Origin of the sequence: Rhizobium sp. CC-YZS058, from assembly GCF_034720595.1 — a bacterium.
GTDB lineage: Bacteria > Pseudomonadota > Alphaproteobacteria > Rhizobiales > Rhizobiaceae > Ferranicluibacter.
In genome coordinates this window covers 3,422,397-3,477,074 of sequence record NZ_JAYESJ010000001.1, presented here as the reverse complement: position 1 = coordinate 3,477,074, position 54,678 = coordinate 3,422,397, and the positions used below count along the sequence as shown (strand labels likewise).

Genomic DNA, 54,678 nt, shown 5'->3' with positions numbered 1-54,678 from the left:
TCACCGCCGCAAGTTTCTGGCGGTGATCGACGATACCCCCGAATGCGCCCGCGCCGTCCACTATGCCGGCTTGCGCGCCCGCCATTCGAACGGTGCCCTCGTGCTGCTCTACGTGATTCCCGATGCCGATTTCCAGCAATGGATCGGGGTGGAAGGGATCATGCGGGCCGAGGCGCAGGCCGAAGCGGAGGCAACGCTCGCCAAGATTGCCCAGACCGTGCGCGAGAAGGTCGGGATCGAGCCGGAAATGGTGATCCGCGAAGGGGTCGCCACAGCGCAGATCCACGCCCTGATCGAAGAAGATCGCGACATCGCCATCCTGGTGCTGGCCGCCGGCTCCGCCAAGGATGGACCGGGGCCGCTGGTCGCCTCGATCGCCGGCAAGACCGCGGCCTTCCCCATTCCCGTCACGGTCATCCCCGACCTGCTGACGGACGAGGATATCGAAGCGCTGAGCTGAGGCCGAGCGACGATTTGGCCGGATGATTCGTCTTTATGACGCGCGTCATATCTGGTATCAGCCACTCCACATTCCCATCTTCAGCAGGATGCCTGCTCAAGCGGGAGCGCGCGCGCTGACAAGGGCCGGCGCCGCCTGAAACCACCATGCCCGATGGCCGAGAGGCCAAATTTGGAGATCTGCGATGTTCATCCAGACGGAATCGACCCCGAACCCGGCCACGCTGAAGTTCCTGCCGGGCAAGGTCGTGCTTGAAAGCGGAACGGCGGAATTCCGCGACGAGGACGAGGCGCGTGCAGCCTCTGCGCTTGCCGCCCGCATCTTCGCCATTCCCGGCGTCACCGGCGTTTACTTCGGCTATGACTTCATCACCGTCACCAAGGCCGATGCCGAGTGGGCGCATCTGAAGCCGGCTATTCTCGGCTCGATCATGGAACATTTCATGTCTGGCCAGCCGGTCATGGCTGGCGGCGCACGGGCGGAAGAAGCGGACCAGGAAGGTGAATTCTTCGACGATGGCGACGAGACGATCGTCGCCACCATCAAGGAACTGCTCGAGACCCGCGTGCGCCCGGCCGTTGCGCAGGATGGCGGGGACATCACCTTCAAGGGCTTCCGCGACGGAACGGTGTTCCTCAACATGAAGGGCGCCTGCTCCGGCTGTCCCTCGTCCACCGCCACGCTCAAGCATGGCGTGCAGAACCTGCTTCACCATTTCGTGCCCGAGGTTCAGGCCGTCGAGGCGGTCTGAGCCCGAGTGCCGACGGCCACGGCGCGGCTGGGGCCGTTGCAGCTCCCGCCTCCGCTTGATTCCCTTTTCCGGTTGACCAGACGATGATCGTTCTTGCCCTCGACACCGCCGGTATCGCCTGTCAGGCGGCCCTGTTCGATGCCGATTCCGGCCGGGTGCTGGGGCAGGTCAGCGAGGAGATCGGCCGCGGCCATGCCGAGCGGCTGATGGAGGCGGTGGATGGAGCGCTTGCCGCTGCCGGCCTCGATCTCGATGCGGTGGATCGCGTGGCCGTGACTGTCGGCCCCGGCTCCTTCACCGGCATCCGCGTGGGCGTGGCTGCGGCGCGGGGCCTTGCTCTGGCGCTTGGCAAGCCCTGCGTCGGCGTTTCGGTGCTGCAGGCGCTTGCCGTGGCTGCGATCCCGGAAGCGGGCGGACGGCCGATCCTCAGCCTGCTCGATGCCAAGCGCGAAGAGCTCTATCTGCAGCCCTTTTCCGCCGAAGGTGCCGCGCTTGCCGCGCCGCTTGGCTGCGAGATCGACGCGGCAAAGAGGGCCTATGGCGGCTTCGAGGGGCTGCTCGTCGGGTCCGGTGCGGGATGGCTGAGGGGTGAGGGCGCGTCCGAGCGACCGGATGTGGCCGAGATCGGCGTGGTGGCGGCCCTGGGGGCCAAGGCCGATGTGCTGACCGACCTGCCGAAGCCGCTCTATCTGCGGGGGCCGGATGTGCGCTCGCAAGCCGGCTTTGCCGTGGCAAGGGCCTGAAGGCGCCATGTCGCTGATCGACTATTTCATCCGCCGGCCGGAGTTCGATATTTTCCAGATGCGCGACGACCATCTGGACGATGTGGCCGCCCTGCATCGCCAGCGGTTCTCACCGCCCTGGAGTGCCGGCGAGTTCCACAGCCTGCTTGCCCAGGAAAGCGTCTTCGGATTCGTTGCCCGGCAGAACAATGCCTATGCCTGGCCGGCCATGGGCGGCTTCGTGCTGGTTCGGGCCGGCGGCGGAGAGGGCGAGATCCTGACGATCGGCGTCGACCAGCGCTACGGACGGGGCGGCCTGGGCTGGCGGCTGATGCAGGCAGCCTTTTCCGAAAGCCGCAAATATGGCGCGGAGAGTCTGTTTCTCGAAGTCGATCAGGCCAATGCCGCAGCCCTCGGGCTGTATCGGCGTCTGGGCTTCCGCAAGGTGGGCGAGCGGAAGGCCTACTACAAAGGCGCAGGCCCCGAGGCAGGCGGCGCGGACATCATGCGGCTCGACCTGTGATGCGCGTATGATCGCCTGGATCCGGATCGTGCTCAGCGTTCTCGTGCTCGGACTGGCGACGCTGGTGCTGGCGCCCTTTCAGATCCTGTTTCTCTGGCGCGACATGCCGCAGCGGCGCAGGCTGCCGCGCCTTTTCCACCGCATCGCCTGCCGGATGATCGGTCTCAGGGTCCATGTGCATGGCCGGATCGACGCACGCCGGCCGCTGATGCTGGTCGCCAATCATGTCAGCTGGAAGGACATTCTGGCGCTCGGCTCCGTTGCCGATGTCGTCTTCGTGGCTAAGGCGGAGGTGCGCCAATGGCCGGTCTTCGGCGTGCTCGCGCGGCTGCAGAAGACGATCTTCGTCGAGCGTGAACAGAAGCGCGCCGCCGGTCAGCAGGCAAGCGAGATCGGAAGCCGGCTTGCCGACGGCGAGATCGTCGTTCTCTTCCCCGAAGGCACGACGTCCGACGGCAACCGGCTGCTCGAGATCAAATCCTCGCTGTTCGGCGCGGCGGCGAGCGCGGTGCCGCAGTCTCCGACAGGCACGGTGCATGTCCAGCCTGTTGCGCTCGCCTATACCCGCGTGCACGGCATGGCCATGGGGCGCTATCATCGGCCGATCGCCGCCTGGCCGGGCGACATCGCGCTTCTGCCGCATCTCCTGGGCGTGCTGCGGGAAGGCGCGCTTGATGTCGACCTCGTCTTCGGAGAAACGATCGACTTTGCCCGTGATACGAACCGCAAGCTCGTCAGCCGGCAGGTCGAGGCGGCGCTGCGGGCCATGCTGGTTGCGCGACTGCGCGGGCGGTGAGCCTTCATTTCCCCGCATAAGTGCGCTATGGCACGGCCATGACCGACCAGAGCCTTCTCACCCACCCTGTTCCAGATGCCAGCGCTTCGTCCCAGCCGCCTGCCGGCCGGCCGAAGAAGGTCTTCGTCAAGACCTATGGCTGCCAGATGAATGTCTACGACTCCGACCGGATGACGGACGCTCTGGCGCGCGACGGCTATGTGCCGACGGACACGGCGGAAGACGCCGATCTGGTTCTGCTCAACACCTGCCACATCCGCGAGAAGGCGGCGGAGAAGGTCTATTCGGCGCTGGGGCGGCTCCGGGAGCTGAAGAAGAAGAAGGGGGCGGAAGGCCGCGAGATGATGATCGGCGTCGCCGGCTGCGTCGCCCAGGCGGAGGGCGACGAAATCCTTCGCCGCGCCCCGGCGGTGGATCTGGTCATCGGTCCGCAGACCTACCATCGCCTGCCGGACGCGCTGCGCCGCGTGCGCGGCGGCGAACGCGTGCTCGAGACCGACTATGCGATCGAAGACAAGTTCGAGCATCTGCCGGCACCGGACAAGGCGCGCACGTTGGCCCGCGGCGTCACCGCCTTCCTGACCGTGCAGGAGGGATGCGACAAGTTCTGTACCTTCTGCGTCGTGCCTTATACGCGCGGCTCCGAGGTTTCCCGGCCCCTGGCGCAAGTGGTGGCGGAGGCTGAAAAGCTGGCGGCTGCCGGCGTGCGCGAGCTGACGCTGCTCGGCCAGAACGTCAATGCCTGGCATGGAGAGGGCGAGGGCGGGCAGACGCTCCGGCTCGGCGATCTGCTCCACCGCCTCGCCGAAATTCCCGGTCTTGCCCGGCTGCGCTACACCACCAGCCACCCGCGCGACATGGATGACAGCCTGATTGCCGCGCATGCGACCCTGCCGGCGCTGATGCCCTATCTGCACCTGCCGGTGCAGTCCGGCTCCGACCGTATCCTGAAGGCGATGAACCGGCGGCACACGGCGTCGGACTATATTGCGCTTATCACCCGCATTCGCGCCGCCCGGCCCGATCTCGCCCTGTCGGGGGATTTCATCGTCGGCTTCCCCGGCGAGACCGACCAGGATTTCGAGGAAACGCTGGAAGTCGTGAAAGCTGTTGGTTACGCTCAGGCCTTCTCCTTCAAATATTCCACCCGCCCCGGCACGCCCGGCGCGGAGCTGAAGGATCAGGTGTCGGAGGCGGTGAAGGCCGAGCGGCTGGAGCGCTTGCAGGCGCTTCTCCTGTCCCAGCAACAGGCCTTCAACCAGGCCTGCATAGGCCGCGACATCGACCTCCTGCTTGAAAAGCCGGGCCGTATGCCAGGCCAGCTCATCGGCCGCTCGCCCTGGCTGCAGTCGGTGAATGTTGATGCAAAGGGCGTGGAAATCGGTGACATTATTCGTGTGCGAATCACCGCCGCGGGCCCTAACAGTCTGTTTGCCGACGTGGTAGACTGAGGCTCAAGTCTTACCAGGAGCCTCGCCGCTTGAACGGACACGAATTGGTTTCATCCTCGCCGCGCCAGTCGAAGACCCAGACCGACGCCAATCACTTCGTGCTGACATTCGACAACAACCGCATGGCGAGCGAGCTGTTCGGACAGTTCGACCAGAACCTCAAATTGATCGAGCAGCGCCTGCATGTGGATGCGCGGGCGCGGGGCAATTCGGTGTCGATTTCCGGCGAAACCGCGGCCACCGATCAGGCCCGCCGTGCGCTCGACTATCTCTACAGCCGCCTGCAGAAGGGTGGCACGATCGAGCCTTCCGACGTCGAGGGGGCGATCCGCATGGCCGTGGCGGCCGACGACCAGCTGCAGCTGCCGACCATGGAGCGTAAGGCGAAATTGAATCTCGCACAGATTTCGACCCGCAAGAAGACGATCGCGGCGCGCACGCCGACGCAGGATGCCTATATCCGCGCGCTGGAGCGCTCCGAGCTTGTGTTCGGTGTCGGCCCGGCCGGAACCGGCAAGACCTATCTTGCCGTTGCCTATGCGGCGCAGCTTCTGGAGCGCGGCGTCGTCGATCGCATCATCCTGTCCCGCCCGGCTGTCGAAGCCGGCGAACGGCTGGGTTTCCTGCCCGGCGACATGAAAGAGAAGGTCGATCCCTACCTGCGACCGCTCTACGATGCGCTCTACGACATGATGCCGGGCGACAAGGTGGAACGCGCCATCACCGCCAATGTCATCGAAATTGCACCGCTGGCCTTCATGCGCGGCCGGACGCTTGCCAATGCGGCCGTCATTCTGGACGAAGCGCAGAACACGACATCCATGCAGATGAAGATGTTCCTGACGCGGCTCGGCGAGAACGGCCGAATGATCGTGACCGGCGATCCGAGCCAGGTCGACCTGCCGCGTGGCGTCAAGTCCGGCCTGGTCGAAGCGCTGCAGATCCTGAAGGGCGTCGAGGGCGTCTCCGTCGTTCGCTTCAAGGATGTCGATGTCGTGCGCCATCCCATGGTCGCGCGTATCGTTCGCGCTTACGAATCAACCACCGCCGTGCCGGACGAGAGCGAGCCGATGGACCGCTGAGGTCCATCCGGGTGTCATGATGACCACGCTCGATATCCAGATCAGCATCGAGGACGGCGCTTGGGCGGCGGAAGAGACGTTGCAGGCGCTGGCCGAGACAGCGCTCGATGCTGCGGCGCGCTTTCTCGTGGAGACGGAGGGGCAGCCCTTTCCCGAGACGCCACCCGAAGTATCGCTGCTTTTTACCGACGACGAGACGATCCGCGGCATCAACGCCGAGTGGCGCGGGCAGGACAAGCCGACCAACGTCCTGTCCTTCCCTGCTTTTCCGCTTGTGCCCGGCGGCCGGCCGGGTCCGATGCTGGGTGATATCATCCTCGCCGAAGAGACGATCGCGCGCGAATCAGCCGAGCTCGACAAGCCGTTCGAGGCGCATCTGACCCACCTCCTCGTGCATGGTTTCCTGCATCTCTTCGGCTATGACCACCTGGAAAGCGACGAGGCGGAACGAATGGAATCGCTGGAGACTCGCATTTTGGCCGGTCTTGGGCTATCTGATCCCTATGGGGACAGTGATCCCGTTTGACGATTTGGAACGATGAGCGACTTCAGAACACAGTCGACGGCGGTCTCGCATGACGATGGCGAGGCTTCCAGCCAGGACGAGCCGGGCAGTAGTAGCCCCGCCGCGTCGAGGCATGAAACCGGCAGGCAGCCTTCCTTCTGGACCCGCGCGGCTCGTTTGTGGCGCAGCCCCAATGGCGCGACGATCCGCGAGGATCTTGCCGATGCGCTGCTGGCGGATCCGGGCACGGATGCGGTCTTCTCCGCGCCCGAACGGGCGATGCTCAACAATATTCTGCGCTTCCGTGAGGTTCGCGTCGCCGATGTCATGGTGCCACGCGCCGATATCGAGGCGGTGGACCAGAGCATGACCATCGGCGAGCTGATGCTGATCTTCGAGGAATCCGGCCGCTCGCGCATGCCGGTCTACAATGAAAGCCTCGATGATCCGCGTGGCATGGTCCACATCCGCGATCTTCTCTCCTATGTCACGCGTGCGGCCCGCAGCCGGCGTGACGGGCCGCCGCGTCCGCCGGCCTCGCCGCCTGCCATTGCCATTGCCGAGCAGGGGGACAAGACGCTGCGCCAGCCGCGCGCCGGCTTCGATCTCGCCCGCGTCGATCTCAACGAAACGCTGGAAGCCTCGGGGATCGTGCGCCAGGTTCTGTTCGTGCCGCCGTCCATGCATGCCGCCGACCTGATGCAGCGCATGCAGACCGCCCGGATCCAGATGGCGCTGGTCATCGATGAATATGGCGGTACGGATGGTCTCGCCTCGCTCGAGGATATCGTCGAACTCGTGGTCGGCGATATCGAAGACGAGCATGACGACGAGGAAACCATGTTCACCCGCACCTCGGACGATGTCTTCGTCGCCGATGCCCGGGTGGAGCTGGAAGAGATCGCCGAGGCGATCGGCCCGGATTTCGACGTGCGCGAACAGCTCGAGGATGTCGATACGCTGGGTGGTCTCGTTTTCGCCACGCTCGGCCATATCCCGGTTCGGGGCGAAGTGGTGCATGTCATCCCGGGCTTCGAGCTTCAGGTGCTGGAGGCCGATCCGCGCCGGGTGAAGCGCGTGCGCATCATCCGCAAGCGCCCGCCCGCCCGCAGGCGGCAGCGGGAGGGAGAGGACGGAGCGACCGGGCTTCCTTCCGGCACGACCATGGCGGGGCAGGGGCCTTCCGACCACGGCGCTCGGCACGATGCCTGACAATTCCTGACGCTCCCTCCGGACGACAGGACAGGGCAAGGCTTCTCTGAAACACTGCCCGCGAACTGATTCGAAGTCGGGGGCTTACATGGAGTGGCTTGCAGGCAGGGTGATGCTGGTCTCCGGCATGCGCCGTGCGGGGTTGGCGGTGCTGGCGGGCCTGCTCACGGTTCTGGCGCTGCCGCCGTTCGATATTTTTGCCGTCCCCTTCCTGACATTCCCCGTGCTCGTCTGGCTGATCGATGGCGTGTCCGGCAATCCGGACCACGGGGTCCTGCGCCGCGCTCTGCCGGGGTTCGTCGTCGGCTGGTGCTTCGGTTTCGGCTATCTGGCCGGCAGCCTCTGGTGGCTCGGGACGGCGTTGATGGTCGAGGCCGATACGTTTGCCTGGGCCTTGCCCTTGGCCGTGCTCGGCCTTCCCGCCTTTCTGGCGCTCTATTACGGACTTGCCGGCTACATCGCGCGGCTCGTCTGGTCCGACGGGATCGGGAGGATTGCCGCGCTCGCCGCCACTTTCGGCCTGGCGGAGTGGCTGCGCGGCCTGCTGCTCACCGGCTTTCCCTGGAACGCCATCGGCTACACGGCCATGCCGGTGCCGATAATGATGCAGTCCTCCGCCGTCATCGGCGTGGCGGGCATGAACGTCGCCTCCGTCTTCGTCTATGCCATGCCCGCTCTCATCGGCACGCGCCGCGGCATGCGGCTCGGCCTCGGCCTGGCCGCGCTGCTCGTTGTCGGTCATCTCGGCTATGGCGCCTATCGGCTCTCGCTGCCGGCGCCGGCACCGCTCGATCCGCCGCTCACCGTGCGCATCGTCCAGCCGCTGATCGACCAGGCCAAGAAGCTCGACAGCGGCGAGCGGGCCTCCGTCTTCGAGGCGCATCTGGCGCTCAGCGCCGCGCCTGTGGAAGGGGAGGGCCGGCGGCCGGATCTCATCGTCTGGCCGGAAACGGCGGTCCCCTTCATCCTGACCGACAATCCGGATGCGCTGGCGCGGATGGCCGAGGTGCTGCAGGACGGGCAGATGCTGATCACCGGCGCCGTGCGCACCGAGGATGCCGGCACGGGCCTGCCGCCGCGCTACTACAATTCCATCTACGTCATCGACGATCGCGGCCAGATCGTCGGCGCCGCCGACAAGGTGCATCTGGTGCCCTTCGGCGAATATCTGCCTTTCGAGGATCTCTTCGCCAAGGCGGGTCTGAGCGCCGTTGCAGCCTCCATGCCGGGCGGGTTTTCCGGCGCGGCCAACCACACCATCCTGACGCTGCCCGGCGGTCGCACGCTCTTCCCGCTCATCTGCTACGAGGCGATCTTCCCCGGCGAACTCGGCAATGGACCGCTGTCCACGGCAGCCCTGCTCAACGTCACCAATGATGCCTGGTTCGGGGAAACGCCCGGTCCCTACCAGCATTTCCAGCAGGCTCGGCTGCGGGCAGTGGAAACCGGCGTGCCGATGATTCGTGGCGCCAATTCCGGCATTTCGGCGCTGGTGGATGCGCGGGGCCAAGTGGTGAAGGGGCTCGATCTCGGCGCGCGCGGCTTCATCGACATCGATCTGCCGAGCCGGATTGCCCCAGCTTTCACGCCGGAGGAGCAGGGGCGTAACGCCCTGTTCATCACGCTGTTCGCCGCCGCCGTGGCACTGTTTTCGCGCCTTGGTTTTCGCCTGCCGAAGAATTGACCGAAAATGCTGAAATCTGCATAGTGCCGCCGGCCAGACTGGCCGGCGGGCATTGGCTCTGCCCGCTGCATGACGTCATGCGGCCGGCCCTCAAATGAACCGGGGTCGGAGCAGAGTGCACACTCGGCGAATGGGAACATGCAATGATTGAAAACAAGAAGAAGCCGAATCCGATCGACATCCATGTTGGCAGTCGCATCCGGCTTCGCAGAACCATGCTGGGTATGAGCCAGGAGAAGCTGGGCGAAAGCCTTGGCATCACCTTCCAGCAGATTCAGAAGTATGAAAAGGGCACGAATCGCGTCGGCGCCAGCCGGCTGCAGAATATTTCGGCCATTCTGAACGTTCCCGTCTCCTTTTTCTTCGAAGATGCGCCGGGAGACGCAGCAGCCGGCGCGCCGGCCGGGCTGGCGGAGGCGTCCAGCTCCAACTATGTCGTCGACTTTCTGTCATCCTCCGAAGGCCTGCAGCTCAACCGCTCCTTCGTGAAGATCTCCGACCCCAAGGTGCGGCGCAAGATCGTCGACCTCGTCAAGGCACTGGCCGCCGATTCCGACGCCGACTGATCACCGAATAGACGCTTCATCGACGCCGTGTATCCGGGTTCCGGCTGCACGGCGTTTCTGCGTGAGCTTCGCGCAAGCCATGGGGCGCAACCATCCGCTCCGGTGGGATCGTTCGCGTCCAGGCCAGAAGGATATAAAGATATATTTATATGCTTGTGCGCTTGTTTTTTGCCGAGACTGTCTCTACACCGTGTGAGCACTTTTCTTTGAGGGGACGTCCCGCATGCGCGCCAATTATCTCTTCACCTCGGAGTCCGTCGCCGAAGGGCATCCGGACAAGGTCTGCGACAGAATCTCCGACGAAATCGTCGATCTCGTCTATCGCGAGGCTTCCAAGACAGGTGTCGATCCCTGGAGCGTCCGGATTGCCTGCGAAACGCTGGCCACGACGAACCGCGTGATCATTGCCGGCGAGGTGCGCCTGCCGCCGAGCCTGATGAAGAAGGACAAGGCGGGCGAAGACGTCATCAATCCGGTCAAGTTCAAGTCCGCCGCCCGCAAGGCGATCCGCGAGATCGGCTACGAGCAGTCCGGCTTTCACTGGAAGAGTGCCAAGATCGACGTGCTCCTGCATTCGCAGTCTGCCGATATCGCGCAGGGCGTCGACAATGCCTCCGACCGCCAGGGCGACGAGGGCGCCGGCGACCAGGGGATCATGTTCGGCTATGCCTGCCGGGAAACCGCCGATCTCATGCCGGCCCCGATCTATTACTCCCACCGCATCCTCGCCTTGCTGGCCGCTGCCCGCAAGAAGGGCGAGGGCGATGCCGCCCGGCTCGGCCCCGATGCCAAGAGTCAGGTGACCGTGCGCTATGTCGATGGCAAGCCGAAGGAAGTCGCCTCCATCGTGCTCTCGACCCAGCATCTCGATGAGGCCTGGGATTCCGCCAAGGTGCGTGCCGTGGTCGAGCCCTATATCCGCGAGGCACTGAGCGACATCGAGATCGCCGAAGACTGCCAGTGGTACATCAACCCGACCGGCAAGTTCGTCATCGGCGGTCCGGATGGCGATGCCGGCCTGACCGGACGCAAGATCATTGTCGACACCTATGGCGGGGCTGCGCCGCATGGCGGCGGCGCCTTCTCCGGCAAGGACACGACCAAGGTCGACCGGTCGGCTGCCTATGTCGCCCGCTATCTCGCCAAGAACGTCGTGGCCGCCGGCCTTGCCGACCGCTGCACGATCCAGCTCTCCTATGCGATCGGCGTCGCCCAGCCGCTGTCGGTCTATGTCGATCTGCACGGCACGGGCAAGGTCACCGAAGACGAGGTCGAAGCCGCGATCCGCAAGACCATCGACCTCTCCCCGTCGGGCATCCGCCGGCATCTCGATCTCAACAAGCCGATCTATGCCAAGACGGCCGCCTATGGCCATTTCGGCCGCAAGGCCGGGCGCGACGGCTCCTTCTCCTGGGAGAAGCTCGATCTCGTCAAGCCGCTGAAGGATGCGCTCAAGGCAGCCTGACGCACCGCGCTTGGCCGCACGCGCCGGCGCGGATTCCATTCCGCTCCGCAGCGAAATGCTTTAGACGACAGCGGATGCCCCTCAGGGCGTCCGTTTTTTATTTGGAGACCAAACGAATGACCGAGCCGCGAGGAAGCCGCGCAACGGAAGCCTTTTTCGGCCGGCGCAAGGGCAAGCCGCTGCGCGCCAGCCAGGCCGCGCATCTGGATACGGTTCTGCCGAGGCTCAAGCTCGACCTTGCTTCTCCGGCGCCGGCTGCGCTGGCAACGCTTTTCCCGCATCCGGTGGAAAGACTTCGCCTGGAAATCGGCTTTGGCGGCGGCGAGCATCTGATCCACCGCGCCACGGAGGAGCCTGCGACCGGCTTTATCGGCGTGGAGCCCTTCGTCAACTCCATGGCCAAGCTGATCGGCAGCATCGAGGCCGCCGGCGCGCGCAACATCCGGCTCTACGACGATGACGCGACCCTCGTGCTCGACTGGCTGCCTGAGGCGTCGATCGACCAGATCGACCTGCTCTATCCCGATCCCTGGCCGAAGCGGAAGCACTGGAAGCGCCGCTTCGTGTCGAGCGTCAATCTCGACCGGTTCGCGCGCGTGCTCAAGCCGGGCGGGACCTTCTGCTTCGCCTCCGACATCGACACCTATGTCAACTGGACGCTGCTCCATTGCCGCGACCACTTGGCCTTCCGCTGGACGGCGCGCAATGCTGCGGATTGGAAGACCCCGTTCAAGACCTGGCCGAGCACGCGCTACGAAGCGAAAGCCCGCCGCGAGGGACGGGCTTCGGCCTATCTGACGTTCGAGAGGGTCTAGGCGGCGACAGGCCGGCTTAGTGAAGCGTAACGGTCTTCAGATCGTCTTCGGCAGCCTTGAAGAAGGTGCTCGAGCGGTTGTCGGTCAAAAGGATCGGCGTGCCGTCGGCGCCGAACAGCGCCCAGAGGTCGAGCCCCGGTTCCATGGACGGCGCTTCGGGGAAGCAGCGGGAGACCTCGTCGGAGCGCATCTTGCGGATATAGCCGACTTCGCCGGAGCCAAGATGGGCCAGATCGGTTTTCGACAAACGGTTGCTGACGTGCTTCAATCCCATGAACTCTCTCCGTGGCCGGTGGCAGAGGAGCCCGAAGGGCTCATGCGCAGGACCATCCGATTGTGTTTTCATGCGAGGATTTGGCGAAAATCAGCACCAGCGTCGCCAGCCTTGCAGCCGGCAAAGCCTCATCTGCCGGTGATCTCACTCTGAGACCAAAATATTAATTTTCTTTACCATGCGGAGCGGTTCCGGGCGGATGAGATCGACGGAGAGCAGGCCGTTGCGCAACTGCGCGCCGCGAACCTCCATGCCGTCCGCCAGCACGAACATGCGCTGGAATTGGCGGGAGGCGATGCCGCGGTGGAGATAGTCGCGGTCCTCCACTTCGGTCTGGCGACCGCGGATGATCAGCTGGTTCTCCTCCACCGTGACGTCGAGATCGTCCTCGGAGAAGCCCGCCACGGCAAGCGTGATTCGCAGGAGATCCGGCTCGCCTGCGAGGCTGCTGCGCACGCGCTCGATATTGTAGGGAGGGTAGCCGTCATTGCCCTTGGCAATCCGCTCCAGGGTCTTTTCCATCGTGTCGAAACCCAGCATCAGCGGGCTCGAAAAAGGCGTCACGCGCGTCATGTCTCGTCCTTGAAAATGCAAGCGACAGGGACGGACCTGCACGGCAGCCTCCGTCACGGCGGAAATATGGGTGGCGGACGGCACTTCCGCAAGCGGCGCGCCGAGCCACAGGTGCCGCGTCACGGTGAATTGAGGCCGTCGGTGAGCGAGAAAGCGATTGCGGTTCGCAGGGCGATGCGGCACGCATGAGCCGAGGCGACTGGGCGCCTGCGGTTCGGGGCGAACCCGCGCGGGCCAGCGCATGTGACAACGACGATGGGAAAGGACCCGTGCATGAGCCAGCCGAGAAAGATCATCATCGACACCGATCCCGGGCAGGATGACGCCGCGGCCATCATGCTGGCCTTGGCAAGCCCGGAGGAGATCGAGGTTCTCGGCATCACGGCCGTCGCCGGCAATGTGCCGCTCAGCTGGACGCAGCGCAATGTCCGCGTCATCTGCGAGCTCTGCAGCCGGCCGGACATCAAGGTCTATGCAGGCGCCGACCGCCCGCTCAAGCGCCCGCTGATCACGGCGGAATATGTGCACGGGGCAACAGGCCTCGACGGCCCGACCCTTCCCGAGCCGACCATGCCGCTTCAGGAGGGGCATGCGGTCGACTTCATCATCGACACTCTGCGGCGCGAACCGGAAGGCAGCGTCACGCTCTGCACGCTCGGGGCTTTGACCAATATCGCGCTCGTGCTGCAGAAGGCGCCCGACGTCGCATCCCGCGTGCGCGAGCTGGTTATGATGGGCGGCGGGTTCTTCGAGGGCGGCAACATTACGCCCGCCGCCGAATTCAACATCTATGTCGATCCCGAAGCGGCCGACATGGTCTTCAAATCCGGTATCCCGATCGTCATGATGCCGCTCGATGTCACGCACCGCCTGCTGACGCTGAAGGTGCGGGTCGACAAGATCCGGGCGATCGGCACGCGGCCGGCCGTCGCCATGGCCGAGATGCTGGACTTCTTCGAGCGGTTCGATGTGGAGAAGTACGGCACAGATGGTGGGCCGCTGCATGATCCGACCGTGACGGCCTATCTGATCCGGCCGGAGCTCTTCACCGGTCGCGACTGCAATGTCGAGATCGAGACCCAGTCCGAGCTGACCGTCGGCATGACGGTGGTGGACTGGTGGCAGGTGACCAAGCGGCCGCACAATGCCAAGGTCATGCGCTTCGTCGACGATCAGGGCTTCTTCGACCTGCTGACCGAGCGTCTAGCCCGGCTGTAGAACAGGACGACGCCGCGCTTCGCTTCGGACGCGCGGCGTGAACAGGCTGCGATCGGGCCGCAGCCCCGTCTCAGAAATAGTTGCGCCACCAGCTGCGCGGCTCGGACTGGGTGGCGGCACCCAGTGCATAGCCGACCACCATGCCGAGCGCGGTCGCCAGAATCACGACGCCGCCAATGCCGACAGGATGTTCGCGGGTCGCTTCCGCCACGGCGCTGCCTTCGGCCTTGACCTGCTCAAGGGCGCGGCGGGCATGCGGGAGAGCGGCTTCATAGGCCTCGTTGGCGCGGTCGCGGGTGTCGCTATAGGCGCGGGCGCTCTGGGCAGAGATGATCTTCGACAGGCGGGAGACTTCCTCGCGAAGCGCAGTGATTTCGGAATCGGCGGACGGTGCCATCAGGGTTCTCCAATGCGGCACTTCGGCGCGTGAGTTCAGGGTGCGGATGCGCCGAATGCCAAGGTTCATTTAAGACGTCCCTTAACGCCGCTCCGCCTGCATTGGTTCCGATAGCGCACAGCGCATCCGCAGGCTGGTCACGCACCGTCTCAGCAGACGAGCGGCGCCCTCAAAGGGCGGCGTCCACCTCGCTTGCCAGCGGGATCGCCGGTTGGGCGCCGGGCTTCAGGCAGGCGAGCGATCCGGCAATCGCCGCGCGCGACAGCGCCTCTTCAAAGGCGAGACCGGCATCGAGCCCCGCCGCCAGATAGCCACAGAAGGTGTCGCCGGCGCCCACCGTGTCGACCGGCTCGATCACCAGCCCCTTGGCACGGTAGAAGGCACCTTCGTGAAGGGCGATGACGCCGTCCGCGCCGAGCGTAACGATGACGGTCTGGCCGGTTTCCTCGACCAGCGTGCGCATCGCAAGTTCCCGCTCCTCGGAGGAAAGGCGGTCTCGACCGGCCAGGCGCTCGAACTCGGTTTCGTTGGCAACGACGATCGCCGCCATGCGGCCAAGGGCGGCGGCGTGCTCGGTCAGCGGCGCGATGTTGATGATCGAGCGGATCTTGCGGGCCCGCGCCTCCGTCAGCGCCGTCTCCACCGCGCCGGTCGGGATCTCGAGCTGCAGCACCAGCGTGTCAGTGGGCGACAGTGCGGCGACGGTGGCGCGCGCATCGGCGTCCGTCATGGTGCCATTCGCCCCGGCCACGACGACGATCATGTTCTCCCCGTCGCCGCCGACCAGGATATGGGCCGTGCCGGTTGGCAGATCGGCGGTCTTCACCGCGCTCAAATCCGTTCCCGCTGCCCGCATCAGGGCCAGCGCGTCCTTGGCGAAACTGTCGGATCCGACGGCCCCGGCCATGCGCACGCCGGCGCCGGCGCGTGTCGCCGCCAGCGCCTGGTTGGCACCCTTGCCGCCGGCGGCGGTGGAAAAGCCGTTGCCTTCCACCGTTTCGCCCGGCTTCGGCAGCCGCGCCGTGGTGGCGATGAGATCCATATTGATGGAGCCGAACACCGTGATCATAGGAACCTCCCGCTGACATGCCTTCTGCGCCGTTCCGACGCATGGGGCGCGACACTGCCCGAGCCGATCAGTCCTCGTCAACCACGCGCAGCTTCAATGCGCCGAGCCGCGGTTCGGCGGCGGGGGCCGGCTGTGCCGCGGGCTCGCCGAGTTCCAGCGCCTCGATCCGGGTGCCGCGGCGCTTTACCTTGTCGGAGGAGATAAGAATATCGTCCACATCCTTCTGCGTGGCGGTGAAGTGGCCGTGGAGCTTGCGCACCCGGTCGTCCAGCCGCGTCAGATCCTCCATCAGCCGGACCACCTCGTTCTGGATCAGATGTGCCTGCTCGCGCATCCGCTGGTCGCGCGAGATCGACTGCACCACCTGGATCGACAGCATGAGCAGCGAAGGCGAGACGATGACGACCCGCGCCTTGTGCGCCTTCTGCACCAGGCTTTCGAAATGCTCGTGGATATCCGCAAAGATCGATTCGGAGGGAACGAAGAGAAAGGCGGTTTCCTGGGTTTCGCCGGCGATCAGATATTTGCTGGAAATATCGCGGATATGGACATCCATGTCCCGCCGGAACTGCTGGGCGCTCGCGCGCGCCAGCTCCGGATCCTTGGCTGCGCGCATGGCGTTCCAGGCTTCCAGCGGAAACTTGGCGTCGATCACCAGCTGCGGCTGCCCGTTCGGCATGCGGATCGTGCAGTCGGGTCGGGCGCCGTTCGAAAGCGTCGCCTGGAAGGCATAGCCGCCCTGCGGCAGGCCATCGGCGACGATCGCCTCCATTCTACCCTGGCCGAAGGCACCACGCGTCTGCTTGTTGGCGAGAATTTGCTGCAGCCCGGCCATGTCCTTCGCCAGCGTCTGGATATTGGTCTGCGCGGCGTCGATCACCGCCAGCCGCTCCTGCAGGCGGCGCAGGTTCTCATGCGTCGTGCGGGTCTGCTCGCCGATCGTGGCGCCGATCCGCTGGGTCATCCCGTCGAGGCGCTGGTTGAGCGACTGATTGAGCTCGGACTGGCGGCTGCCGAAGATCTCGGCCAGCGTCGCCATCCGGCCCTGCATTTCGCCCTGGGCTGCCAGAAGCGCCGCCATGCGCTGGTCCGATTCCACCGCGCGGCGGCGGGCACCCCGCGCGGTGACAGCCAGAATGAGGAGGGCAAGAAGGACGAGTGCGCAGACGGCGAGCGCAAGGAGAAGACCAGCCGGCGGCAATCCGGTGGCGGCGGCGAGGGGAGAAAGCAGCTCTGTCATGGCATGAGGCTAACAGGATCGCAGGCAAATTCCAGATCAAAGCAAGAACATCGAGACGTTTTGCGCGCGATTTCAGCGATTGGCCACCGTTCGAACAATTCCCAGGCCGGAAAAGATCGGTTATCAGAGCGCCATGACCATCAAGCCGCTCATCATCCTTCCCGATCCCGTCCTCCGCCAGGTCTCCGCGCCGCTGGAGCGCGTTGACGACGCCGTGAAGCGGCTCGCCGACGATATGCTCGAGACCATGTATGATGCGCCCGGCATCGGCCTTGCCGCCATCCAGATCGGCGTGCCGCGCCGCATGCTGGTGATCGACGTGGCGAAGGAGGGCGAGGAGAAGGCGCCGCAGGTCTTCATCAATCCGGAAATTCTCGGCTCCTCCGAGGCGCGCTCGACCTATGAGGAAGGCTGTCTCTCGATCCCCGACTATTATGCGGAGGTCGAACGTCCGGCTGCCATTACGCTACGCTATCTCGACCGCGAAGGAGCGGAGCGGCAGATGGAGGCCGATGGCCTGCTCGCCACCTGCCTCCAGCATGAGATCGACCATCTGAACGGCGTGCTGTTCATCGACCATATTTCCAAGCTGAAGCGGGAAATGGTCATCCGCAAATTCACCAAAGCGGCGAAGATGCGCGGGTCGAAGGCGATCTGACAGGCCGAGCCGCACGAAGCCTATCGGATCGTTGCATGCAACATGCTGCCGCGGATCGCGATCTCCGGCTTGGCGCCTTGCGTGTTGGGCAGCCGGCTGTCGATCCGGGATGCGGTCGCCTCCATGACATAGCTGATGGCCGTGCCGACGGTGGCGGCCTCGTCGTTTCCACGGGAACAACGATCAGCCTTGCGCTCTTTTCCTGGGCGGCCGCCTTCGCGGAACCGGGAGGGGCGGATCGTCCGCCCTTGCCGGAGGAGGAGGATGCCGAGCGTTCCGGCGACGCGACGGGCGGTGCGGATCTCGTCGCAACCGCCGAGGATGCGGCGATCGCCGCGGAGATCGATCGGCTGATGCTGGAGACGGCGCTCTACCGCGATCTCGAACTGAACCTCATGCGTCTCGCCCGCCGGGTCAAGCGACCTGCCCGCGCCGTTTCGCAGGCCATCAACCGGGTGCATGGAATGTCGGTATCAGCTTACGTGAACGGCCTGCGGGTCGCCCAGGCGCAGGCGCTGCTCATTGAGACCGACATGCCGGTGACGCAGCTGGCGCTCGAGGCCGGGTTCATGACCAAATCCAACTTCAACCGCGAGTTCCTGCGCGTGGCGGGCGTGAGCCCGAGTGCCTTCCGGGCGGCAAAAAAGGCTTGATCTATGGCGCGGAAGGGGGTTTGAACGATCCTCCAACACGGGACTGCGCCATGTCGCTTCGCATCATCTTCATGGGAACGCCGGATTTTTCCGTGCCGACCCTGGCCGCGCTTGCCGAGGCCGGCCATGAGGTCGTGGCCATCTATACCCAGCCGCCGCGCCCCGGCGGGCGGCGTGGGCTCGATCTGCAGAAGTCGCCCGTTCACCAGGCGGCAGAGCTGCTCGGCAAGCCGGTACTGACGCCCGTGAACTTCAAGGACGAGGCGGACCGCGAGACCTTTCGCGCCTTCGAAGCGGATGTCGCGGTCGTGGTTGCCTATGGCCTGCTGCTGCCGCAGGCCATTCTGGAGGGGACCCGGCTCGGCTGCTACAACGGCCATGCCTCGCTGCTGCCACGCTGGCGCGGTGCCGCGCCGATCCAGCGGGCGATCATGGCCGGCGACCGGAAAACCGGCATGATGGTGATGAAGATGGAGAAGGGGCTGGACACCGGCCCCGTGGCCCTGAGCGAGATCGTGCCGATCCAGACCGACATGACGGCCGGCGAACTGCACGACCGGCTGAAGCTGGTCAGCGCCCGGCTGATGCGCCAGGCGATGGACCGGCTCGAAGCGGGTGCGCTGGCGCTAACGCCGCAGCCGGAAGAGGGCGTGCTCTACGCCGCCAAGATCGACAAGGGGGAAACCCATATCGATTTCTCCCGGCCGGCCAGGGAGGTTCACGACCATATTCGCGGCCTTTCCCCCGCGCCCGGCGCCTGGTTCGAGCTGGAGGTGGGTGGTCGGCGCGAACGGGTCAAAGTGCTCGGCTCGACAATCGAGACGGCAAGCGGGACGGTCGGCACGGCGCTGTTCGACGATCTGACGATCGCCTGCGGGCATGGCGCCGTGCGGCTGACGCGGCTGCAGAAGGCCGGCGGCAAGGTGCTCGATGCGGAAACCTTCCGCCGCGGCACGCCCGTTCCGGCCGGAACAAGGCTGTTCTGATGCCGCGCTTCCGCATGACGGTGGAGTATGACGGCTGGTCCTATGTCGGCTGGCAGCGGCAGGAGAACGGCGCTTCGGTTCAGGGGGCGATCGAAGGCGCGATCCTGCGCCTGACCGGCGAAACCGTGTCGATCCGTGGCGCCGGGCGCACGGATTCCGGCGTTCACGCGCGCGGGCAGGTGGCCCATGCCGATCTTTCCCGCGACTGGAAGCCGGACACGCTGCGCAATGCGCTCAATGCCCATCTCGGCCAGGCCGGCGAGCAGGTGGCGATCCTCGATGTGGCGGCGGTGGACGAGGGGTTCGATGCGCGCTTCTCCGCCGTCCGCCGGCACTATCTGTACCGCATCCTCTGCCGCCGCTCGCCGCCGGCGCTGGAGGCGCGGCGCGTCTGGTGGGTGGTCAAGCCGCTCGATGCCGCGCGCATGCACGAGGCGGCGCAGGTGCTGACCGGCCAGCACGACTTCACCACCTTCCGCTCCGCCCATTGCCAGGCCAACAGTCCGGTGCGCACGCTGGATCGGCTGGATGTGACGCAAGACGGCGACGTGATCGAGATCCGCGCCAGCGCCCAGAGCTTCCTGCACAACCAGATCCGTTCGCTGGCCGGGACGCTGAAGCTTGCCGGCGAGGGCAAGTGGAGCGTGGAAGATGTCCGTGCCGCGCTTCAGGCCCGCGACCGCAAGGCCTGCGGCCCGGTGGCGCCGCCGGAGGGGCTCTATTTCATGCAGGTGGACTACTGAGCCGCGCTTCGCTCAGGGCGGCAGCAGTTCGAAGAAGCGCTGCAGCATGTTGCCGACCATCAGCGGCGGCAGGACGAGAATGACGCAGAGCGTGCTCGCCAGCAGCGTCTGGTTTTCCCCCGTCACGGCTTTCAGGACACGGTAGGTGGCGATCAGCATCGCGACCAGCAGCGTGATCGACAGCATGGCGGAAAGCCCCTCGCTACCCGGAACGACGAGACGGATCGCCGCCGGCAGGGCCATGCCGTAGAAGACCGGGATCGACAGCCAGTTGGTCGAGACGATGATGGCGATCAGCGCATCGGCAAAGCCGAGCGGCCCGGACAGCGCGGCAATCAGGATCAGCGGCATCAGCCAAGTGATGACATCCACCAGGAAGAGCTTGAAGATGAAGGCCATGCCGGCCTCGCTGCCGCTCGGCATCTCGGCCAGAAACATCATCCGCCACGAGGCCCAGCTGACCGCCATGGCCGGCAGGCACCAAAGAATGGCGCCGAACGACCGCCAGACGCCGCGTGGCGTCAGGTCCAGCCAGCGGAACCCTTCGCTCTTGCCCTGCACGAGCAGCCAGATACCCCTGAGGTAGATGCCGATCTCCTCAAGCTGCGGCATCGCGCCCGTCTTTCTGCTCGAACCAGCGTTCCAGGAAGGCCAGATAGATGCCGGTCAGGGTTTCGAGATCGGCGAGCGCCACGCGCTCGTCCACCATATGCATGGTCTGTCCGACCAAGCCGAACTCGACCACCGGGCAATGATCCTTGATGAAGCGGGCATCGGAGGTGCCGCCGGTGGTCGAAAGCGTCGGCTCACGTCCGGTCACGCTCTCAATGGCCGAGGAGAGCGAAGCAATCAGCTGGTTGCTGCGGGTGAGGAACACCGGGCTCGGGCGCTCCGTCCAGGCGATTTCGTAGCGCACCGGCTCGCGCTCGGGCCGGAGCCGGCCTTCTGCCGCCGCGCGATCGAGCCGGCCGACGATCTCCGCCTTCAGGCTCTCGGCCGACCAGCGATCGTTGAAGCGGATGTTGAACCGGGCGCTCGCCCGCGCCGGGATGACGTTGACCGCCGGATTGCCGACATCGACCGTCGTGACTTCGAGATTCGACGGCTGGAAATCGCTGGTGCCGGCATCGAAGGGCGGATCCATCAAGGCGGTCGTCAATTGCAAGAGCCCGCGCACCGGGTTGTCGGCGAGATGCGGATAGGCCGCATGGCCCTGAATGCCGTGGACGGTGAGCGTGCCCGACAGCGAGCCACGACGCCCGATCTTGATCATGTCGCCCAGCGCCTGCGGATTGGTCGGCTCGCCGACGACGGCGGCATCCCAACGCTCGCCGCGGGCCACCGCCCAGTCGAGCAGCTTGGTGGTGCCGTTGATCGCCGGCCCTTCTTCGTCGCCCGTAATCAGGAAGGAGATCGAGCCCCTGGGCGCGCCGTGGCGGTCGAGATAGCGGGCGACGGCGGCAACGAAACAGGCGATGCCGCCTTTCATATCCACCGCCCCACGACCAAACATCATCCCGTCCGACACTGCTGCGCTGAAGGGCGGATGCGACCACTGGCTCTCGTCGCCAACGGGCACCACGTCCGTATGGCCGGCAAACATCAGATGCGGCCCTTCGTTCCCAAGGCGAGCGTAGAGATTGTCGATATCCGGCGTGCCGTGCTCGGTTGCGACAACGCGCTCGACGGCAAAGCCAAGCGGGGTCAGCATGTCGGTCAAGGCCGACAGCGCCCCGCCTTCGGCCGGCGTGACGGAGGGGCAGCGGATCAATGCGGCGAGAAGGTCGGCTGGATCTGTGGGAAGAGGCATGGACGTCCAGGAAGAGGCGGGACTGAAGATTCGGCCACAAGGTCTAGCCGATCCCCAACGGCCTGTCACGGCATACAGGCCGCCGATGCCCTTGTCGCTTCCGGAAGGATAGGGTATCCCCCTATGCTATGTCGCACCTTTCCAAGAACAAGGCGAAGCTGCTCGCCCGTGTCCGCCGGCTGAAGGGCCAGATCGAAGCCATCGAGCGGGCGATCGAGGCGGAGGAGCCCTGCGGCGCGGTCTTGAACCAGGTCGCCTCCGTGCGCGGTGCTGTCACCGGGCTGACCGCCGAACTGATCGAGGATCACATCCGCAACCATGTGGTGGATCCCGCCCGCGAAACGGATCCGGACCGTGCCCAGGGCGCCGCGGACCTGATCGACGTCATGAGGACCTATTTGAAATGACCCCCGAAGAGCCGCGGCTGGCCAGCCGCCATCAGCATGTCTTCCTCGGCGAAGACCATCAGCGCAACGAGACACGGACCTGGATCGTCATCGGCCTGACGACAGCGACGATGGTGCTCGAAATCGTGGCCGGTTCGCTGTTCGGCTCCATGGCGCTGGTGGCGGACGGCTGGCACATGTCCACCCATGCGGCGGCGCTGATGATCGCCGCGCTTGCCTATCTCTACGCCCGCCGCCACGCGCGCGATCCGCGCTTCACCTTCGGCACCGGCAAGCTGGGCGATCTCGCGGGATTTGCCAGCGCGATCGTGCTTGCCCTGGTGGCGCTGTTCATTGCCTGGGAAAGCGCGCAGCGGCTGATGGCGCCGGTACCGATCGATTTCGGCCAGGCCATTGCCGTTGCAAGCTTCGGCCTTGCGATCAACCTGCTCTGCGCCTTCCTGCTCGGCGACCACGGCCATGCGCATGGCCACCACCACGGCCATCATCACGGGCATACGCATGGCCATGGACATCACGGTCACGATCATCATGCCCATGCCCATGCACATCACGAGCACGATCACCATGGCCACTCCCACCACGCTCATCACGACCATGCCCACCAGAGCGAGGACCATCCGCCTGCCGCGGCGCCGCTCTCCTCGCGTCCGGTGCGCGACAACAATTTGCGCGGCGCCTATCTGCATGTGCTGGCCGATGCGCTGACCTCCGTCCTCGCCATTGCGGCGCTGCTGCTCGGCTCGCTCTATGGCTGGACCTGGCTTGACCCGGCCATCGGCATTCTGGGGGCGCTCGTCATTGCACGCTGGTCCTTCAGCCTGGTGCGCGATACCGGCCGGGTGCTGATCGACTTCGTGCCGGAGGATGAAAGCCTGCCCGGCGAGATCCGCCGGGTCATCGAGGCGGAGGGGGCGCAGGTCAATGATCTGCATGTCTGGCAGCTCGGGCCCGGCCATCACGGCGCCATCGTCTCGCTCGCCGCACGCAGACCGGCACCGCCCGCCTTCTACCGCGACAAGCTCAGCCATCTCGCCGCGCTCTCGCATGTCACGATCGAGGTCGAGCCGGCTTAAGGTAAGCGTATACTTTCGCTATTGGCCCTCGCCTTGCTCGGTTTCGGCGCTATGTTCGGGTGTTCCGGCGCTGCGCGTGCCGGCCTCCCCGATCACACCGAAACGGCAAGGACGCATCCACCATGCGCTACAATCAATTCGGCAATACAGGACTTTTCGTTTCCGAGCTCTGCCTCGGCACCATGACCTTCGGCGAAGCCGGCAGTGGCACTACCTGGGGTGCGATCGCCGATGTCGACCAGGCTTCGGCCAATCGCATCGTCGAGCGAGCGCTCTCCGCAGGTGTCAACTTCATCGACACAGCCGATGTCTACTCCTTCGGCCAGTCGGAGCGGATGCTGGGCCAGGCCTTGAAGGACCTCTCCATCCCCCGCAAGGATGTGGTGATCGCCACCAAGGTCTTCGGCCAGATGGGCGACAAGCCCAATGATCGCGGCGCCTCGCGCGGCCATATCATGGATTCGGTCGAACAAAGCCTCGAGCGGCTGCAGACCGACCATATCGATCTCTACCAGGTCCACGGGACCGATCCGGTCACGCCGATCGAGGAGACGCTGCGGGCGCTGGACGATCTCGTCTCGCGCGGCCTCGTTCGCTATGTCGGGCTTTCCAACTGGCAGGCCTGGCGCATCGCCAAGGCGCTGGGCATTTCCGAGCGCAAGGGTTTCGCCCGGGCAGAAAGCCTGCAGGCCTATTACTCCATCGCCGGCCGCGACCTCGAACGCGAGATCGTGCCGCTGCTCACCGAAGAGAAGATCGGCCTCATGGTCTGGTCGCCGCTCGCCGGTGGGCTGCTGTCCGGCAAATACGGCCCGGGCGCGCCCGGTAATGGCGAAGGCCGCCGTGCCAATTTCGACTTCCCGCCGGTGGAGCAGGATCGCGCCTGGGCCTGCGTGGCGGCCATGCGCGAGGTGGGTGCCAAGCATGGCGCAAGCGTTGCCGAAGTGGCGCTCGCCTATCTTCTCGCCAAGCCCTTCGTCACCAGCGTCATCATCGGCGCCAAGCGGATCGAGCAGCTGGACGAGAACCTGAAGGCCGTGGCGCTGACGCTCGATGCCGACGATCTCGCCAAGCTCGACGAAGTGAGTGCCCTGCCGCCGGAATATCCGGGCTGGATGCTGGCCCGTCAGGGCGCGGCGCGCATCCCCCAGCCCTTCACGCCGAAGGGCTGAGGCGGGCTTGCGGCACTAGTGGTCTGATTTTGACATTCGCTACCGCTTGCTGAACCCTCGAGAGCAATGTCAAAATCATGAAGACCACTAGCTAGGTTTATGTTTCTAGTGGAATTTACGAATTTGACATTTGATCCTCGAGATCGCCGCAGGTGGGTACCAAATGTCTAAATCATTCCACTAGTCGCGCAGGAGCTCGTTGATGCCGGTCTTGGAGCGGGTCTTCTCATCGACCCGCTTCACGATCACCGCGCAGTAGAGGTTCGGAGCCGGCTGACCGTTCGCCATGGTCTTGTCGGAAGGCAGCGAGCCGGCGACGACGACGGAGTAGGGCGGCACCTCGCCATAGGTGATCTCGCCGGTGGCGCGATCGACGATCTTGGTCGACTTGCCGATGAAGACGCCCATGCCGAGCACCGACCCCTCGCGCACGATGCAGCCTTCGACCACCTCGGAGCGCGCGCCGATGAAGCAATTGTCCTCGATGATCGTCGGGCCGGCCTGCATGGGTTCCAGCACGCCGCCGATGCCGACGCCGCCCGAGAGATGCACATGGGCGCCGATCTGTGCGCAGGAGCCGACGGTGGCCCAGGTATCGACCATCGTGCCTTCGCCGACATAGGCGCCGAGATTGACGAAGGACGGCATCAGGATCGCGTTCGGCGCGATATAGGCCGAGCGGCGGACAACGCAGTTCGGCACGGCCCGGAAGCCGGCGCGTTCGAACTCGTTGACGCTCCAGCCGTCGAACTTGGAGGGCACCTTGTCCCACCAGACCGACTGGCCGGGCCCGCCCTTGACGATTTCCATCGGGTTCAGCCGGAAGGAAAGCAGCACGGCCTTCTTTAGCCACTGGTTGACCGTCCAGGTGCCATCGTCCCCGCGCTCGGCCACGCGGGCCTTGCCGGCGTCAAGCAGGTTCAGCGCGGTTTCCACCGCGTCGCGCACTTCGCCCTTGGTGCCAGTGCCGATCGTGTCGCGGTTGTCGAAGGCGGTATCGATCGTCTGGGCAAGGGTGGCGAGATCGGCGCTGGTCATCGCGGGTCCTTCTTCAAAGGCTCGAGGGGAAAAACTCACCCGCTGTAAATCAAGCTCAGGCAAAGTTGAAGTGTTTTTCAGTTGCGGCCGGCGGAGACGCATTGTCTATGTCCGGCCTTCACCCAGAGACAACGGTAAGCAGCGACGAAAGTCGGACAGGACTGACAATGGCACGGATGAAGAAGCGCAATTTGCGACGCAAGGATGGGGCATGGGATGCACTGGCCGATAGCGGCGAGGCAAAAAACCGCGCCGCCGGCGTGCCGGCAACGCCACAGTCAGTCTCGCCCTCCTATCGGCTGGCCTATGCCGATGACGAGTTTCTCTGCCGGGAAGAGCTTCGGCCGATCCGGCTGCAGCTGGAGCTTCTGAAAACCGAAATGGCGCTGACCGAGCGCGGCATCACCTCCACCGTCGTCATGTTCGGCGGCGCCCGCATTCCGGCGCCGGGGCAGGCCGCCCGGGCGGCAAAGAACGAGGTGCAGCGCGCCAGCCTGGAAGCGGCATCGGTCTATTATGACGAAGCCCGCAAGTTCGCGCAGATCTGCTCGCGCCATGCAGCGCAGTCCGGCTATAAGGATTTCGTCATCGTCACCGGCGGCGGCCCGGGCGTGATGGAAGCGGGCAATCGCGGCGCTGCCGATGTCGGCGCTCCCTCGATCGGCCTCAACGTCGTGCTGCCGCACGAACAGGCTCCAAACGCCTATGTGACGCCGGAGCTCTCCTTCAACTTCCATTACTTCGCCATTCGCAAGATGCATTTCCTCGTGCGGGCCAAGGCGGTCACCGTCTTCCCCGGCGGCTTCGGCACCCTCGACGAGCTGTTCGAGACCGTGACGCTGATGCAGACCGGGCGCATGGCACTCGTGCCGCTCATCCTGTTCGGCGAGTCGTTTTGGCGCTCGATCATCGATTTCGACGCGCTGGCCCGTTTCGGCACGATCGCGCCGGGCGATGTCGACCTCATGCACTTCGTCGAGACCGCGGATGAGGCCTGGGCGATCATCGAGCGGTTCTATGCCAGCGTTGACCCCGCTTCGCTGCCCCTGGCGACGCTCGATCGATAGGGAGCCAGGCAACCGATCGGGTCCTGACGCGTTGTCCCGCGGAAGATGAAACGACTGTTCCAAAGGACAACGCCATGACCGACCGCAGCCTTTCCGATTTCGCAGCCAAGATCCGCGAGATCGATATCTGCATGCTCTCCACACACACCGAGGGCGGGGCGATTGCCGGCCGGCCGATGAGCAACAACCAGCAGGTCGATTACGACGGCGATTCCTACTACTTCACCATGGACGACACCCGCACGGTCGAGGACATCAAGAAGGACCCGAAGGTGGCGCTGAGCTTCCAGGGTGCCAAGGCTTTCCTGATCGCGATCGAGGGCCAAGCCGAACTCATCCGCGACAAGGGCGAGTTCGCCAAGCACTGGTCGCCGGACATCGACACCTGGTTCGAAGATGGAATCGATACGAAGGGCCTGGTGATGATCAAGGTCCACGCCGAGCGCGCACATTACTGGGACGGCGAAGAGGATGGCGAGATCACGCTGAAGAGCCGTCACTGATCGGATCGGTTTCTTCCATTCGACCTGCAGGACCGTGCCACCTGTTTGGCGGCGCGGTCGGACTGCTTCTGCTGTCGCGTTCGCCGCTCCGCCGTTCGCAGCGGAGCGGGCTCGCGTCAGTCAAAGCAGGAAGTAACCGGACTTCAAGGCAAGCGTCGTGGTGAGGTGGATCATGAAATCCGTCTTGCCGTCACCGTTCACATCGCCGCTGATATAGGTGTCCGAGGTCGACTGCACGAAACGCAATTCGCCTGCCTGCTTGGTGAACTTGTCCGAGCCGATGAAGTCGAAGGACTGGTTGCCTTTTGACCGTGTGTTGGCGTCGATGTCGCTGATGTCGATCCGGTCCTTTTGGCGCACCGAAAAGTCGAAGATGGTGTCAGCCGTGCTCTGCTTCAGTCCGGTCTCTCCGTCATCGAAGAGAAAGATGTCGGCGCCGCTGCCACCCGTCAGTGTGTCGATGCCCAAGCCGCCATCGAGCGTGTCCTTGCCCGTACTGCCGCAGAGACGGTCGTCACCTCGGCCACCGAACAGGACGTCGTCTCCGGCACCGCCGCCGATCTGATTGCCACCATCATTGCCGGCCAGTCGATCGTTGAACGCGGAACCCAGAAGGTTCTCGATCGAGCTATAGCTGTCTCCCGCCGCCTCGCCCGTGTTTCCGCTGGGTTTGGCGAGGCTCACCGATAGCCCTGCCGCCGCACCGGCATAGGACGCCGTGTCGAGGCCGCCACCGCCGATGAGGCCATCGCTGCCGCCGCCACCGGACAGAGTGTCGCTGCCGCCGCCGCCGGTCAGCGTGTTGGCGAGTGCGTTTCCGGTCAGCGTGTCGGCAAAGGCCGAGCCGAGCAGGTTCTCGATGGAGATATAGCTGTCGCCTGCCGCATCGCCGGTGTTGGCACTCGGCTTTGCCAGGCTGGCCGAAACGGCCGACGTCGCACTCGCGTAGGACGCGGTGTCCAGCCCTTGGCCGCCATTGAGGGCATCGCCCCCGGATCGGCCGTTCAGTACATTGCCAAGGCTGTTGCCGACAATCGTGTCGTTCCCGGTGCCGCCGATGGCGTTCTCGATCAGGGATGCGGTGTTTCCCTGATATTGCAGGGCGTTGTAGACGCTGCCCCGCGCCGTATGGCCATCGCCGAGATCGGCAAGCTGCGCTGCGTCGAGTGTCGACCATTTGCCCGGTCGCAGGTCGATGCTGAGGGCGGAGGAATAGGCGCTGAAATCATAGGTGTCGGTGCCGCCGCCGTCCCAGACCGTCATGAAGATCTGGTTGCCGCCGGCATCGATGGCCACCGTTCCGTTGACCAGCGTATCGCCCGATCCGGGCGTCCATTGATAGACGGTGGCGCCGGCATTGGTCGTATAGTCGGCGCCGTACATGGCCTGGAGCGCGGCGATGTCGAGCATCATGTAGGTTTGACCGAAGCTCCAGTCGGAGTTGGTCAGTCCACCGTTCACATCGGCGTTTTCATAGGAGCGGTAGGACATGAGGGTAAACTCCATCATGTCCATGTCCTGCGGCACGCCGCCGAAGCTCCATCCTGTCTCATGCGGATGCTTCAAACCGAGCGCATGCCCGACCTCGTGGAGCTGCACATACCAGGCGTAGTTGCCCGCTTGCGGCGTCCGCAGGTCATAGATGGTTCCATCATAGGCCGCGCCGGCCCAGATATCGCCATTGTCGCTTTGATCCGTCGTGATGACGTTGCCCGGAAAATCCGCCACCTGCGCGGTCGGCACGCTGTTGCTGGTCGTGCCGGCAAAGCGGATATGCGTTCCGCTCGTTGAATCGACGTCGCCCTGGCCCTGAACATTCGCGGCGGTGAAACCTTCGAAAGAGAAGCCGACCGCCGCCGTGTTCTGGCTTCCGTCCAGAGCGAAGGCTGCTGCGATTTTCTGCTGGTCCGTGAAGGCACGGAAGTGCGCTGGCAGGTCGGTGCTTCCGCTGGAGGTGTAATTGTAGGCGGAGGATGTCAGCGAGAACGAATAAAAGATCGTCGCATCCGCCCATTTGTGACCGGACAGCAATCCATCAATGTCTTGATCGCCTGTGGCCGTGACCACGGAAATCGTCGTGCCTGCACCGCTCATGCCGCTCCTCCTTGTTTCTGCGCTGACTGAGACGATCACGACAGCGGGAAGCGGGTGCTCAAGCAGACCTCTCGGTGTCAGATAGGTCCCGATCTTCACCCGGAAGATGGCAGGCAGCAAGAACCAAAGTGGGGGAGAACCACCATTGCACCATCATTTGAACTATAAGGCATGTCTGACCGTCGATGCTCGACGGATGGATCTGGTCAATGCTGCCTTCGCCCGAAACGAGCCCCGGCACGACCAGGTCGGTCTCGCGCACAGGAAAGCCCGGCCGCGAGGCACGGCCGGGCTCCGGATGGGACGCAGCAGAACGATCAGCTGCGTCTGTAGAGGTCGCTGGCTTCCAGGAAACCGTCGCCGTTGCGGTCCCGTCGCTTGAAGCGTTCGCTGACCTGTGCCGTCACTTCAGCCAGCGACAGCGATCCGTTCTTGTCGGTGTCGGCGCGGGCAAAGCCGCGGCTGCCGGCGCCAGGCAGCATGGCCGGGCGGGATTTCATCAGTTCGGCGCGCGCAGCGGTCACGTCGGTGCCAGCCTTACGAGCATCCCGGAGCGCCTGGCGGGCTTCCCGGAAGGCCTTGCGCCGTGCCTCGATCTCCTCCCTGGAGACCTGGCCGTCCTTGTTGGTATCGAACGCGGCAAAGGCCATGGTGGCATGGTTCTCTGCTTCTCTCAGCGAGACCTTCCCGTCCTTATCCGTATCCATCCAGCGGATCATCCGTTCGCCACGCATGTCCTGCGGCTTTTTGGCAAAGCTCGGCAGAACCGTGCCGGTGATGGCAAGGCTCATGGCGGCAAAGCCAAGAAGAAGTCGTTTCGTCTGCATGTCGGTCCTTTCCTCGCATGCCGCGCCACTGCGGGCGCCTGTCGCATGCGTCAGTGCTTGGCCAGGCTGCCCGTTGCGAGCAGCATGGCCGGGTGATGTCCCAGGCACGAGGATAGGGGGAGGGGCGGCGAAGGCCAGTTAAACTTTGGTAATCGAACGCTCTCAGAGAAGGCGGCGCAGGAAGGCGGTCAGGTCTTCGGTCACGAAGTCGACATGGTCCTGCTCGTCGCCCGCCTTCTCCCAGGCTTCAGCGAACTCATATTCGAAATTGCGTGGGACCAGCAGCACGGTCTTCATGCCGAGCGCCTTCGGCACGACCAGATTGCGCGGCAGGTCCTCGAACATTGCGGCATGCGCCGTATCCACCCGGTTCAGCGCCATGAACTTGTCATAGGTGGCGCCGGCCGGCTTGGGGACATAGTCGGCCGCAACGATGTCGAAGATGTCGTCGAAATGATTGAGAATGCCGAGCGCACGCGCGGCCATTTCGGCATGGGCGACCGTGCCATTGGTAAAGATGAACTTGCGCCCCGGCAGCGCCTTGATCGCATCGCCAAGCGCCGGATCGGCCGGAATAACGGTGTAGTCGATCGCATGCGCCTTCTGCAGGAAGTCGCTCGGATCGATGCCATGATGTTCCATCAGGCCCCGCAGCGTGGTGCCGTGGTCGCGGTAGTACTGCTTCTGCAGCGCCTTCGCCTCCACCGGCTCCATCTGCAGGAGCGCCGCCACGAAGGCGGTCATGTTCTTGTCGATCTGGGAAAAGAGATCGACATGATGGGGGTAAAGCGTGTTGTCGAGATCGAACACCCAGTCGGTGACATGGGCGAAGTCCTGTGCGCTCGGCAGTCGGTCAATGGAAGCCATGCCGCGTTATGCCATGGGGGAAGAGGGATGCAAGCGGGAATCTTTTCCCTAATGCCTCTCTTCCTTCCAGGTCAAAGGCCTTCTGGCAGCATGCCGAACCTCGAGGATCGAAACCCCGCTCTTCCCGACGGTATAGAACAAGAGGTAGGGGTAGGGGTTCAGGGTCATCTTCCTGATTTGAGGAAGATTCGTACCAACCCCGACGCGATGAAAGTCTTCGAGCAGATACGCTGCACGCTCGATCCGCTTCGAAACAGCCTCAGCGCCGGACGGCGAGCTTTCAGCAATGGAGGAGATGATCTGGCGGACACTAAGTCTCGCCCGGCGCGTAAAGCGCACCTTCATCGCTTATAGGAGTCCAGAGCCTCGCGAACCTCTTGCTCCGTCGCGAACTCGCCTGCCTCGCTTTCAGCGAACCCGGCAAGAACGTCCCGTTCCTCTTCGGGCGACAAGATGTAGAGGTCTTCGGAGGAATCCATCACATCGAGGATCTTCGCCGCAATCTCATCCTGCGTTTCGGCAGGCAGGGCGCGCAGGCGGTCGATGACGTGGTCAAGGAGCAGGGTCATGAGCCTATCATGGCCCAGCTTGCTTCGAATGGGAAGAGGCTGTTTCGGCAGATGCTAAAGGATGCCGGCTCAGGGCACGATCAGCGTGCCGGCACCATGTTCTGTGAAGATTTCGAGCAGCACGGAATGGGCGGTCTTGCCGTTCAGGATCACCACGCCCTGCACGCCGGCCTTGATGGCATCGATGCAGGTCTCGACCTTCGGAATCATCCCACCCGAGATCGTGCCGTCGGCGATCAGCGCCTGGGCCTCGGCAACTGAGAGCTCCTTGATAAGCTGCTTGTTCTTGTCGAGCACGCCCGGAACGTCGGTCAGGAACAGCAGGCGTGTGGCGTTGAGCGCCCCGGCGATGGCACCCGCAAAGGTGTCGGCGTTGATGTTGTAGGTCGCCCCGTCGCGCCCCGGCGCAACCGGTGCGATGACCGGGATCATCTCGGAGCGGGCGAGGAGATCGAGCAGGGTACGGTCGACCTCCACCACTTCGCCGACGAAGCCGAGATCGAGCACGCGTTCGATACTGCTGTCGGGATCGATGATGGTCTTCTTGGCCTTTTCGGCGAAGACCATGTTGCCGTCCTTGCCGCACAGCCCGATTGCCCATTCCCCCGTCTGGTTGATGAGCGCGACGATCTCCTTGTTGATCGAGCCGGCCAGCACCATTTCGACGATCTCGACCGTCTTGGCATCGGTGACACGCAGCCCGCCTTCGAACTTCGATTCGATTCCCATCTTGGTCAGCATCGCGCCGATCTGCGGACCGCCACCATGGACGACGATTGGGTTGACGCCCGACTGCTTCAGGAGCGCGATGTCGCTGGCGAACGCCTTGCCGAGTTCGGAATCGCCCATGGCATGGCCGCCATATTTCACCACGATCGTCCGGTTCTCGTAGCGCTGCATGTAGGGCAGGGCCTGCGCCAGCAGGCGGGCCTGGATTTCGCTCTCGGAAGCAGTGGGCGTGGCAGTCTCAGACGACATGGGACGATTACCTTGGGGGATCGATGCGGCTCGTATCTAGCGCAAGTTTTTCAGCCTGGGAATGATCCCCTTGAAAGATAACGCATGGATGACAAGGCTGCGGCAGAAGCGCGCGAAAGGCGGCACCCGTTGCAAATGACGATGGAAAAGCGCGTTAACCATGCGTATGATCCTGGATCTATCCGGCCAGCGGCCGCCCTCAGCGAGCGTTTTCAATCATGACGACAGACAATGCCAAACGCGGGGACTCCCGCCTCGACCAGGTCATTGCCGGCGAATATGTGCTCGGCGTGCTCTCGCCCGAGGAACGAAGCAAGGTCGAAGCGCGCATGCGGCTCGACCGCAATTTCGCGGCCATGGTCAATCACTGGCAGAGCAACATGATGACGGTCGACCAGCGTGCCCAGCCGACCCGCGGCAAAAGCCGCCGGCCGGAGGCGCCGGCAGCCCGCCCGCGTCCCCGCGCTGATGCCGGCGAGCATGTCGCACTCTGGAAGCCGTTGCCGGGCGCCGGCTCGCTCTGGCAGTCCGTCGCCTTCTGGCGCGGTCTTGCGGGTGTCGCAAGCTTCTGCCTCGTGGCCATGGGCCTGTCGCAGTCCGGCCTCTTCTCCGTCGGCGGGACGCCGGTCAGCAAGAGCCTGTCGGTTGCCGGCAGCGACCTTGCCTTGAGGGCGGACTACGACCCCTCCTCGGGCGCCCTGACGCTGGTGCCATCGGCCTCTTCGGCCAAACCTGGTGCCGTCATGGAGCTCTGGCTGGCGCAGAAGGGCGGCGAGCCGGTGTCGCTCGGCACGCTGGATCGGGCAAGCGCCTCGCTGACCGTTCCCCCCGCGCTTCGTGGGCGCCTTGGCGGCGATGCAGCCTTGACGCTGAGCCTCGAGCCGGCCGGCACGGTTCGCGATGGCATCGGCGGTCCTGGCCCGGTTCTGGCAGGAACGGCGAACTGAGATCCGCTATGCGCTCACGCGAGTGTGATGAGCCGCTTCTTTTGAGCATGTCCCACGCGGCTTAGATTAGGGCTTGGCGGCTGCGGCCGCTTTCCTTGAAGGATTTTGCCATGATCAGCCGTCGCCTGTTTCTGCTTGCCGGGTCGGCCGGCCTTGCCGCCGCCGCGTTCCCCTCCCTGTTTCCGCCCGTGACGCCCGCCGCTGCCGAAAGTTTTCCGGTGACGAAGAGCGATGCCGAATGGAAGGCGCAGTTGAGCGACGCGCAGTACCAGATCCTGCGCCACGAGGACACGGAGCGGCCGTTCACCAGCGCGCTCAATCATGAGAAGCGAGCCGGCACCTTCCACTGCGTCGGTTGCGACCAGGCCCTCTACGATTCGTCCAAGAAGTTCGACAGCGGAACCGGCTGGCCGAGCTTCTGGGATGCCCGGCCGAAGGCAATCGGCACGCGCGAGGACGGCAGTTTCGGGATGGTGCGCACCGAGTGCCATTGCAGCCGTTGCGGTGGCCATCTCGGCCACATCTTCAATGACGGGCCGCAGCCGACCGGCATGCGCCACTGCATCAATGGCGAGATCCTGACCTTCAGGCCCGGCGAAACGCCGGCCTGATCCCCTGGCCCAGGCTCAGTGCCCGATCGTGGTCAGGATGGCGGTGCGAAGCTCTTCGAGCCCGGCGCCCTTTTCCGAGGAGGTGGCGATCACCTCGGGGAAGGCGGCCGGGCGCTTGCGGATCTTCTCCAGCGTGTCGGCGACGAGATGCGGCACGGCGCCGGCCTTGATCTTGTCGGTCTTCGTCAGCACGATCTGGTAGGAAACGGCCGCCTTGTCGAGGAGAGAGAGCACCTCGTCGTCATTGCTCTTCAGCCCATGGCGGCTGTCGATCAGCACATAGACGCGCTTCAGCGTGGCGCGGCCGCGCAGATACTCAAAGACGAGCTTCGTCCAGGCATCCACCTGCGCCTTCGGTGCCTGGGCATAGCCGTAGCCCGGCATGTCGACCAGGGCCATCGGCGGCAGGTCCGTGCCTTCCCCGGAATAGCCATCGGGCACGAAATAATTGAGTTCCTGCGTGCGGCCGGGCGTGTTGGATGTGCGTGCCAGGCCCTTTTGTCCGACCAGCGCATTGATCAGCGACGATTTCCCGACATTGGAGCGCCCGGCAAAGGCCACCTCGAAGGGGCCTTCCGGCGGGAGGAACTTCATCGACGGCACGCCGCGGATAAAGATCCAGGGGTGGCCGAAGAGCGGCTTTTCGACGGGGGAAACGGGGTCGGTCATGGCGTCATCCTCGAGCCGGTCCTGAAACGAAAACCCCGGGCGCATGGCCCGGGGCGCGATCGCGTATCGTTCTTAGTCCCACATGCGACGGGACGAAAGCGGTCTATTCCGCCGGTTTCGGCTTTCGCGAGAACAGGCCCTTCAAATTGTCGAAGAGCTCGATCTTGGCGCCGTGGCGCTTCATGATGAAGGCCTGCTGGATGATCGACAGCGTGTTGTTCCACGCCCAGTAGATCACCAGACCCGCGGGGAAGCTTGCCAGCATGAAGGTGAAGACGACCGGCATCCAGGTGAACAGCATCGCCTGGGTCGGGTCCGGCGGCGTCGGGTTCATGCGCATCTGCAGGAACATGGTGACACCCATGACCAGCGGCCAGACGCCGATCATCAGCGCGTGCGGCACAGCGAAGGGCAGCAGGCCGAACAGGTTGAAGAGCGAGGTCGGATCGGGGGCGGAGAGGTCCTGGATCCAGCCGAAGAAGGGCGCGTGGCGCATTTCGATGGTGACATAGATCACCTTGTAGAGCGCGAAGAACACCGGGATTTGCAGGAGGATCGGCCAGCAGCCGGCCACCGGATTGATCTTCTCGTCCTTGTAGAGCTGCATCATCGCCTGCTGCAGGCCCATCCGGTCGTCGCCAAACTTCTTCTTCAGCTCCTCCATCTTCGGCTGAACCTTCTTCATATTGGCCATGGAGGCATATTGCTTGCTGGCCAGCGGGAAGAAGAGCGCCTTGACGACGATGGTGGTGAGCAGGATCGCCACGCCGAAGTTGCCGAAGAAGCGGAAGAAGAAATCCATCAGCTTAAACATCGGCTTGGTGATGAAGTAGAACCAGCCCCAATCGATCAGCAGGTCGAATTGGGGAATGTTGTAGCTTGCCTCGTAGCCATCGACGAGCGGTACCTGCTTGGCACCGGCGAAGACCAGCGTGTCCCGCTTGACGGACTGGCCGGGATCGACGGTCACGACGTCCTGGCGGAAGTCGGCCTGATAGCGCGGACGGCCGTCGGTGAAATGGGCAAAACGGGTATCGTAGGCGCCGGCCTGCGGAGGCACGATGGCAGCGGCCCAGTATTTGTCGGTGATGCCGAGCCAGCCGCCGGTCGCCTTGCCGGGTTCGCGCGGTGCGGCGTCTTCAACCTTGCCATAGGCAAGCTCCTGCAGGCCATGCTCGCCGATTACGCCGATGAAGCCTTCATGCAGGACATAGACCGACGGGGTGGCCGGCTTGTTGAAGCGGGTGACGCGGCCATAGGGCGACAGCGACACGGCCGCGCCGGAGGCGTTGGCGATCGTATCTTCGACCTTGAACATGAAGTGGTCGTCGACCGAGATGACGCGCGTGAAGTTCAGGCCCTTCTCGTTCGTATAGGTCAGCGTCACCGGCGTTTGGCTGGTCAGCGTCGCGCCGTCGGTCGCGGTCCACACCGTCTGCGGCCCGGGAACCGTGCCGGTAGTGGCGTCGCCGATATAGCCGAGTTCGGTGAAGTAGCCGTCCTGGGTTTCTGCCGGGCTGAAGAGCGTGATGATCGGGCTCTTCGGATCGACCGTCTCGTGATATTCCTTGAGCTTCAGGTCATCGAGGCGGCCACCGGTCAGATTGATCGAGCCGGCGAGGGCTTCCGTGTCGATCGGTACGCGCGCCGATTGGGCGATCGCCTGGTCGCGGCTTGCCGCCGTCTGCGGCACCGCGCCCGGAGCGGACGCCTGGCCGGAGGCGGGCGCCTGGCCGGAAGCGGCGGGCGTGCCCTGCTGCTGGCCGCCATTGGCGGCCTGCTGGCTCTGTTCGGTCTGGCGCGCCTGCTGGGCCAGCCGCTCGGCTTCCATTTTCGGATTGATGTAGAGGAACTGCCAGGCGATCAGAATGAGCACCGACACGCCGATGGCGATGAAGTAGTTGCGGTTTTTGTCCATCATTCTTTCCTGGAGCCGGTCTTTCGGCCGGGGCCGACCTCGTTTTCGGGTCTTTCGGGCGCAGGCGCTTTCGGCCTGCCATCGCCACGCCGGCCTTCGATCCGCGCGATCAGCTGGCCGGTGAGAGTCTCAAAGGGAATGCCAAGCACATCACGGCGGGCAACGATGACATAATCATGCCCGGCTTTCATCGCCGTTGCAGCCTTCAGCCGCACGGCCTCGCGCAGGCGCCGCCGCATGCGGTTTCGTTCCACCGCGTTGCCGTGCTTCTTCGTCACGGTAAAGCCGACACGGGGCGCGGCATCGGCCTCTCCGCGATCGAGCACTTCCAGCAGAAAGGTTGCCCCCTTCCGCCGTTCGCCCTCGCGGACGGCAAGGAACTGCGGCCGGCTTTTCAGCCGCCCGGCAGTGTTTCGTGGGTCGCCAGACGTCATGCGTCAGAAGTCTCTCTTGGCGGTTTCAGGCGGCGCGAAGGCCGCCACCCCGCAGAAGCGGGAGACCGGCTCAAGCCGAGAGACGGGCGCGGCCGCGGGCGCGGCGAGCCTGGATGACCTTGCGGCCGCCCTTGGTGGCGATACGCGCACGGAAACCGTGGCGGCGCTTGCGAACAAGCTTGGAGGGTTGATAGGTACGCTTCGACATTTATTTAATACCGCGGTGTGCGGCCCTTCTTGGATTTGCTGTAACAGCAAGGGAGCGTGGGTGTCCGGCACGGCCAAGCCGGCGAGCTGTCGCTCACCCGGACGTGCGGCGGCTTATAAGATGTAAACCGCAAAAGTCAATCGCGGCGGCTTGGAAGCATGGCCGCCCGTCCCCGGTCTGCGTCAGAATCAGACATCGGAAAGCTATCACGCACAAAGCCGCGGCTTATGCTGTGGTTTCTTAAATATTGGCCCCTAGGGTCCAGATGTCGGCACAGCGCCGGCTCTGGGGAGTGCAGGGGTAAGTCGTAATGAAAATTCGTGGAAAGATCGGTCTGATCGTCGGTGCCATGGGGGCGGTGACGATGGTGGTTGTGGTCATGGCGCTGGCCGTCGTCGCGCGGTATGACAGCCGCCTCGAGGCCTATGAGAATGCAGCCGACCGCGCCTATAATGGCGAGCGGCTGAACAGGTTGGTGACCGCCGTCGTCATGGAAGCGCGCGGCACCTATGCGGCTCCAACGCTGGAGAAAGCCGAGCCTTTCGCCAAGGGCATTGTCGACAACCTCGCCAAGATCGATTCCCTGCTTGAAGCCTGGCGTCCGCTCGTGCCGGCGGAAGAAGCCGAGAGCTTCAATGCCGTCGCCAAGCGCGCGGCCGAATTCCGCACCTTCCGCAGCGAGACCGCCCGTCTTGCCCGCGAGGTGTCGCCGCAGGCGGCCAACCAGCAGGGCAATACGGACGAGAACCGTGCCAACCGCAAGGCCTTCCAAGGGGAGATCGACGCGCTCGTTTCGGCCGACCGCGAACGGCTGGAGGCGATCCGTGCCGAAGTGGCCGGCATCAGCCACCAGATGAGCCTGCTGATTGCCGCCACGGCCCTGATCGGCCTGGCAATCGGCCTCGGCGTTGCGCTCACGGTCGCCGTGCGCCAGCTCAGCCACCCGATCAGCGCGCTGACCGGCGTGATGACCAAGCTGTCCGACGGCGAACTCGAGACCGAGATCCCGATGGCTGCCCGTGCCGACGAAATCGGCGAAATGGCGCGCGCCGTCGAGGTGTTCAAGCGCAATGCCCAGGCCGTCGAACGGCTGAACAGCGAGGAGGGGGCCCTGCGTGCGCGCTCCGCCGAGCTGCAAACCTCGATTGCCGAAGTGGTCCAGGCCGCGGCCGCCGGCGATTTCTCGCACCGGATTACGCGTGATTATGGCGATCCGGCGCTCAATCGTTTCGCCGAAAGCGTCAACCAGCTTCTGTCCGGCGTGAACGCCGGCGTGGAGGAGACCCGCCGCGTCATCGCCGGTCTTTCGAACGGCGATCTGACCGGCGCGATGACCGGCGAGTTCCGCGGTGCCTTCGGCGAGCTGCAGACCAATGTCAACGAAACGGTGAAGACGCTCCGCACGACCCTTTCCGAAGTGCGGGCCACCACCCACGACATCAACGGCAATTCCGGCGAGCTGCGCAGCGCGGCCGACGATCTTGCCCGTCGCACCGAACAGCAGGCTGCCTCGCTGGAACAGACGGCCGCTGCACTCGACGAAATCACCGTCGCCGTGCGCACTTCTACCGATCGGGCCCAGGAAGCGACGGTGATGGTGACGGAGGCCAAGGAAGCGGCCGCCCAGTCGGGCACGGTGGTGCGCAGCGCCGTCGACGCCATGGGCCGCATCGAGCAGGCCTCCAGCCAGATCTCGAGCATCATCGGCGTTATCGACGAGATCGCCTTCCAGACCAACCTTCTGGCACTGAATGCCGGTGTCGAAGCCGCGCGTGCCGGCGAGGCCGGCAAGGGCTTTGCCGTCGTCGCGCAGGAGGTGCGTGAGCTTGCCCAGCGGGCCGCCAGCGCGGCCAAGGATATCAAGGCGCTGATCGCCAAGTCCGGAACGGAGGTGGCAACCGGCGTGACGCTGGTGCAGCAGACCGGCAGCGCGCTGTCCGAGATCGAGACCCGCATCCTCGCTATCAACGACCACATCCACTCGATCGCCACCGCCGCGCGCGAACAGGCGACGGGCCTTGCCGAGGTCAGCAGCGCCGTCAACCAGATGGACCAGGTGACCCAGCAGAACGCCGCCATGGTGGAAGAGGCCAATGCCGCCACCCACAAGCTCTCCTCCGAAGCGGACAATCTCGCCCGGATGATCGGCCGGTTCAATCTCGGCGCGGTCGCGGCCGCCGGCGGCGCACCGCGGGCATCCGCTCCGGCCATGGCCCCTGTCTTAAGGGCGGCACAGCCCGCCGCGCGGCCTGCGCCCGGTCGTCGTCCGGCACCCGCATCCGTCGCCACCGCGCGTCCGGTCGCTTCCCCCGCGCGCGCCATGGTCGGCAATGTCGCGCGCGCCTTCGCCGCGCCGGCCGCGGCCGCCTCGGCCGACAATTGGGAAGAGTTCTAAGGCAGAGCCTGCCGGGCGGGAGTTCAAATCTACTCCCGCCGGCAGATCTCTATGCGCGATCATCGCGAATGCCTCGCTCCCGCGCCTTGCCGGCGGGGTCGAGGCCGTGCTCGCCTTGGACATTCCGTTCGCCTGTCCTATGATAAGGGCCGGTGTTGCGCGGTGCGTCGCCGCGAAGGCAAGGCGGGAATGACGATCGAAGCGGGCGAAGAGACTGTTCTGGGCGAGGCCGAGCCGCGCACCGGCTTTTTCGCAAGCCTGTCCGGCCGTCTTCTGCTTCTCACCGTTCTCTTCGTCATGATCGCCGAAGTCCTGATCTTCGTTCCCTCCGTCGCGATGATGCGGGTACGCTGGATGCAGGACCGGCTGAACACCGCCGCGGCCGCTGCGGTGGTGGTGGATGGCCTGCAGAACATGCAGCTCTCCGGCCCGGTGCGCGAGGATACGCTGATCGCCACCGGCACCAAGGCGATCGCGCTGCGCCGCGCCGAGGAAGCCCGGCTGATCGCCGCCATCGACGTTCCGCCGGAGGTGGATGCGCAATATGACATTGCCGCCGTCTCGCCGCTTGCCGAGATCCGCGATGCCTTCGACACGCTCCTCTTCGGCGGCAATCGGACCATCCGCTTCTACGGGCCGATCGGCGAGAGCGACACGATCATCGAGCTCGTGATGGAAGACCGCAGCTTGCGCAAGGCGATGCTGACCTATGCCCGCAATGTCTTCATCGTCTCGATCGGCATTTCGCTGTTTACCGCGGGCCTCATCTTTCTCGTCATCAACCGGGTGATGATCCTGCCGATCCGGCGCATGACCGCCAATATGCGCGCCTTCGCCGCCGACCCCGCCGATCCCACGCGGGTGATGATCCCGCAGTCGGGCGACGACGAACTCTCGGTGGCCGGCCGGCATCTGGCGGATATGCAGCGTCAGTTGCAGCGAACGCTGAAGCAGCAGAAGAACCTCGCCGATCTCGGGCTTGCCGTGTCCAAGATCAATCACGACATGCGCAACATCCTCTCCTCCGCCCAGCTGATCTCCGACCGGCTGGCCGATGTGGACGACCCGGTGGTCAAGCGCTTCGCCCCGACGCTGTTGCGCACCATCGACCGGGCGGTAGGCTATACGCGCGAGGTGCTCTCCTATGGCCGCACCACGGAAGCCGAGCCGCGCCGCCGCTTCCTGCCGCTCAAGCCGCTGGTGGCCGACGTGCTGGAGGTTCTGGCGGTCGATCCGAAGGCGGGAATCGAAGTTCGCGTCGCCGTTCCCGAGGAGCTGGCCATCGATGCCGACAGCGAGCAGCTCTTCCGCGTGGTGCACAATCTCTGCCGCAACGCGGTCCAGGCGCTGACGCTGGAGGCCGGGGAGCCTGAGGCGGGCAAGGTGCTGACCGTCACGGCCCTGCGCACCGGCAGCGTCGTCTCGATCACCATCGACGACAATGGTCCCGGCATGCCCGCCAAGGCGCGGGAAAACCTTTTCGCGGCCTTTCGCGGCTCCGCACGGTCCGGCGGCACCGGTCTCGGCCTGGCCATTGCGCGCGAACTGGTGCTCGCCCATGGCGGCACGATCGCGCTCGTGGAAAAGCCGACGCCCGGCACGCTCTTCCGCATCGAACTTCCCGACCGCCCCGTTCCGCTGGACGCCTTCCGCTCGCTGCAGCATCCCTAAGCCGCACAAAAATGCGCGAGCCCGAAACCCTTGCCGGATCGGGCTTTGCGCCCTCCGCTGCCTGTATCGCCCATGCCCCCTCCCGGTTTTTTTGGCCAAGCCGCCGAAAGAGGCTTGCATTCCCCCCAACCACCCTTTAGAGAACCGCCCAACGCAGCAAACGCCGCTGCAACACGCACCCGTAGCTCAGCTGGATAGAGCACCAGACTACGAATCTGGGGGTCAGGAGTTCGAATCTCTTCGGGTGCGCCATTTCTCCTCCAAGCAGTGATGATGCCGAACGGACGGCGAAGCCGGATCGTTTTCAGGCTTGATTGAGCCCAGCTCGGTTGTCCTCTTTTCCTACAAATCCCAGACCGCCAAGCCCGGCCTTCGCCCGGGCGCTCACTCCCGCCAGTTGTCTTCCACCCATTTCGTCGGCTTGATGTAGTGGCGCAGGTGGGAGAAGGGGGTGTCGCTGGATTTGCGGCGGGTCTTGTCGAAGGTGCGGGCCAGATGGTCGCGGATCGTGGTTGCGCCGTTGTTGTAGAATTTGCCGAGAATCGCATTTTCCGGGCGCAGCGTGCGGGGGAAGATGACGACGCGGGCGTCTTTCGGCAGTTTCGGGGCGAAGAGATAGTTGAGCGGCAGCGGCTGGCGGCAGTCCTGGCGGAAATGCAGGACCCAGCGGCGCGGATAAAAGCGCGGGCCGCCCGGCGCATTCTTGGTCACGAAGCGCTGCTCGAACCGGTACTGGTCGGCGATGCCTTGCGGATTGGCGCAGAAGGCCTCCTGCAGCGGCAAGAGCTTGCCGACCGGGAAGCGGTAGAGCGAGGTCTGACCGAGCTTTTCGAACGGCGTCGTCTGGTTGCGCGTCATCACCACATCCTCGGCCGATCCGACCTCAAAGAAGGCGTCGAGCGAGCGCACGATGACGAGGTCGAGGTCGAGAAACAGAACCGGCCCCTTCAGGCTACCGAGTTTCGGGCCCCAGAGGCGCGCCTTGTTCCAGATGCCCGGCGTGTTGACCGGCATGGCGCTGACGGCCAGGGGCGGGAGATCTTCGCACAGGATGTTCGGGTTCAGCCCGTCCCGCGTGTCGGTGAAGCAGGTGAAGGTGAAGGGCGGCGTGATGTTGCGCGCCACCATGCCATAGAGCCGATTTATGAACTTGGCGCCGTATTTCGTGCCCCAGTTGATGCATATGACCTGCTTGACGCCCCCGGAGGCGCTGAGGACGTCGTTCATGGGCATTCCCCGCACGGCTGAACGGCGCCGGATGGACCCGGCAGCCGTTAATGATCACTAACGTAAGTGTTCATTGCCGTGGGTAAGTCTGTTCTGTCAACCGGCGGGCGGGTCCGCCGTCTCAGCGCTTGTCGTAGAGTTCCTCGACCCGGCGCTTCTGCATGGCCTTCTCAACGCCGCTCAGGCGTCGGCGTGCCATGATGCCATAGGCGATGGCGAGGCCGAGAATGAGAGCGCCGCCGGCGGTGGCGAAAAGCCAGATGTTGTTTTCCATTCTGCATCTCCTTGCGATGAGACGGCCGAGATCGTTCGCCCGGCAGAGCGCAGAGAACGGATGGTCCGGACCTTGGTTCCCAAGCGCGATCAGCCGGGGGCGCTTCCTGGGTTCAGCATCCCGCGTGCGGCGGCGTCGCGCCGCGCTTTCCTCAGTCTTCGGCGGGCTTGAAGGCGGAAAGCCTGTGGCCGGCGATTCCCCATAGGAAAACCGGACGCGACAGCATGACATCGCGCGCCCCAAGCGTCGACAGCTGCCTGCGATAGGCGGGCGCATATCCAATGTCGAACAGCAGGATCTGGCCGCCCGGGCGAGTGACACGCAAGAGCTCGACGATCGCCTGCGCGCGGCCTTCCGCCGTATCGATGTTGTGAAGCGCGGTCATGGAGAGAACAACATCGAAGCGCTGATCGCCATAGGGAAGGGAGCGTGCATCGCCGGTGTCGATCGTCAGCCGCCCGGCCACGCCGGCGATCTCGGCATTGCGCCGCAGGCCCTCCGGTCCGTTGCCGCTGAGGTCGGCGCTCTGCCAGAGGTCGAGCGCATGCACATGGCCTGCAGGGGCACGTCGGGCGGCATTGACGGCTGCAAGACCGCGGCCGCTGCCGATATCGAGAATGGTCTCATCGCCGCGCCAGATGCGCTGGTTGAGCAGGGTCTGGACCAGGCGGCGTTTCAGCCAGAGGCTGGAGGCCAGCATCCACCCCGCCATCGCAAGACAGACAAGACCGGCTGGCAGGAGGGAGAGGCCGAGGAGTGGCAAGCGGTCCAGTGCCGCGAGCCCGGCCAGCCCCAACGCCAGGCCGATCAGGACAAGCCGACGCAGGACACCCGGTGCATCAAGGCCATACTCTTCCCGCTGTTGCATCTTTCCCGCCATCGATCGTGAGTCTCTGTTTTAGGGACTATGATCGGAAGGGCGCCCTTTTGAAAAGGGGCGCGCGCCGGCGAGCGGGCGCTCTCTGTCAGGAAGCGTCGAGGAGATCCAGCGTCAGCGGATCCTTTTCGCCGGCGAAATAGCGGTGGAGCGCCGCCTCGAAGGGAGCCGGATCATCCGCCGCTTCCGCAAACAGGGTCATGGACGAGCGGAACTTCAGATCATCGGGGGTTGAGAAGATGTCCCGCGCCGTGGGCCTGCCCGGCAGGGCCGTGACTGCGTCCGTGCAGGCAAGCAGGCGGCCGGACAGGGTTGGGTGCGCCAGATAGGCCTGTGCCTCGGCAAGGCCGGAGAGCGCGAAATGCTGCGCCGTCGACGAGCGTCCAAGCCCCTTGATCTGCGGAAAGATGAACCACATCCAATGGCTGCGCTTCACGCCGGATCGGAGTTCGGCCAGCGCTGTTTCGTAAACGCCGCGCTGGGCTTCGATGAAGCGGGCAAGGTGGAAGGGGTCGGGCACGGCTCAATCCTAAAGATGCAGATAGGCGCGAAAGCGCAACTTTGGAGGATTGTTCCCTCGACGCTCGCGTTCAGGAGCACGCATCCGCGCGTTTCGTTCACGCCTCTCTTGGCAGCGTGGTTCGGCGCATCGTGCCGCGGCCGCGGGTCATGTCTCCGACGAGCACGGCGACCCGCTCCGTCTCCGCCTCCGGCAGGGCAGCGGTGAGTCTTGCGCCGGCGGCATCGAAGGTCTCTGCCGTCAGCAGCACGCCGGCCTGGATCAGCCGGGCCTTCAGCCGCGCGAGATCGGGAAAGAGACAGATGATCTCCACCTCGACCCGGGCGACCCTTTCGTCCTTCTCCGCTTCGCGCAGGCAGGCGGCGGCGGTTCCGCCATAGGCGCGCATCAGACCGCCGCTGCCAAGCAGAATGCCTCCGAACCAGCGGATGACGAGTACCGCCACGCCATCGAGCCCCTGGCCGTCGATGGCCTGCAGGATCGGGCGACCGGCCGTGCCGGAAGGCTCGCCATCGTCGAAGGCGCGAACGACCGGGCCGATCTTGTAGGCCCAGCAATTATGGCTGGCCGCCGGGTCCGACCGGGAGCCAAGAAAAGCCCGCGCCTCGGCCTCGTCGGCAACCGGGGCGGCAAGAGCCAGAAAGCGGCTCTTGCGGATCTCCTGGGCAAAGCGATGCGGGGCGGCAAGCGTCAACATGTGCCGGTGATAGCGCCTGGCGCTCAAGCGCGCCAGAACCCTTCTGCCCGAGCGCCGCAGAGAGGGGCGATCCGCCCACCGGGCGACCAAGCAGGCCGCCCAGCGTTTCCGCGTCGACTGTCTGCGTCGGCGTGTCCTCAGCCGATCGACATCAGGCTCGCATTGCCGCCGGCGGCGGCCGTGTTGATGCTGGTGGACACCTCTTCCAGGAGCCAGTTGAGGCAGATCGCATCCGGGTCGTCGCGCAACGCCGTCGTGCCGGCTGCCTGCACGAGAACGAGCGGACCAGGCAGGCCGGCAATCGCGGTGGTGGCCGCCACGACCGTCTCTCCCTCTCCCTCGATCAGGGCGCCGGCGAAGGGCCCGGCGGCAGCGGCATCGCGCGTGATCTCCGCCCGGGCAGAGAGGGAAGCCGGCAGGGCGCGGATGAAGGCCTCGATCTCACCCCGCCCCCCGGTTTCGACGCCGGAGAGGTCCACCGCGGCACTGTTGCCGGTCGCCAGAACCGCGGCGATCTGCCGGGTCAGCCCCGTCACCGTTTGCGGCCTCAGCAGGATCCGGCCGCGCGGATGCAGGGCGTAGAGGTTGCGCTCGCCGACCGGGCCGGCGAGCTCGCTCGTCAGACCGAGTGCCGACTGGCTGCCGGTTTCGCGCGCGGCTTCCGCATCGGCCCGTGCGCCGCGTCCGTCCAGCCATTTGGCGAAATCGAGCAAAGCGGGGTCTGTATGGACCGAGCTCACCTGCGGCGGCACCGGCGGCCGGGCGACCAGACGGCCGAGATAGAGCGGACCGCCCGCCTTCGGCCCGGTTCCCGAAAGACCCCGGCCCCCGAAGGGCTGGACGCCGACCACCGCGCCGATGACGTTGCGGTTCACATAGACGTTTCCGGCCTTTACCCGACTCGTCACATGGGCAATCGTTTCATCGAGGCGGGTGTGCAGCCCGAAGGTCAGGCCATAGCCGGTGGCATTGATATCGTCGATCAGCCGGTCGAGATCGGCCCGTTCATACCGCAGCACATGCAGGACCGGACCGAAGACCTCGCGCTTGAGCTCGGACAGCGCGCCGATCTCGATGATGGTCGGCGCGACGAAGGTGCCGGCGGCGGTTTCGGGCGGCAGAGCAAGGCGGTCAACCCGGGCGCCCCGGGCCGCGAAGGCTGCGACATGCGCCTCGATTGTTTGCCGGGCCTCTGCCGTGATCACCGGGCCGATATCGACGCTCAGCCGGTCGGTACGGCCGATGGAGAGTTCCTGCAGCGCGCCCTTGAGCATGGCGAGAACCCGGTCGGCGATGTCGGTCTGCAGGCAGAGCACGCGCAATGCCGAGCAGCGCTGACCGGCGCTGTCGAAGGCGGAGGCGATGACGTCGAAGACCACCTGTTCGGCAAGCGCCGAGGAATCGACGATCATCGCGTTCTGCCCACCGGTTTCCGCGATGAGCGGGATCGGCCGGCCGGTGGGTGAAAGGCGGCTTGCAAGCTGGGCCTGGATCAGCCGCGCCACCTCGGTCGAACCGGTAAACATCACACCTGCGACGCCCTCTGCCCCCACGAGCGCGGCGCCGACGCGGCCGTCGCCCGGCAGAAGCTGCAGAACGTCGCTCGGCACGCCGGCGGCATGCAGCTGGCGCACGGCCTCGGCGGCGATCAGGGGCGTCTCCTCGGCCGGCTTGGCCAGAACCGGGTTGCCGGCCACCAAGGCGGCGGCCACCTGGCCGGTGAAAATGGCCAGCGGGAAGTTCCATGGGCTGATGCAGACGATCGGGCCCAGCGCGCCATGGCCGGGGCCGAGCGTCCGGCCGGCCTGCTCGGCGTAATAGCGCAGGAAATCGACGGCCTCGCGCACTTCGGAAATTGCATTGGCGGCGGACTTTCCGGCCTCGCGGATGATGAGGCCGAGAAGGCGCGGCATGTCGGTCTCCAGCCGGTCTGCGGCACGCAGCAGGCAGGCGGCGCGCTCCTGCGCCGGCGTCGCGGCCCAGCCGGCGGCGGCACGGGTGGCGACGGCAAGGGCTGCGCGCGCCTCCTCCTCGCTTGCTTCGACCACGTCACCCACGACATCGCCGTGATCGGCGGGGTTCAGCACCGGGCGGGCAGGGCCGGCGGCATTGGGACCGGCAGAGCGCCAGTCTTCGGACAGGCTGCCCTTCAGGGACTGCGAGAGGCTCGCCAGCGCGTCTTCGTTGGTAAGGTCGAGGCCGGCGGCGTTCCTGCGCGTGCCGTACAGCGCATGCGGGAGGCGGATCTTGTCATGCGGGGCGCCCGGCTGCGGCATGGCGCGCACAAGCTCCACCGGATCGGCCACCAGCTCATCCACCGAAATGGCGGGATCGGCGATCCGGTTGACGAAGGAGGAATTGGCACCGTTTTCGAGAAGCCGGCGGACGAGATAGGCAAGCAGCGTTTCATGCGTGCCGACCGGGGCATAGATCCGGCAGGGCCGGTTCAGCTTGTCCGTGCCGACCACCTCGTCATAGAGCGGCTCGCCCATGCCGTGCAGGCACTGGAACTCATAGTCGCCAACCGTAAAGTCCGGTCCTGCCAGCTCATAGATCGTCGCCAGCGTCTGGGCATTGTGCGTCGCAAATTGCGGGAAGACGAGCGCGCGGGCGTCGAGCAGCTTGCGGGCGCAGGCGATGTAGGACACGTCGGTGTGGAGCTTGCGCGTAAAGACAGGGAAATCGGAGAGGCCGTCGAGCTGCGCCCGCTTGATCTCGGCATCCCAATAGGCCCCCTTGACGAGGCGCACCATGATGCGGTGGCCGGAGCGCCGGGCGAGATCGATGATGACGTCGAGCACGAAGGGGCAGCGCTTGCCATAGGCCTGCACCACGAAGCCGAGGCCGTTCCAGCCGGACAGCGCAGGGTCGAGCCGCAGCGATTCGAGCAAATCGAGCGACAGCTCGAGCCGGTCCGCCTCTTCGGCATCGATATTGAGGCCGATATCATAGCCCTTGGCGATCAGCGCCAGCGCCTTGACCTGCGGAAGAAGCTCGCTCATCACCCGCGCTGCTTGGGCGCGGCTGTAGCGGGGATGCAGGGCAGAGAGCTTGATGGAAATGCCGGGGCCCTCATAGATGCCGCGGCCATTGGCGGCCTTGCCGATCGCGTGGATCGCCGCCTCGTAATCGGCATAGTAGCGCCTGGCATCGGCGGCCGTCGTCGCCGCTTCGCCCAGCATGTCGTAGGAATAGCGGAAGCCGCGGGCCTCCAGCGGCCGGGCGCGCTTCAAGGCCTCGCCGATCGTCTCGCCGGTCACGAACTGCTCGCCCATCATGCGCATGGCCATGTCGACGCCGCGGCGGATCACCGGCTCGCCGGCACGCGCAATCAGCCGCGTCAGCGCAGCTGAAAGGCTGCGGTCGTTGACGGTCGAGGTCAGCTTGCCGGTCACGACCAGACCCCAGGTGGCGGCATTGACGAAGAGCGAGCGGCCGCCGCCGATATGGGCGCGCCAGTCGCCGGTGGCGATCTTATCGCGGATCAGCGCGTCGCGGGTCGCCATGTCCGGAATGCGCAGCAGCGCCTCCGCCAGGCACATCAGCGCCACGCCCTCCTGGCTGGACAGCGAATATTCATGCACCAGCCCTTCGACGCCCGAGCCCTTGTGCTTGGCCCGCAGTGCGGTGATCAGTCCGCGCGCCGTTTCGCGCGCCTTCAGGCGCAGCGCATCCGGCAGGGTGGCGGCGGAGAGCAGAGGTGCGAGGCACTCCGGTTCGCTGCGCCGATAGGCGGCGGTCACGGCCCGCCGCAGGGCCGAGCGCTCGGCAACCGGCGGTGCGAAGTCGGCAAAGGGTTCCGGCGCGGAAACAGGCATCGGCTTCGTCTGCAGCGGGCTCATGAGCGGGCCTTTCGAGGCGCAAGGCCGAACCGGCCTGGCGGGAGGATGGTGATGCAGCAAAAATAAGGAGGAGCTTGCCGAATCGCCATCCGGAAAAATCGACCGATCGCCGCATCTTTCATGGTCTAGGCGCCATCACGCCGCATTTCGTGCGGCCATTCGGAAAAGGCTCGGTCGATCCTAGAGAAGCACGCGGGTCGAGAGCGCCTGGCGCGCGGTCAGGCATTCGTCGTCACCGGGCAGGCAGGTGCGGCAGACCTGGGGGCGCACGGCATAGATGCGGCAGCCCACATGCTGGCCGAGCGTGCCATCGAGCGCCGAACACCGGTCGTTCTCGCAGCGCATGCCGCTGAAGTCGGCGGCAACGAACTCTTCTGGAATGAGCGCCAGCTCCGCGTCGCTTTCCATGGAAAAGCGCGGCCAGTCGGCCGAATAGGCGCAACAGGCCCCGCAGGTCTGGCAGTCGAAATCATCACCGGGCACGGCTGGGCTCATGCCCGGCCTGTAGCACGAAAACCCACGGTCAGGCGATACGCAGATTGTGTCGAACGGCGATCTCGTAATCCTCTGTATGAACAAGAATGCCGTCGCGCGTCACCAGCGCAATGCCATAGGCGGCCGGCTCGTCGACGGAGAGCGATGTGTCCGGCGTGTCGAAGGGCATCGGCTGCTGGTGCACCGTGCTCTTGAACACGGAAAAGCCGATGCCGCGATGCGAGCCGGAAATGGTGCGGTGGACATGACCGGCAAAGATATGGCGCACCCCGCCCTGCCGCTCGATGGCTGCATAGAAAGCGTCCTCATTGCGAAGACGAATCGCATCCATGCCGGAAAAGCCGGTCTCATGCGGCGGATGGTGAAGAAAAAGCAGCACCGGGCGACCATTCGCCTCCGCCAGGCTTCGTTCGAGAAAGGCAAGCCGCGCCGGGCAGAGAAGGCCTGCGTGGTCATGCGGGTTGCCATAGGTCGCAAGCGCGACGGAATCGAGAACGACCAATCGGCAATCGGGAAGGTCGATGACGGACTGCACGAACCCGTTCTCGTCGCGCGCGGCGTCGCCGAAGACGTTTTGGAAAACCGGGCGCTGGTCGTGGTTGCCGATGGTGATGGAGAGCGGCGGCACCAGCCGGTCGAGCAGCGTCTTCAAGCGGCGATAGGATGGCTCGTCACCATGATGCGCAAGGTCGCCCGTTACCACCACCCGGTCTGCATCCGCATGGTGGCGGTTGATGTGGTCGATGCCGGCCTCCAGCCGCTGGTAGGGGTCGAGCCCGATGATGCGATGCCCTTCGGGCACCATATGCAGGTCTGTGAGCAGGATGAGCTTGGTCATGGCGCTTCGATCATTAGGGGCTGAGCGTGGCATAGGCCGCGATCATGTCGGGCGGATGAATCTTTGACGGAGTGGAGGTGGGCGAACCGGCGCCAGACTAGCCGAAGGCCCGCGCGGAGCAAGCTGTCTTGGCGGGATTCTGGTGGGCTAGGCAGGACTGACGGACCGGGCTATCAACGGCGGCGGTGCGGTCGATGGCCGCCGGAATTTGAGGCATGCCCAGGGAGAGCCGCCATGAGATGGAAGCGCACGATCCAATTGCTCGACGTGCATTGCGAGGGCGAGATCGGCAAGGTGGCGATCGGCGGCGTGCCGAAGATCCCCGGCAACAGCATCGCCGAGCAGCTGCACCATATCAACACGGTGGATGACAGCCTGCGCCGCTTCCTGTGCCTGGAGCCGCGTGCCGCATCGATCGGCTCGGTCAATCTTCTGGTGCCGCCGAAGCGGCCCGAAGCCGATGCCGGCTTCATCATCCTGCAGGCCGATCAGGCCCATGCCATGTCCGGCTCCAATTCCATCTGTGTCACGACGGCGCTGCTCGAATCCGGGATCGTGGAGATGAAGGAGCCGGAAACCGTGGTCATGCTCGACACGGCGGCCGGTCTCGTCAAGGCGACGGCGAGTTGCCGCGACGGGCGTTGCGAGCGGGTGACGCTGACCATGGTGCCATCCTTCGTCGAGGCGCTGGACGTGGGGCTGGACACACCGGACTGGGGCCGCATCACGCTCGACCTGTGTTTCGGCGGCATCTTCTATGCGCTCGTCGATGTTCACCAGATCGGCACGACGATCGAAAAGGCCAATGCCCGCCGTCTGGTCGAGGCCGGCATGGCCATCAAGGAGCTCGTCAACCGCACGATCCCGACGGTTCATCCCGAGATCCCGGAAATTTCGGGCGTCGCCTATGTCATGTTCCGCCAGACCGAGGAGGACGGCACGGTGCGCACCTGCACCACCATGTGGCCGGGACGGGTGGACCGCTCGCCCTGCGGAACGGGCAGCTCCGCCAATCTCGCGACGCTGCATGCCCGTGGCCTCGCCAAACCCGGCGATGTCTTCACCTCGCGCTCGATCATCGGATCGGAGTTCAAGGTCGGGCTGGAGCGCGAAACCGAGGTGGCGGGGCGCAAGGCCATCATCCCCACCATTTCGGGACGCGGCTGGACCTTCGGCTTGCATCAGGTTGCGCTCGACCCGTTCGATCCGCTGGCCGACGGCTTCGCGCTGACCGATACCTGGGGGCCGGAGGCCGGGCAGATCCGCTGATCAGCGCAGCCGTGCCGTCTTGGTCAGCAGGCTGACCTCGCGGGCAAGTTCGGTGCCGTTGCCGATCGACGCAAATTCGGCCTGTGCGGCTGCGTAACCGGCATCCGCCGCTTCCTTGAGGATCGGCACAGCGCGCTCGCGCTGTCCCGCCTTCTCGAGCACACGGGAGAGCTGGTAGGCAGAACGCGGCGTGCCGCCATGCTTGTAGGCCTCGCGGCAGGCAGAGAGCGCCACCCCGATGCGGATCTGCTCGGCAGAAACCGGCGGGAAGGCCGTATTGCGGGCGGCATCGGCGGCGCTGCCGGCCTCGGCATCGCATTGTTCGGCCGGGCTGTGGTACACGCGGTCGCCGGCAAGGGCGGAAAGGCTGGGCAGGAGGCCGACCAGGAGAGCGGCGGCAAATCGGCGGGCAGAAGACGGGTTCATCGTCGTAAGTCTCGTTTCACTGTGATGCGACCTTACGAACGAACGAGAGTCACGACTGTTCCGCGGGAAACAGCCGAGAAAGCGGAGGAGAGCCGGCAGGGTTAATGCCGGACAGGGGTGCAACGAGTTCCGGCAGTGCTCAAGCCTCCTCCGGCTCCGCGAACGCTTGGAGCAAGCCGATATGGCAGGTGATGACACCGTCATGACGGTGGATCGCGCCGTTTTCCTCGAGCGTCAGTATCGCGCGGTTCACCTTCGGTCGGCTCGCGCCCAGAATAGCGGCAATATCGGCCTGGCTCAGCGTCAGGCGCAGATTGGCGCTTTCAGGCAGCTCCGTCCCGTGGATCTGCTTCAGCGTGGCCAAGAAGAAGCGGGCTACGCGGGAGTTGAGATCGTAGAGCGCAATCGTTTCCAGCCGCTCGGTCGTGTCGCGCAGCATGGAGCAGAGATAACGCAGGATCGCCTCGCCGGCTTGCGGGCGATGGGTGATGAGGTCGAGGAACGGTTTGCGGGCGATGACATAGCCTTCCGTCGCGACCAGGGCGGTGGCATCGGCGGAGCGGTGCTTGCCGTCAAGCAGCGCCACTTCGCCGAACAGCGAACCGGGCTCGATATGGCGCAGAAGGAGTTCGCGTCCCTGCGGCGTCAGGAGCGAGATCTTGATGCGACCGGAGGTGACGGCGATCATCTCGTGGCCCGCATCGCCGCGCTGGAAGATCATGGCGCCCTGCTGCCATTTGCGGTGCGTGGCAATGCCGGAAAGCAGCGTGATCGTTTCGGTGTCGAATTCCTCGAAAATCGAAAAGGACCGCCAGAAGGCCGGGCTGCGGTTGATCTCGCTCATCTCTTTCCCTCCTCGACGGCGTCAACCCCGTTGCTTGTTGCGACCTGGCAGGTTGACAGCAAGGCGACATCGTTCACTTACCTTGAACAAAGTGTCGCGTAAGCGCTTGGCTTCGCAGCTTCGGCTTTGCTGCTACACAGCTCCTATCGAACTCGTCACAGCGGAGCCCACATCCATGTCGCAGCCCCTTATCGTTCTGATCGGCCGCATTCTTCTGTCCATCATCTTCATCCTTGCCGGCTTTAGCAAGATCACCAATCTTGGCGGTACCGCCGGCTATTTCGGCTCCATGGGCCTTCCGGTCCCGATGGTTACCGCGGTGATCGTGTCGCTCGTCGAGCTGGTCGGCGGCCTCTTCATCCTTGCCGGTTTCCTTACCCGTCCGACCTCCTATCTGCTGGCGGTCTTCTGCGTTGCCACCGCTTTCATCGCTCATGCCGATTTTGCTGACATGGGCCAGATGATCAACTTCCAGAAGAACCTCGCCATGGCCGGTGGTTTCCTGGTTCTGGCAGCCTTCGGTCCGAGCACGCTTTCGGTCGACGCCCGTCGCGCCTGATCTGTTCCCTGTCCCTCCCAGGACATGTAAGAACCCCCGCGGGACCGAGGTCCGGCGGGGGTTTTCCTTTGTCTCGGACTGCCGTCCTTATGGGTAGATGACGCCCTTGCGCAGGATCAGGTTGCCGTAAAGGCGCGGCTCGCTGGTCTGGACCACGGTGTGGGCGGCGCGCACCCGCTCATAGAATTCGGCGCCGACCAGCGGCACCACCGGGCGCTCCGGTTCGTGCCGCGCGCAGCAGGCGATCATGTCCTCATGCACGGGATCGAGCAGGTCTCGATCATGCTTCACCGTGGCACGGAAGATGGCCGCCGGCACGAAATCGTCGATCGGCAGTACGCTGAGGATCGCATCCACCACCGGCACGATCCCGTGACCATCGAGGCGGATCAGGCGCCGTCCGTGTTCGAGCCCCGGATAATTGCCGTCGACGATGGCAATCTCGTCCCCATGGCCCATGGCGCGCAGGGTCGAAAGCAGCTCCGGGCTCAGAATGGGGTTCAAACCTTTCAGCATCAGTCAGGATCCTTGAAGAGAATGGATGTGTCGAGAAGATAGCGGGAAAACAGCGGCAGGCTGGCCCCGCCGATGGCGCGCGCCTCGGATCCGACCGCGCCCTCGATGATATCGGGCACGATGACGCCCTGCAGGTCGAGATCCTGGACGGCATTGCGCGTGGCGGCCACGATTCGCGCGCGCACCCAGCCCGGAAAGCCGCCATCGATAACCGCCGCGCCGAAATCGATGATCGAGGCGGCGGAAATGACGGCACGGGCAAGCGCGGAGGCCGTACTGTCGATCCAGGCCGTCAGCGGCGGGCCGAAATCGATCCACTCGTCTGCCGAGTAGTAGAGCGGGCGCGGGTCGATGCCGGCGGCCTTCAGCATGTTCTCCAGAACGAAGATCGAGGCGACCTTGAGGAGCGGCGTCGTGCCGCCATCTGGACCCGGAACCTGCAGGGGCCCGAGCGCGCCCGCCGTTCCGGTACGCCCGGAAAACAGCGCCGAGTTGAGCACGATGCCGCCGCCGATGAAGGAGCCGATGTAGAAATAGATGAAATCCGGATAGCTGGCGCCGACGCCGAAGACCAGCTCGGCGCCGCAGGCGCTGGTCGCATCGTTCTGCACATGGATCGGATGGCGGGTGCGGGCGGCAAGCTCCGCCGACAGGTCGAAGGCGCGCCAGCGTTCCATGGCCGCCGCCGGCGCCCCCACCTCCGCCGCCCAGTTCCACAGCTCGAAGGGCGTGGCAATGCCGATGCCGGCGATGCGCGCCCGCTGCAGCGGCGTCAGCATGCGCTCGATCTTGCCAATCCCGTCGAGGATGAAGGCGAGGATCGCATCCGGGTCGGGGTAGGGATAGGGCTGGTGCAGGTTCAGGCGGATCGCCCCGACGAAATCCATCAGCACCAGATCCGCGCTGCGCCGGCCGATCTTGACGCCGAAGGAGTAGACCGCATCCGGATTGAGCATCATCGGGACGGAAGGCTGGCCGACGCGCCCGCGGACCGGCTCGCCGCGGATGAGCAGGTCGTCCCCTTCCAGCCCGCGCATGATCACCGATACGGTCTGGGCGGAAAGGCCGGAGCGCCGGGCGATCTCCGCCTTCGACAGCCCACCATGCCGGCGGACCAGCGACATGACCAGCCGCTCATTGTGTGCGCGCACGCGGGTCTGGTTCGCTCCCCCGGCGGGATCGACCACATC

Annotated in this window: 59 protein-coding genes and 1 tRNA gene (2 of these 60 running past the window's edge); 30 read left to right on the top strand and 30 right to left on the bottom strand. The window is 65.1% G+C overall.

The genetic code is table 11. The features are described from left to right. The 13 genes from U8330_RS16665 to U8330_RS16605 form a co-directional block, all read left to right on the top strand. A protein-coding gene (locus tag U8330_RS16665) for a universal stress protein (RefSeq protein WP_323106364.1) crosses the window boundary here: on the top strand, positions 1–460 show its 3' portion. Its footprint begins 32 nt before the window's first position; the window shows 460 of its 492 coding nt (coding positions 33–492); its start codon lies off the left edge, out of view; its stop codon occupies positions 458–460. A gap of 184 nt (positions 461–644) precedes the next feature. Further along, positions 645–1,211 (top strand): NifU family protein, encoded by a 567-nt coding sequence (locus tag U8330_RS16660; protein WP_323106363.1) that lies wholly within the window; start codon positions 645–647, stop codon positions 1,209–1,211. 83 nt (positions 1,212–1,294) lie between these two features. Beyond that, positions 1,295–1,954 (top strand): tRNA (adenosine(37)-N6)-threonylcarbamoyltransferase complex dimerization subunit type 1 TsaB, encoded by a 660-nt coding sequence (tsaB, locus tag U8330_RS16655; RefSeq protein ID WP_323106362.1) that lies wholly within the window; start codon positions 1,295–1,297, stop codon positions 1,952–1,954. A gap of 7 nt (positions 1,955–1,961) precedes the next feature. Next, positions 1,962–2,456: a GNAT family N-acetyltransferase gene (locus U8330_RS16650; RefSeq protein WP_323106361.1), complete on the top strand. Its 495-nt coding sequence runs from the start codon at positions 1,962–1,964 to the stop codon at positions 2,454–2,456. A 7-nt stretch (positions 2,457–2,463) separates the two neighbouring features. Further along, complete coding sequence (locus U8330_RS16645) at positions 2,464–3,252, top strand: lysophospholipid acyltransferase family protein (protein WP_323106360.1); 789 nt, start codon at positions 2,464–2,466, stop codon at positions 3,250–3,252. Between the two features lie 38 nt (positions 3,253–3,290). Further along, entirely contained in the window at positions 3,291–4,703 is a 1,413-nt protein-coding gene (miaB, locus tag U8330_RS16640) for a tRNA (N6-isopentenyl adenosine(37)-C2)-methylthiotransferase MiaB (protein WP_323106359.1), read from the top strand. Positions 4,704–4,732: 29 nt separating this feature from the next. Then, the gene (locus U8330_RS16635) at positions 4,733–5,785 is read left to right on the top strand and encodes a PhoH family protein (protein ID WP_323106358.1); all 1,053 of its coding nucleotides are present in this window, start codon (positions 4,733–4,735) and stop codon (positions 5,783–5,785) included. A 19-nt stretch (positions 5,786–5,804) separates the two neighbouring features. Further along, the gene (ybeY, locus tag U8330_RS16630) at positions 5,805–6,311 is read left to right on the top strand and encodes an rRNA maturation RNase YbeY (protein ID WP_323107329.1); all 507 of its coding nucleotides are present in this window, start codon (positions 5,805–5,807) and stop codon (positions 6,309–6,311) included. 12 nt (positions 6,312–6,323) lie between these two features. Next, positions 6,324–7,502: a hemolysin family protein gene (locus U8330_RS16625; RefSeq protein WP_323106357.1), complete on the top strand. Its 1,179-nt coding sequence runs from the start codon at positions 6,324–6,326 to the stop codon at positions 7,500–7,502. A gap of 88 nt (positions 7,503–7,590) precedes the next feature. Continuing rightward, positions 7,591–9,186: an apolipoprotein N-acyltransferase gene (lnt, locus tag U8330_RS16620; RefSeq protein WP_323106356.1), complete on the top strand. Its 1,596-nt coding sequence runs from the start codon at positions 7,591–7,593 to the stop codon at positions 9,184–9,186. A gap of 143 nt (positions 9,187–9,329) precedes the next feature. Beyond that, positions 9,330–9,752, top strand: a complete 423-nt coding sequence (locus U8330_RS16615) for a helix-turn-helix transcriptional regulator (protein ID WP_323106355.1) — start codon at positions 9,330–9,332, stop codon at positions 9,750–9,752. Between the two features lie 223 nt (positions 9,753–9,975). Continuing rightward, positions 9,976–11,217, top strand: coding sequence for a methionine adenosyltransferase (metK, locus tag U8330_RS16610; RefSeq protein ID WP_323106354.1), 1,242 nt, complete (start codon positions 9,976–9,978; stop codon positions 11,215–11,217). Between the two features lie 116 nt (positions 11,218–11,333). Next, a complete protein-coding gene (locus tag U8330_RS16605; protein WP_323106353.1) occupies positions 11,334–12,032 on the top strand; it encodes a tRNA (guanosine(46)-N(7))-methyltransferase TrmB in 699 nt (232 codons plus the stop codon). Positions 12,033–12,048: 16 nt separating this feature from the next. Here the strand turns inward: U8330_RS16605 and U8330_RS16600 are convergent, their stop codons facing one another. Both U8330_RS16600 and U8330_RS16595 read right to left on the bottom strand, forming a co-directional pair. Continuing rightward, positions 12,049–12,306, bottom strand: coding sequence for a DUF1150 family protein (locus U8330_RS16600; protein WP_323106352.1), 258 nt, complete (start codon positions 12,304–12,306; stop codon positions 12,049–12,051). Between the two features lie 144 nt (positions 12,307–12,450). Beyond that, positions 12,451–12,879: an Hsp20 family protein gene (locus tag U8330_RS16595; RefSeq protein WP_323106351.1), complete on the bottom strand. Its 429-nt coding sequence runs from the start codon at positions 12,877–12,879 to the stop codon at positions 12,451–12,453. Positions 12,880–13,152: 273 nt separating this feature from the next. Here U8330_RS16595 and U8330_RS16590 point away from each other — a divergent pair, with 273 nt between their 5' ends. Beyond that, positions 13,153–14,097 carry a nucleoside hydrolase gene (locus U8330_RS16590; protein ID WP_323106350.1) on the top strand — a complete coding sequence of 315 codons (945 nt, stop codon included), beginning with the start codon at positions 13,153–13,155 and terminating at the stop codon, positions 14,095–14,097. Positions 14,098–14,167: 70 nt separating this feature from the next. Here U8330_RS16590 and U8330_RS16585 read toward each other — a convergent pair whose 3' ends face one another. From U8330_RS16585 to U8330_RS16575, 3 genes are all read right to left on the bottom strand, one after another. Continuing rightward, positions 14,168–14,563 carry a hypothetical protein gene (locus U8330_RS16585; RefSeq protein WP_416236872.1) on the bottom strand — a complete coding sequence of 132 codons (396 nt, stop codon included), beginning with the start codon at positions 14,561–14,563 and terminating at the stop codon, positions 14,168–14,170. A 100-nt stretch (positions 14,564–14,663) separates the two neighbouring features. Beyond that, the gene (locus U8330_RS16580; RefSeq protein WP_323106349.1) at positions 14,664–15,563 is read right to left on the bottom strand and encodes a ribokinase; all 900 of its coding nucleotides are present in this window, start codon (positions 15,561–15,563) and stop codon (positions 14,664–14,666) included. A gap of 67 nt (positions 15,564–15,630) precedes the next feature. Further along, positions 15,631–16,803 (bottom strand): DNA recombination protein RmuC, encoded by a 1,173-nt coding sequence (locus tag U8330_RS16575; protein WP_323106348.1) that lies wholly within the window; start codon positions 16,801–16,803, stop codon positions 15,631–15,633. Positions 16,804–16,936: 133 nt separating this feature from the next. On the opposite strand from U8330_RS16575, the gene def reads away from it, so the two are divergent. The 4 genes from def to truA are packed head-to-tail and all read left to right on the top strand — an operon-like array spanning position 16,937 to position 19,843. After that, positions 16,937–17,461: a peptide deformylase gene (gene def / locus U8330_RS16570; RefSeq protein WP_323106347.1), complete on the top strand. Its 525-nt coding sequence runs from the start codon at positions 16,937–16,939 to the stop codon at positions 17,459–17,461. A gap of 35 nt (positions 17,462–17,496) precedes the next feature. Continuing rightward, complete coding sequence (locus tag U8330_RS16565; protein WP_323106346.1) at positions 17,497–18,114, top strand: AraC family transcriptional regulator; 618 nt, start codon at positions 17,497–17,499, stop codon at positions 18,112–18,114. A 50-nt stretch (positions 18,115–18,164) separates the two neighbouring features. Further along, positions 18,165–19,100, top strand: coding sequence for a methionyl-tRNA formyltransferase (gene fmt, locus U8330_RS16560; protein WP_323106345.1), 936 nt, complete (start codon positions 18,165–18,167; stop codon positions 19,098–19,100). Next, positions 19,100–19,843 (top strand): tRNA pseudouridine(38-40) synthase TruA, encoded by a 744-nt coding sequence (gene truA, locus U8330_RS16555; protein ID WP_323106344.1) that lies wholly within the window; start codon positions 19,100–19,102, stop codon positions 19,841–19,843. Before fmt ends, truA begins: the two co-directional genes overlap by 1 nt. A 12-nt stretch (positions 19,844–19,855) precedes the next feature. On the opposite strand, the gene U8330_RS16550 is transcribed toward truA, so the two are convergent. Both U8330_RS16550 and dapE read right to left on the bottom strand, forming a co-directional pair. Further along, entirely contained in the window at positions 19,856–20,455 is a 600-nt protein-coding gene (locus U8330_RS16550) for a hypothetical protein (RefSeq protein WP_323106343.1), read from the bottom strand. Further along, on the bottom strand, positions 20,442–21,653 hold the full coding sequence (dapE, locus tag U8330_RS16545; RefSeq protein WP_323106342.1) for a succinyl-diaminopimelate desuccinylase: 1,212 nt from the start codon (positions 21,651–21,653) through the stop codon (positions 20,442–20,444). The genes U8330_RS16550 and dapE overlap by 14 nt, the downstream gene beginning before the upstream one ends. Before the next feature lie 128 nt (positions 21,654–21,781). Here dapE and U8330_RS16540 point away from each other — a divergent pair, with 128 nt between their 5' ends. From U8330_RS16540 to U8330_RS16530, 3 genes are all read left to right on the top strand, one after another. Next, complete coding sequence (locus tag U8330_RS16540; protein ID WP_323106341.1) at positions 21,782–22,060, top strand: metal/formaldehyde-sensitive transcriptional repressor; 279 nt, start codon at positions 21,782–21,784, stop codon at positions 22,058–22,060. Then, on the top strand, positions 22,057–23,136 hold the full coding sequence (dmeF, locus tag U8330_RS16535) for a CDF family Co(II)/Ni(II) efflux transporter DmeF (RefSeq protein ID WP_323106340.1): 1,080 nt from the start codon (positions 22,057–22,059) through the stop codon (positions 23,134–23,136). The genes U8330_RS16540 and dmeF overlap by 4 nt, the downstream gene beginning before the upstream one ends. Before the next feature lie 122 nt (positions 23,137–23,258). Continuing rightward, positions 23,259–24,308 carry an aldo/keto reductase gene (locus tag U8330_RS16530; protein ID WP_323106339.1) on the top strand — a complete coding sequence of 350 codons (1,050 nt, stop codon included), beginning with the start codon at positions 23,259–23,261 and terminating at the stop codon, positions 24,306–24,308. A gap of 180 nt (positions 24,309–24,488) precedes the next feature. Here the strand turns inward: U8330_RS16530 and dapD are convergent, their stop codons facing one another. Then, positions 24,489–25,346 (bottom strand): 2,3,4,5-tetrahydropyridine-2,6-dicarboxylate N-succinyltransferase, encoded by an 858-nt coding sequence (gene dapD, locus U8330_RS16525; protein WP_323106338.1) that lies wholly within the window; start codon positions 25,344–25,346, stop codon positions 24,489–24,491. Between the two features lie 167 nt (positions 25,347–25,513). On the opposite strand from dapD, the gene U8330_RS16520 reads away from it, so the two are divergent. Both U8330_RS16520 and U8330_RS16515 read left to right on the top strand, forming a co-directional pair. Continuing rightward, on the top strand, positions 25,514–26,413 hold the full coding sequence (locus U8330_RS16520) for an LOG family protein (protein WP_323106337.1): 900 nt from the start codon (positions 25,514–25,516) through the stop codon (positions 26,411–26,413). Between the two features lie 74 nt (positions 26,414–26,487). Continuing rightward, positions 26,488–26,916 (top strand): pyridoxamine 5'-phosphate oxidase family protein, encoded by a 429-nt coding sequence (locus tag U8330_RS16515; RefSeq protein WP_323106336.1) that lies wholly within the window; start codon positions 26,488–26,490, stop codon positions 26,914–26,916. A gap of 120 nt (positions 26,917–27,036) precedes the next feature. Here the strand turns inward: U8330_RS16515 and U8330_RS16510 are convergent, their stop codons facing one another. The 6 genes from U8330_RS16510 to argB all read right to left on the bottom strand — a co-directional run bounded on the left by U8330_RS16510 (position 27,037) and on the right by argB (position 32,251). After that, positions 27,037–29,010 (bottom strand): M10 family metallopeptidase, encoded by a 1,974-nt coding sequence (locus U8330_RS16510; protein WP_323106335.1) that lies wholly within the window; start codon positions 29,008–29,010, stop codon positions 27,037–27,039. 317 nt (positions 29,011–29,327) lie between these two features. After that, positions 29,328–29,837 (bottom strand): EF-hand domain-containing protein, encoded by a 510-nt coding sequence (locus tag U8330_RS16505; RefSeq protein ID WP_323106334.1) that lies wholly within the window; start codon positions 29,835–29,837, stop codon positions 29,328–29,330. A gap of 162 nt (positions 29,838–29,999) precedes the next feature. Continuing rightward, complete coding sequence (locus tag U8330_RS16500; protein ID WP_323106333.1) at positions 30,000–30,704, bottom strand: pyrimidine 5'-nucleotidase; 705 nt, start codon at positions 30,702–30,704, stop codon at positions 30,000–30,002. A 48-nt stretch (positions 30,705–30,752) separates the two neighbouring features. Further along, positions 30,753–31,049 carry a type II toxin-antitoxin system RelE/ParE family toxin gene (locus U8330_RS22435; RefSeq protein WP_416236871.1) on the bottom strand — a complete coding sequence of 99 codons (297 nt, stop codon included), beginning with the start codon at positions 31,047–31,049 and terminating at the stop codon, positions 30,753–30,755. Continuing rightward, positions 31,046–31,273 (bottom strand): hypothetical protein, encoded by a 228-nt coding sequence (locus tag U8330_RS16495; RefSeq protein WP_323106332.1) that lies wholly within the window; start codon positions 31,271–31,273, stop codon positions 31,046–31,048. The genes U8330_RS22435 and U8330_RS16495 overlap by 4 nt, the downstream gene beginning before the upstream one ends. A 69-nt stretch (positions 31,274–31,342) precedes the next feature. Further along, entirely contained in the window at positions 31,343–32,251 is a 909-nt protein-coding gene (gene argB, locus U8330_RS16490) for an acetylglutamate kinase (protein ID WP_323106331.1), read from the bottom strand. Between the two features lie 218 nt (positions 32,252–32,469). On the opposite strand from argB, the gene U8330_RS16485 reads away from it, so the two are divergent. Together U8330_RS16485 and msrB are read left to right on the top strand one after the other, a co-directional pair. Continuing rightward, on the top strand, positions 32,470–33,198 hold the full coding sequence (locus U8330_RS16485; RefSeq protein WP_323106330.1) for an anti-sigma factor domain-containing protein: 729 nt from the start codon (positions 32,470–32,472) through the stop codon (positions 33,196–33,198). 110 nt (positions 33,199–33,308) lie between these two features. Further along, positions 33,309–33,809, top strand: a complete 501-nt coding sequence (gene msrB, locus U8330_RS16480; RefSeq protein ID WP_323106329.1) for a peptide-methionine (R)-S-oxide reductase MsrB — start codon at positions 33,309–33,311, stop codon at positions 33,807–33,809. Positions 33,810–33,824: 15 nt separating this feature from the next. Here the strand turns inward: msrB and yihA are convergent, their stop codons facing one another. From yihA to rpmH, 4 genes are all read right to left on the bottom strand, one after another. Further along, the gene (gene yihA / locus U8330_RS16475; RefSeq protein ID WP_323106328.1) at positions 33,825–34,478 is read right to left on the bottom strand and encodes a ribosome biogenesis GTP-binding protein YihA/YsxC; all 654 of its coding nucleotides are present in this window, start codon (positions 34,476–34,478) and stop codon (positions 33,825–33,827) included. 103 nt (positions 34,479–34,581) lie between these two features. Next, the gene (gene yidC, locus U8330_RS16470) at positions 34,582–36,396 is read right to left on the bottom strand and encodes a membrane protein insertase YidC (RefSeq protein ID WP_323107327.1); all 1,815 of its coding nucleotides are present in this window, start codon (positions 36,394–36,396) and stop codon (positions 34,582–34,584) included. After that, positions 36,396–36,830, bottom strand: a complete 435-nt coding sequence (gene rnpA / locus U8330_RS16465; RefSeq protein ID WP_323106327.1) for a ribonuclease P protein component — start codon at positions 36,828–36,830, stop codon at positions 36,396–36,398. Before rnpA ends, yidC begins: the two co-directional genes overlap by 1 nt. Positions 36,831–36,900: 70 nt before the next feature. Continuing rightward, positions 36,901–37,038, bottom strand: coding sequence for a 50S ribosomal protein L34 (gene rpmH / locus U8330_RS16460; protein WP_323106326.1), 138 nt, complete (start codon positions 37,036–37,038; stop codon positions 36,901–36,903). Positions 37,039–37,348: 310 nt separating this feature from the next. On the opposite strand from rpmH, the gene U8330_RS16455 reads away from it, so the two are divergent. The 3 genes from U8330_RS16455 (at position 37,349) to U8330_RS16445 (ending at position 41,356) form a co-directional block, all read left to right on the top strand. Further along, complete coding sequence (locus U8330_RS16455; RefSeq protein ID WP_323106325.1) at positions 37,349–39,433, top strand: methyl-accepting chemotaxis protein; 2,085 nt, start codon at positions 37,349–37,351, stop codon at positions 39,431–39,433. 189 nt (positions 39,434–39,622) lie between these two features. Then, positions 39,623–41,104 (top strand): HAMP domain-containing sensor histidine kinase, encoded by a 1,482-nt coding sequence (locus U8330_RS16450; RefSeq protein WP_323106324.1) that lies wholly within the window; start codon positions 39,623–39,625, stop codon positions 41,102–41,104. A gap of 175 nt (positions 41,105–41,279) precedes the next feature. Continuing rightward, positions 41,280–41,356: transfer RNA gene (locus U8330_RS16445), tRNA-Arg, on the top strand. Positions 41,357–41,488: 132 nt separating this feature from the next. On the opposite strand, the gene U8330_RS16440 is transcribed toward U8330_RS16445, so the two are convergent. From U8330_RS16440 to U8330_RS16405, 8 genes are all read right to left on the bottom strand, one after another. Next, positions 41,489–42,331 (bottom strand): glycosyl transferase, encoded by an 843-nt coding sequence (locus tag U8330_RS16440; protein ID WP_323106323.1) that lies wholly within the window; start codon positions 42,329–42,331, stop codon positions 41,489–41,491. A 121-nt stretch (positions 42,332–42,452) separates the two neighbouring features. Then, positions 42,453–42,605: a hypothetical protein gene (locus U8330_RS16435; protein ID WP_323106322.1), complete on the bottom strand. Its 153-nt coding sequence runs from the start codon at positions 42,603–42,605 to the stop codon at positions 42,453–42,455. 151 nt (positions 42,606–42,756) lie between these two features. After that, positions 42,757–43,473 (bottom strand): class I SAM-dependent methyltransferase, encoded by a 717-nt coding sequence (locus tag U8330_RS16430; RefSeq protein ID WP_323106321.1) that lies wholly within the window; start codon positions 43,471–43,473, stop codon positions 42,757–42,759. 97 nt (positions 43,474–43,570) lie between these two features. Continuing rightward, positions 43,571–44,002, bottom strand: a complete 432-nt coding sequence (locus tag U8330_RS16425; RefSeq protein ID WP_323106320.1) for a DUF1810 domain-containing protein — start codon at positions 44,000–44,002, stop codon at positions 43,571–43,573. A 97-nt stretch (positions 44,003–44,099) separates the two neighbouring features. Further along, on the bottom strand, positions 44,100–44,699 hold the full coding sequence (locus U8330_RS16420; RefSeq protein WP_323107326.1) for a YigZ family protein: 600 nt from the start codon (positions 44,697–44,699) through the stop codon (positions 44,100–44,102). A gap of 137 nt (positions 44,700–44,836) precedes the next feature. Then, positions 44,837–48,541, bottom strand: a complete 3,705-nt coding sequence (putA, locus tag U8330_RS16415) for a trifunctional transcriptional regulator/proline dehydrogenase/L-glutamate gamma-semialdehyde dehydrogenase (protein WP_323106319.1) — start codon at positions 48,539–48,541, stop codon at positions 44,837–44,839. 180 nt (positions 48,542–48,721) lie between these two features. Next, positions 48,722–49,036, bottom strand: coding sequence for a YkgJ family cysteine cluster protein (locus U8330_RS16410; RefSeq protein WP_323106318.1), 315 nt, complete (start codon positions 49,034–49,036; stop codon positions 48,722–48,724). Positions 49,037–49,064: 28 nt separating this feature from the next. Beyond that, on the bottom strand, positions 49,065–49,874 hold the full coding sequence (locus U8330_RS16405; protein ID WP_323106317.1) for a phosphodiesterase: 810 nt from the start codon (positions 49,872–49,874) through the stop codon (positions 49,065–49,067). Positions 49,875–50,108: 234 nt separating this feature from the next. Between U8330_RS16405 and U8330_RS16400 the strand changes: the two genes are divergently transcribed. After that, a complete protein-coding gene (locus tag U8330_RS16400) occupies positions 50,109–51,143 on the top strand; it encodes a proline racemase family protein (RefSeq protein WP_323106316.1) in 1,035 nt (344 codons plus the stop codon). On the opposite strand, the gene U8330_RS16395 is transcribed toward U8330_RS16400, so the two are convergent. Further along, positions 51,144–51,569 (bottom strand): hypothetical protein, encoded by a 426-nt coding sequence (locus U8330_RS16395; RefSeq protein WP_323106315.1) that lies wholly within the window; start codon positions 51,567–51,569, stop codon positions 51,144–51,146. Positions 51,570–51,708: 139 nt separating this feature from the next. Beyond that, on the bottom strand, positions 51,709–52,413 hold the full coding sequence (locus U8330_RS16390; RefSeq protein ID WP_323106314.1) for a Crp/Fnr family transcriptional regulator: 705 nt from the start codon (positions 52,411–52,413) through the stop codon (positions 51,709–51,711). A gap of 175 nt (positions 52,414–52,588) precedes the next feature. Between U8330_RS16390 and U8330_RS16385 the strand changes: the two genes are divergently transcribed. After that, entirely contained in the window at positions 52,589–52,972 is a 384-nt protein-coding gene (locus tag U8330_RS16385) for a DoxX family protein (protein ID WP_323106313.1), read from the top strand. Between the two features lie 87 nt (positions 52,973–53,059). Here the strand turns inward: U8330_RS16385 and U8330_RS16380 are convergent, their stop codons facing one another. Continuing rightward, a complete protein-coding gene (locus U8330_RS16380; protein ID WP_323106312.1) occupies positions 53,060–53,488 on the bottom strand; it encodes an RbsD/FucU family protein in 429 nt (142 codons plus the stop codon). Beyond that, positions 53,488–54,678: the 3' portion of an ROK family transcriptional regulator gene (locus U8330_RS16375; RefSeq protein ID WP_323106311.1), read on the bottom strand. It continues 42 nt past the right edge of the window; the window shows 1,191 of its 1,233 coding nt (coding positions 43–1,233); the start codon falls outside the window, past its right edge; it ends in the stop codon at positions 53,488–53,490. Before U8330_RS16375 ends, U8330_RS16380 begins: the two co-directional genes overlap by 1 nt.

Bases quoted from the DNA above. Each gene is read 5' to 3' on its own strand.
- U8330_RS16385 (WP_323106313.1), top strand. From the start codon at position 52,589: ATGTCGCAGCCCCTTATCGTTCTGATCGGCCGCATTCTTCTGTCCATC.
- U8330_RS16645 (WP_323106360.1), top strand. From the start codon at position 2,464: ATGATCGCCTGGATCCGGATCGTGCTCAGCGTTCTCGTGCTCGGACTG.
- U8330_RS16550 (WP_323106343.1), bottom strand. From the start codon at position 20,455: ATGCCGCAGCTTGAGGAGATCGGCATCTACCTCAGGGGTATCTGGCTG.
- U8330_RS16380 (WP_323106312.1), bottom strand. From the start codon at position 53,488: ATGCTGAAAGGTTTGAACCCCATTCTGAGCCCGGAGCTGCTTTCGACC.
- def (WP_323106347.1), top strand. From the start codon at position 16,937: ATGACCATCAAGCCGCTCATCATCCTTCCCGATCCCGTCCTCCGCCAG.
- U8330_RS16540 (WP_323106341.1), top strand. From the start codon at position 21,782: ATGTCGCACCTTTCCAAGAACAAGGCGAAGCTGCTCGCCCGTGTCCGC.
- U8330_RS16410 (WP_323106318.1), bottom strand. From the start codon at position 49,036: ATGAGCCCAGCCGTGCCCGGTGATGATTTCGACTGCCAGACCTGCGGG.
- U8330_RS16390 (WP_323106314.1), bottom strand. From the start codon at position 52,413: ATGAGCGAGATCAACCGCAGCCCGGCCTTCTGGCGGTCCTTTTCGATT.
- U8330_RS16575 (WP_323106348.1), bottom strand. From the start codon at position 16,803: ATGACAGAGCTGCTTTCTCCCCTCGCCGCCGCCACCGGATTGCCGCCG.
- msrB (WP_323106329.1), top strand. From the start codon at position 33,309: ATGATCAGCCGTCGCCTGTTTCTGCTTGCCGGGTCGGCCGGCCTTGCC.
- U8330_RS16580 (WP_323106349.1), bottom strand. From the start codon at position 15,563: ATGATCACGGTGTTCGGCTCCATCAATATGGATCTCATCGCCACCACG.
- metK (WP_323106354.1), top strand. From the start codon at position 9,976: ATGCGCGCCAATTATCTCTTCACCTCGGAGTCCGTCGCCGAAGGGCAT.
- lnt (WP_323106356.1), top strand. From the start codon at position 7,591: ATGGAGTGGCTTGCAGGCAGGGTGATGCTGGTCTCCGGCATGCGCCGT.
- rnpA (WP_323106327.1), bottom strand. From the start codon at position 36,830: ATGACGTCTGGCGACCCACGAAACACTGCCGGGCGGCTGAAAAGCCGG.
- U8330_RS16660 (WP_323106363.1), top strand. From the start codon at position 645: ATGTTCATCCAGACGGAATCGACCCCGAACCCGGCCACGCTGAAGTTC.
- argB (WP_323106331.1), bottom strand. From the start codon at position 32,251: ATGTCGTCTGAGACTGCCACGCCCACTGCTTCCGAGAGCGAAATCCAG.
- tsaB (WP_323106362.1), top strand. From the start codon at position 1,295: ATGATCGTTCTTGCCCTCGACACCGCCGGTATCGCCTGTCAGGCGGCC.
- U8330_RS16435 (WP_323106322.1), bottom strand. From the start codon at position 42,605: ATGGAAAACAACATCTGGCTTTTCGCCACCGCCGGCGGCGCTCTCATT.
- miaB (WP_323106359.1), top strand. From the start codon at position 3,291: ATGACCGACCAGAGCCTTCTCACCCACCCTGTTCCAGATGCCAGCGCT.
- U8330_RS16520 (WP_323106337.1), top strand. From the start codon at position 25,514: ATGGCACGGATGAAGAAGCGCAATTTGCGACGCAAGGATGGGGCATGG.
- yihA (WP_323106328.1), bottom strand. From the start codon at position 34,478: ATGACCGACCCCGTTTCCCCCGTCGAAAAGCCGCTCTTCGGCCACCCC.
- U8330_RS16485 (WP_323106330.1), top strand. From the start codon at position 32,470: ATGACGACAGACAATGCCAAACGCGGGGACTCCCGCCTCGACCAGGTC.
- U8330_RS16430 (WP_323106321.1), bottom strand. From the start codon at position 43,473: ATGCAACAGCGGGAAGAGTATGGCCTTGATGCACCGGGTGTCCTGCGT.
- U8330_RS16500 (WP_323106333.1), bottom strand. From the start codon at position 30,704: ATGGCTTCCATTGACCGACTGCCGAGCGCACAGGACTTCGCCCATGTC.
- U8330_RS16440 (WP_323106323.1), bottom strand. From the start codon at position 42,331: ATGAACGACGTCCTCAGCGCCTCCGGGGGCGTCAAGCAGGTCATATGC.
- U8330_RS16450 (WP_323106324.1), top strand. From the start codon at position 39,623: ATGACGATCGAAGCGGGCGAAGAGACTGTTCTGGGCGAGGCCGAGCCG.
- dmeF (WP_323106340.1), top strand. From the start codon at position 22,057: ATGACCCCCGAAGAGCCGCGGCTGGCCAGCCGCCATCAGCATGTCTTC.
- U8330_RS16495 (WP_323106332.1), bottom strand. From the start codon at position 31,273: ATGACCCTGCTCCTTGACCACGTCATCGACCGCCTGCGCGCCCTGCCT.
- U8330_RS16515 (WP_323106336.1), top strand. From the start codon at position 26,488: ATGACCGACCGCAGCCTTTCCGATTTCGCAGCCAAGATCCGCGAGATC.
- rpmH (WP_323106326.1), bottom strand. From the start codon at position 37,038: ATGTCGAAGCGTACCTATCAACCCTCCAAGCTTGTTCGCAAGCGCCGC.
- fmt (WP_323106345.1), top strand. From the start codon at position 18,165: ATGTCGCTTCGCATCATCTTCATGGGAACGCCGGATTTTTCCGTGCCG.
- U8330_RS16595 (WP_323106351.1), bottom strand. From the start codon at position 12,879: ATGACGCGCGTGACGCCTTTTTCGAGCCCGCTGATGCTGGGTTTCGAC.
- U8330_RS16400 (WP_323106316.1), top strand. From the start codon at position 50,109: ATGAGATGGAAGCGCACGATCCAATTGCTCGACGTGCATTGCGAGGGC.
- yidC (WP_323107327.1), bottom strand. From the start codon at position 36,396: ATGGACAAAAACCGCAACTACTTCATCGCCATCGGCGTGTCGGTGCTC.
- U8330_RS16420 (WP_323107326.1), bottom strand. From the start codon at position 44,699: ATGTTGACGCTTGCCGCCCCGCATCGCTTTGCCCAGGAGATCCGCAAG.
- U8330_RS16405 (WP_323106317.1), bottom strand. From the start codon at position 49,874: ATGACCAAGCTCATCCTGCTCACAGACCTGCATATGGTGCCCGAAGGG.
- U8330_RS16505 (WP_323106334.1), bottom strand. From the start codon at position 29,837: ATGCAGACGAAACGACTTCTTCTTGGCTTTGCCGCCATGAGCCTTGCC.
- U8330_RS16395 (WP_323106315.1), bottom strand. From the start codon at position 51,569: ATGAACCCGTCTTCTGCCCGCCGATTTGCCGCCGCTCTCCTGGTCGGC.
- U8330_RS16605 (WP_323106353.1), top strand. From the start codon at position 11,334: ATGACCGAGCCGCGAGGAAGCCGCGCAACGGAAGCCTTTTTCGGCCGG.
- U8330_RS16565 (WP_323106346.1), top strand. From the start codon at position 17,497: ATGCAACATGCTGCCGCGGATCGCGATCTCCGGCTTGGCGCCTTGCGT.
- U8330_RS16590 (WP_323106350.1), top strand. From the start codon at position 13,153: ATGAGCCAGCCGAGAAAGATCATCATCGACACCGATCCCGGGCAGGAT.
- putA (WP_323106319.1), bottom strand. From the start codon at position 48,541: ATGAGCCCGCTGCAGACGAAGCCGATGCCTGTTTCCGCGCCGGAACCC.
- dapD (WP_323106338.1), bottom strand. From the start codon at position 25,346: ATGACCAGCGCCGATCTCGCCACCCTTGCCCAGACGATCGATACCGCC.
- truA (WP_323106344.1), top strand. From the start codon at position 19,100: ATGCCGCGCTTCCGCATGACGGTGGAGTATGACGGCTGGTCCTATGTC.
- U8330_RS22435 (WP_416236871.1), bottom strand. From the start codon at position 31,049: ATGAAGGTGCGCTTTACGCGCCGGGCGAGACTTAGTGTCCGCCAGATC.
- U8330_RS16455 (WP_323106325.1), top strand. From the start codon at position 37,349: ATGAAAATTCGTGGAAAGATCGGTCTGATCGTCGGTGCCATGGGGGCG.
- ybeY (WP_323107329.1), top strand. From the start codon at position 5,805: ATGACCACGCTCGATATCCAGATCAGCATCGAGGACGGCGCTTGGGCG.
- U8330_RS16650 (WP_323106361.1), top strand. From the start codon at position 1,962: ATGTCGCTGATCGACTATTTCATCCGCCGGCCGGAGTTCGATATTTTC.
- U8330_RS16510 (WP_323106335.1), bottom strand. From the start codon at position 29,010: ATGAGCGGTGCAGGCACGACGATTTCCGTGGTCACGGCCACAGGCGAT.
- U8330_RS16600 (WP_323106352.1), bottom strand. From the start codon at position 12,306: ATGGGATTGAAGCACGTCAGCAACCGTTTGTCGAAAACCGATCTGGCC.
- U8330_RS16530 (WP_323106339.1), top strand. From the start codon at position 23,259: ATGCGCTACAATCAATTCGGCAATACAGGACTTTTCGTTTCCGAGCTC.
- U8330_RS16615 (WP_323106355.1), top strand. From the start codon at position 9,330: ATGATTGAAAACAAGAAGAAGCCGAATCCGATCGACATCCATGTTGGC.
- dapE (WP_323106342.1), bottom strand. From the start codon at position 21,653: ATGCCTCTTCCCACAGATCCAGCCGACCTTCTCGCCGCATTGATCCGC.
- U8330_RS16585 (WP_416236872.1), bottom strand. From the start codon at position 14,563: ATGAACCTTGGCATTCGGCGCATCCGCACCCTGAACTCACGCGCCGAA.
- U8330_RS16625 (WP_323106357.1), top strand. From the start codon at position 6,324: ATGAGCGACTTCAGAACACAGTCGACGGCGGTCTCGCATGACGATGGC.